Genomic DNA, 57235 nt, shown 5'->3' on the forward strand with positions numbered 1-57235 from the left:
CGCCGATGGTACTTGGACCGCAGGGTCCTGGGAGAGTAGGACGTCGCCAAGCAATGAAAGAGCCTGCCGCATTTCGCGGCAGGTTTTTTTGTGTTTATTGTTTTCTAACATTGCCCTAGCTTCTCTTGCTATGCCATAATGTGAATGTTTACAGGCCAATTTGAGAGGAGTCTGGTTATGACCAAGGAAACAAGATTGCTTACGATGGATCAATTCGACGATATGATTGAATTAAGTCAGTTCGCATTTCAATATGAAATTCCGGCTGCTAAGCTGGCAGAATCACGGGAACGCTTTGAGCGCGAGGAAACGGACCGTTGGGGAACTTACATAGACGGTAAGCTTGCGGCCCAACTGGCCATACTTGATTTATATACCTATATCGGAGGCAAGCGATTTGCTATGGGCGGCATTGCGGGCGTATCCACCTGGCCTGAGTATAGGCGTCAAGGCTTAGTTGCTGAGCTGCTGCATCACTCACTCGAAAAGATGAAAGAGAAGGGGCAAACGTTATCTTTTCTCCATCCTTTTTCGATTGGCTTTTACCGCAGGTTTGGCTGGGAGGTATACACGGATCTTAAGACATACCGGATCGATGTGAACCAGCTGCCGGCAAGATCGCCGTACAACGGAACGATCAAACGCGTGGAGCAGAGTTATGAGTTGTTGAATCCAATCTATAAAGCTTATGCCAAGCAGGTGAATGGGGCCTTGGACCGCTCGGCAGCCTGGTGGAATTACAGGATTGCGTCGCGCAAAAAGGGGCAGACCTGTGTCTTCTTTGACAGCGCCGGAGAAGCGCAAGGTTATGTCATTTATGAGGTGAAGAACAGAGAGCTCTTCGTTCACGAATTGGTCGATTTAACCGATGAGGCGCGCCGCGCTATATGGTCGTTCCTTGGTCAGCACGATTCCATGATTGACCGGCTTGAGATTAAGGTCGCTACAGACGACGGGCTTGCTTACTTGCTCCATAATCCTCGGATAAAGCAAGAGATCGAGCCATACTTTATGGCCCGGATTGTGGATGCGGAAGCATTCCTTAAGGAATATCCATTTGAGGCCGGCAACGAAGAATCCTTCTTGTTCAATATTCAGGATGAGCATGCGGCTTGGAACAATGGACAGTTCGAGGTTCGTATCGCCGCCGATGGCACAGCGAATGTACAACGGTTATCGGGAGAGACTAACAAGGCATCCATTCGTACAGGAATCGGATCCTTGGCTGCGATACTGACCGGTTATAAACGTCCGACAGAGCTGCTTCGTTACGGACTCATTCAAGGCGAAAGCCAACTAGCGGAGCAATTGGAGAGAAGAATTCCGCTACGAACAACGTTCCTGCCTGACTTTTTCTAAAGCGCTAACAACGACATTGCCTATAACTGGGTGTAAAAAGGCTTACTTTCCTGCATAAGGGAACCGTTCCACTCATAAACCTAACATCCTTGACAGCCCCTAACCCCTCTGATAATATTGCAATAATATGCGTGAGAGGTATCAAAATTAAGGGAGGAACTTACTCGTGTGGGAAACGAAATTCGCCAAAGAAGGCCTGACATTCGATGATGTACTGCTCGTACCGCGGAAATCTGTTGTGTTGCCTCGTGAATCGGACGTATCTACAAAACTTAGCGAAGGCATCAAGCTGAACATTCCGCTGATCAGCGCAGGGATGGACACTGTTACGGAGTCTGCTTTGGCGATTGCTATAGCTCGTGAGGGCGGAGTCGGCATTATTCATAAAAATATGTCGGTTGCTCAGCAGGCAGAAGAAGTTGATCGTGTTAAACGTTCGGAGAGCGGCGTTATTACAAATCCATTCTCGTTGACACCTGATCATCACGTTTATGATGCTGAAGAACTGATGGGCAAATACCGTATTTCCGGTGTGCCGATCGTAGACAACGAACAGAAGCTGGTTGGTATTTTGACAAACCGTGACCTGCGTTTCGTTCATGATTACTCGATTAAAATCAACGAAGTGATGACTCGTACGGATCTTGTAACGGCACCTGTCGGAACAACTTTGCAAGAAGCAGAAGGCCTTCTGCAAAAGCATAAGATCGAGAAGCTTCCTCTCGTTGACGAGAACAATACGCTTAAAGGTCTCATTACCATTAAAGACATTGAAAAAGCAATTCAATTCCCTAATGCGGCGAAAGACAAGCATGGTCGTCTGCTTTGCGGAGCTGCAGTTGGTATCGGTAAAGACACGGCTGACCGCGCAGATGCACTCGTACAAGCTGGTATCGACGTATTGGTTGTTGACTCGGCGCATGGTCATCATATTAACATTATTGAAGCGGTTCGCAAGCTGCGTGCTAAGTATCCGGATCTTACGATCATCGCGGGTAACGTAGCAACGGGCGAAGCAACTCGTGACTTGATTGAAGCAGGCGCATCCGTTGTTAAAGTGGGCATCGGTCCTGGCTCGATTTGTACGACACGTGTTATCGCCGGTATTGGCGTACCGCAAATTACAGCTATCTACGATTGTGCTACTGTGGCTCGGGAATATAATGTACCTGTCATTGCAGACGGCGGCATCAAATATTCCGGCGACATTACAAAAGCAATTGCCGCAGGCGCAAGCGCGATCATGATCGGCAGCTTGTTCGCGGGTACAGCTGAAAGCCCGGGCGAAACGGAAATTTTCCAAGGCCGGAGCTTTAAAGTATACCGCGGCATGGGCTCGCTTGGCGCTATGAAAGAAGGCAGTAAGGACCGTTACTTCCAAGAGAACGAGAGCAAGCTTGTTCCGGAAGGTATTGAAGGACGCGTTCCGTTCAAAGGTCCTCTTGCCGATACCGTTCATCAACTGCTTGGCGGACTTCGTTCCGGCATGGGCTATTGCGGCACTAAAAATCTGGATGAACTGCGCAACGATACGCAATTCATCCGGATTACAGGCTCCGGTCTTCGCGAGAGCCATCCGCATGACGTTCAAATTACAAAAGAAGCTCCAAACTACTCGCTGTAATAACCCGACCACGGGAAAAAGCAGACAAGGACTTAGCGACTATACGGCTAGGTCTCTTGTCTGCTTTTTTGATATGGCTGTTTACGCTTGCTAGATAAGATTTTTTTAATCTGCACCATGTAATAGACATAACGGCCAGTCGAAAATACGATTCAACCTCCATAAGACTGAGAAAATGACTCTATTTATGCCAGAAAGTAGAATCCCCCGCATCGGTTTAACTCTACCTATCCCATGTGTTACAATGAAATTCAAACGACTTAGGGATGAAAAGGGGAGAAAACGTTGAAAGTATTGCCGGTAAGATTACGGTCACTAGTAGTAGCATTTGTTGCAGGTTTATTAGCATTATCATTAGGGACGTCCTCGGTGAATGCAGCAGGTACGCCGGGCGGCGAATGGGTGGAAAACTCCCTTGGCCTTGAGTTAAGTTCAGCCATCTTAATCGACGCCGACACGGGCCAGGTTGTATATGAAGTAAATGCGGACGAGCCCCGTCCTCCTGCAAGTATGACCAAGATGATGACCGAATACATCGTTCTTGAGCAAATTAAAAGCAAGGCGCTTAATTGGGACGAAATGATTACGGTCAGCGAAGAAGCTGCCAATACGCCTAAAGACGGTTCGCAGGTCTATCTGGCACAGGGCGAGCAATATAAGGTGAAAGATCTTTATATGGCTATGGCCGTAGGCTCCGCGAATGATGCGACAATCGCTTTGGCTTCCGCTATCGGCGGCAGCGAGCAAGGCTTCGTGGAAAAAATGAATGAAACGGCTCAAAAACTAGGACTTACTTCCGCTCATTATACAAGCGCAACCGGTTTGGCTGATACAACCGTGATTTCGGCGAGAGACCAGGCAAAGCTGGCTCAAATCATTATTAAGAATGATCCGGAATTTCTGGAGTATGCTTCGACGACCGAATACAAATTCCGTCCTCGCGATGACAAACCGATCGTAAATATCAACTGGATGCTTGCTGCCAACAAGAGCAACACTTATCTGAAGGCTTTTGCTTACGACGGCGTTGACGGCATGAAAACGGGCTATATCTCCGCGGCAGGTTATACGTTTACGGGCACAGTGAAACGCGGCGACCAGCGTTATATTAGCGTTGTTATGAACACGAAGTCGAAAGAAGCGCGTTTCAACGAAACGGCGAAGCTGTACAACTACGCTTTCAACTCCTTGGAGAAGAAAACGGTTATTCCGGCTAAATCCGTGGTAGAAAAAGCAGAATCGGTTAAAATTAAAAAAGGTGTGAAAAAATCGGTGCCGATTATTACGGAATCCGATATTTCGCTTATTGTGAAAAAAGGTACGGAGCCGAAGGTCGAGCTTACCGGCTATGAGCTTAAGAAACCGGAGGAGCTTGTTGCTCCGATTAAAGCAGGTCAAGTGGTAGGTACGGCAACGTACAAATATACCGATGAACAAGGCAAAGCGCTGGAGAAATCGGTCAATCTGATTGCCAGCAAAGACGTGAAGAAGGCAAGCTGGTTCGCCTTGATGTTCCGCGGAATCGGAGGCTTCTTCTCCGGTCTGTTCAACGGTATCGTCGATTTGTTCTAATCCGGCGCCCGACATGCTCTAAAGCGTGGCAGCCAAGGCAAATCAAGGGTTGTCGATTAATGGCCCTTCCTGTAAAATAAATGGTTAGAGTAAGCGGCGAGCTTCAACCTAAATAAGTCATTAAGCGCTTAGCCCCCTTAGCGGGGGCTGCGCTCCATTTTAAGGAGGATTTCTAAGCATGGAAACAGGTACTTCGCGCGTAAAACGCGGTATGGCAGAAATGCAAAAAGGCGGCGTCATCATGGACGTTATGAACGCCGAGCAAGCGAAAATTGCGGAAGCAGCAGGCGCAACTGCCGTTATGGCACTGGAACGCGTACCTTCTGACATTCGCGCAGCAGGCGGCGTAGCCCGTATGGCTGACCCTACAATCGTGGAAGAAGTTATGAAAGTGGTATCGATTCCGGTTATGGCGAAAGCCCGTATCGGTCATATCGTGGAAGCACGCGTTCTCGAATCGATGGGCGTTGACTACATCGATGAATCCGAAGTACTGACTCCTGCGGACGAGGTATTCCATATCAGCAAGAACGAATTCACCGTACCTTTCGTATGCGGCGCGAAGGATCTGGGCGAGGCTCTTCGCCGTATCCAGGAAGGCGCGGCTATGCTTCGCACAAAAGGCGAGCCGGGAACAGGCAACATCGTTGAAGCCGTTCGTCACCTTCGCTTGATCAACGGTCAAATCCGCAAAGTACAAAACCTGTCAAAGGACGAGCTGTACAACGAAGCCAAAGTTCTGGGCGTTCCATACGATCTGCTTCTGCAAGTTCATGAGAGCGGCAAGCTGCCGGTCGTTAACTTTGCGGCAGGCGGCGTTGCAACTCCGTCTGACGCGGCACTCATGATGGAGCTGGGCGCTGACGGCGTATTCGTAGGCTCCGGTATCTTCAAATCGGATAGCCCGGAGAAATTCGCTCGCGCAATCGTTGAAGCAACTACGCATTACAAAGACTACAAGCTGATCGCGGAAGTATCCAAAAACCTGGGCACTCCGATGAAAGGCATTGAAATTTCGAAGCTGCAAGCAGCTGAGCGTATGCAGGACCGCGGTCTGTAAGAAGCGGTATCTATAGAAAGGCGTGTAGGCTAATGAAAATTGGTGTACTGGCGCTTCAAGGCGCAGTAGCGGAGCATATACGCAGTTTGGAGGCGGCGGGCGCGGAAGCGGTCGCCGTTAAACGAATTGAAGAGCTTGCTGAGCTCGACGGTATCGTCATTCCAGGCGGCGAAAGCACAACAATCGGCAAGCTGATCCGCAAGTACGACTTCCTCGAGGCTCTTAAGGAGTTCTCGCAGCAAGGCAAGCCGTTATTCGGAACCTGTGCCGGTCTTATTATTCTGGCAAACAAAATTGAAGGTCAAGAGGACGCGCATCTGCAGCTGATGGATATGGTTGTAGCGCGTAACGCCTTTGGCCGCCAGCGTGAAAGCTTCGAGACGGATTTGCCGATTCAAGGAATTGATGAACCGATTCGTGCGGTGTTCATCCGTGCTCCTCTCATTAAAGAAGTTGGCAGCAGCGTTGAGGTATTGTCCGTATACAACGATGAGATTGTAGCCGCAAGACAAGGGCATCTGCTCGCTTGCTCCTTCCATCCAGAGCTTACGGACGATTACCGTCTGCATGCTTATTTTGTCGACATGGTGAAAGAAGCAGCAGCTAAAACAAGTACGAAGTAAAATACTTCGTAAAGCATTAGAGAGGGGTCAACTGTCGTGTTGGACGTGAAATGGCTACGTAACGAATATGAGCAGGTGGAGAAGGCGTTGAAGAACCGTAACGCTTCGCTCGACCTTATTTCCGGTTTTCCGGAGCTGGACGTTAAGCGCCGTGCTCTGCTCGTTGAAACAGATAATTTGAAAACCCGCCGTAATACGGTATCGCAGGAAGTAGCGAAGCTGAAGAAATCCGGCGGCGACGCGGATGCGCTGATTATTGAAATGCGCCAAGTAGGCGACCGGATCAAGGAGCTGGATGAGGAAATCCGCACCGTTGAAGCGCAAGTGGAAGAGCTTATGCTGGCTATCCCGAATCTTCCTCACGAAAGCGTCCCGGTTGGCTCTTCGGAAGAAGATAATGTCGAGATTCGCCGCAACGGCGAGCAAACAACGTTTGACTTCGAGCCGAAGGCTCACTGGGACCTTGCGCAAGATCTGGGTATCCTTGACTTTGAGCGCGCAGGCAAAGTAACGGGCTCGCGTTTTACCTTCTACCGCGGCCTTGGCGCTCGTCTGGAGCGTGCGCTGATCAGCTTCATGATGGACCTGCACAGCGATCAGCACGGTTACGAAGAGGTGCTGCCGCCTTACCTGGTTAACCGCGACAGCCTGATAGGTACGGGTCAGCTGCCGAAGTTCGAAGAGGATCTGTTTAAGATCAGCGATTCGGACTATTTCCTTATTCCGACGGCTGAAGTTCCGGTAACGAACCTTCACCGGGAAGAAATCCTGTCGATCGACGAGCTGCCGAAGTATTTCGTTGCTTACAGCTCATGCTTCCGCTCGGAGGCAGGCGCGGCTGGCCGCGACACGCGTGGTTTGATCCGCCAGCATCAGTTCAATAAAGTCGAGCTGATTAAGCTCGCGAAGCCCGAAGAATCTTACGACGAGCTGGAGAAAATGACGGCGAATGCAGAGAAAGTGCTGCAGCTGCTTGGTCTTCCGTATCGTGTTCTAACGCTCTGTACGGGCGATATGGGCTTTACGGCCGCGAAGACCTACGATCTTGAAGTATGGCTGCCTAGCGCAGGCACATACCGCGAGATTTCGTCCTGCTCCAACGTAGAGGACTTCCAGGCACGCCGCGCAGGCATCCGTTTCCGGCGCGACGTTAAGAGCAAGCCCGAGTTCGTGCATACGCTGAACGGTTCGGGTCTGGCTGTAGGCCGTACGTTTGCAGCTATTCTCGAGAACTACCAGCAAGCCGACGGCACGATTGTGGTACCGGAGGTGCTTCGCCCTTACATGGGCGGCCTGGAAAAAATCGGTCCGCGTTCGTAATTAATTTGCCATGGGTCAAAAATGCAGTTGATTCTGGTTTTTGGCCTGTGGTACAATAACTTTTGTCAGTTCTTTATATGGAGAGGTACCGAAGCGGTCATAACGGGGCGGTCTTGAAAACCGTTAGGGTGCAAGCCCACGTGGGTTCGAGTCCCACCCTCTCCGCCAGTTTTATAAACAGCATACATAACGCACGTCCAAGACTTTTGACTTGGGCGTTTTTTGTTTTTCATCTGGGGATAACTTTAAGATCCGTATTTGTGTACTTGTGAATAAACCCTTGCTGGACCTTATACACAGCGTTGTGAATAAAGGGGAGAATATGTGGATAAGTCTGTGGATAAGATGAAGGCCACCGCCGAATAATTCGAATGGCATTGCCGCATCTTAAAGGTTGTGGAGGTGCTTTTACAAATGGCTAATGATAAGCTTCAAATTGATCAGAATCAGCTTGTAGCCGCATGGCAGCGTACTTTGCCGGAATGGATCAAGGATGCGGACAAATGCGAGGTTCTCGCCGATGAGTCGGATCCTAACGCACTCCGCGTCACGATCATTACGGCAGGACATCAGGCTTACTCCTTTGACTTCAAGGTATGTTATGTGGACAGCCGCGAAGTAAAGGTTGAAGTGGTCGACGTGGCTAAGAATAACGTTTCCATTGATGAACGTACCGATCCGATGCAGCAATTAATCCAGGACTACACTCGTCACCTGCATGAATGCGCGCAAGCCCTTCATCAGCTGACACACGCGTAGGAGGGACCGTCCATGACCAAGGCAAAAGGCTCGCTCGACAAAAACCTGTCGAACGTAATCGACGATCTGGCTAAAACGCCGGTGAACAGCCATCAAGCTCAGCAGCTCAATCAGGATGTGAATGACCGGCGCCATCAGGATGCGCTTAATCATGATCAACCGACAGATTTGCATCATCAGCGCAGTTAACCTTCTATAGGAGGCGTTAAGCAATGAGCAAACCCGATTCTTACCCGGTTCAGCAAGGACAGGAGAACGGCGGCAGACAGCAACGCAGCCGCGGGCAGCAGCAGCAGCCCCTTTCCGGTTCCAAAAAGGTAAAGCAAAGAAATCATGTTCGGCATAATAACCCCGAGGGTTCATGAACTTCATAAATTCGATTGGACAAAACCCGTTCCGGCTAACCGGAACGGGTTTTTGCTGCATTTATCTTCTAAATGGCCAGGCGTTGTTATAGAATGAAGGTATTGTACATAAAGGGGGACGAACCAATTTGAAAATGGTACAGCGGATGGCTTACGTTGCGCTTATTGCCGTTCTACTCGTTATTGCCGGGTGCAGCTCCGGAGACGCACCGCCTAAGCAGGCATTTCAAGATGTCATGAAAAATATGGAAAAGTTGGATAGCTACTCGGCTAAAATGTCTCTTGGTATAGATAATCTTGAATTACCCGCAAGTACGGGACAAAACGGAATCGATATGACTTCGGTTATTACCGCTATGATGAAAGGCGCTAAGCTGGATATTAAGATGGTCTACGCGAAGGAATCTAAGCGTACGGATATGGAGCTGAATCTCCAATTATCCGGAGCAACGATTACAGTCCCGATGATTATGACAGGCGAGAAGCTGTTCCTGAAACTTCCGGCTTTGCCGATGTTGCAGCTTCCGGAATCGGCAGCGAATAAATTCGTGGAGCTGGATTTGAAGGAGCTGGCGCAGCAGCAGGGTACGGCGGCAACAACGCTGGATGCCGCCGCCCAGCAGCAATTGGTACGGGAGCTTGGCGCGGTCGTACTTAAGCATTTCGACGAGAAAACCTATTTCAGCAGCGTGAAGGCCAAGGATGCCGGCGTGCCGGAAGATGTAAAAGCCGAGCAGGTGGTCCGGTTCAAGCTGGATGAGAGCAATTACAAGTCATCCGTTGAGACCATTGTCAACGAAATGGTTCCGGAATTGCTGACGGTGATCGCTTCGAATGAATCCTATCTGCAGGCGCTTCAGAAGTCCAAGGAAGATGTCGAGAAGATGAAGACGGACTGGGAAGCAGATAAGACGGCCAAGATCGATTATTTGAACCAGAACGTGAAAGTTAACGAGTTGTCCGTTACGGGCGCAATCAATGAGGATAAGATGCTGGCGTATCAGGCTGGAAAAGTAAACGTTGAGCTGACGGACAAGGATACCGGCGGTACGACTAAAGTAAATGTTCATTATGACATGACTTACAGCGATTTGAACGGCAACCCGAAATTCCTCTATGAGGTGCCGACGGATGCCGTGAAATTCGAAGATCTGATGAAGCAAATGCAGCTTCCGCTGGGACTGTAATTAATAAGGGATGGTGTTCGTTATGAAAATTGAAGTATGGTCCGATTTTGCTTGTCCGTTTTGTTATATTGGCAAACGCCGCTTGGAGCAGGCGCTTAGCGAATTCGAGCATGGCGATCAGGTAGAGGTGGAATTCAGAAGCTTCGAGCTTGATCCAAACGCTCCTGTCGAGATTGGTTATGACGTATACGATTATTTGTCGAACAAATACGGCATGTCCCGTGAGCAGGCGATTTCCAACAACGTTCAACTGACGCAGCAGGCAAAGACGCTTGGGCTGGATTACCGGTTCGATACAATGATTCTCACCAATACGTTTGACGCGCATCAGCTGACTCATTTCGCAGCCAAGTACGGCAAACGGGAAGAGATGGCAGAGCGCCTGTTCAAAGCTTATTTTACCGATTCCAAGCATCTTGGACGCAAAGAAGTATTAGCCGACCTGGCCGCCGAAATCGGACTGGACCGCGAAGAAGCGCTGAAAGCTCTGGAAGAGGGCACTTACAAGCAGGAAGTACGCTCTAACGAACAGGAAGCCGGACAGCTTGGCGTACGCGGCGTACCATTCTTCGTCATTGACCGCAAATACGCGGTTTCCGGCGCCCAGCCAAGCGAGGTATTCCTGCAGGCGGTATCGAAGGCGTGGGAGGAAAATAAGCCGCTTACCGTTATTGGCGGAGACAGCGGACAGAGCGGAGCGGATGATGCCTGCGTTGACGGGGTTTGCGCTCCCAAATCCGATAAATAACGGAATTTAGCTTGCCGAATTGCAGCAGGGGGTTACTTAGCTTTGAAGAAACTACTCGCCATTATAGCAGTGGCCATTATGATCTATGTCGTACCTCATTTAGACGATTGGCAGGGGCAGCCTTCAACAGAGCCTGCTTCATTAAGCAGCTATACCTTGGAGTTCCCGGCTGACCGATATCCGGAGACGGCAGAGCATATCCGAGAAGCCATGGCTTCGGGGGAATCCAAGGTTTGTACGATTGACCGGGAGAATGCCGAGGAGAACCGCAAGGAATCGCTCAAGGATATTCCGGCCAAAAAGGGCTATGACCGCGATGAATGGCCGATGGCGATGTGCAAGGAAGGCGGAGAAGGTGCCGATATCGCTTATATAGCTCCATCCGACAATCGCGGAGCCGGTGCTTGGGTTAGCAACCAGCTCGATACGTTCCCGGACGGAACCCGGGTGGAATTTATAGTGAAGTAATGAATAGGCCTTTGCAAGCGCGGCTGACGCGTCTGCAAGGGCCTTATTTTATTCGAATGATAAATCAGGGCTGTTGTCCGTCGATATTGGGGCAGGCACGCATATACTATCGGTATCGTTGCCGGAAAGGGGAGCACAGCGGCCAATACGCCCGAATGCCATGCCTCTTTCCACAACATTAATAGGAGGTTGCGAAAGCGATGAGCGCTGCAGACGCAAGAGGCGTCACGATTATTACATCCACCATGCGCCCCCAGCTGATGAATCAAATCTTTCAGAATTATGCCCGTCAGGATTGGAGCAATAAAGAGCTTATTATCATTGTGAATAAGGATAACGCCGGGCTCCAGCCCTATCAGAACAAGGCGAAAGCTTATTCGAATGTAAGAGTCTTCCGGATGCCGGAGAGCTCGAAGCTTGGCGCCTGTCTCAATTACGGGGCTTCGCTCGCCAAACATGACTATATTGCCAAATTCGACGATGATGATTACTACGGCGCCAATTACATTCCTGAAGCGATGTCCATGTTCCAGACCAGCAAGGCGGATATTGTCGGAAAACTGGAGATATATTATTTTTTCCCGCATCGCTCGACCTTAATGCTGCGCAAAAGAAGTGCATCCTGGTATGCTCCGGTCAGCAAGGTTGCCGGTGCGACGATTATGTTCCATAAGCGGGTGCTGGAGAAGGTGTCCTTTAACACCAAAGTCCGCCAGGGCTCGGACGTACGGTTTATTAAAGGAGCGCTGAACCATAAGTTCCGCGTCTATACGACATCGCCCTATAACTTTGCTGCTATGCGAAGAGCGGACCGCAGCTCTCATACGTGGAAAATTACAGACAGGAATCTGCTGAATTCCAAGGGGGCAATCATAACCAGAACCACTCAATATCGGAAGCGTGTAAATCGCAGCATGCAGCAGCTCCATGGAATAGGGCTCCGCAGGCCGAGTACGAACGCGCAATAAAGAGCGGACAGCTAGGCCTCTTGCCTGAGAGGCTTAGCTTGCCCTTGACTGCCGATGTTTGCTACCATAAGGGCAAGTTCACGGAGATAAGTAGGAGAAACCCATGATTACGTATAGAGAAGTCAGCAAAAGCTATAAAGCCGGAAGGCAGTGGGTGGAGGCGGTCAAGCCTACCTCGCTGCATATAGAGAAGGGGCAGATACAAGGGATAATTGGCTTCAGCGGAGCGGGTAAATCCACCTTGCTTCGAATGGCCAATCTGCTCGAGGTGCCAACGGCCGGAGAGGTTTATATAGATGGACAAGAGCTTACGGGGCTAAGCGCGGGAGAGCTGCGGGAGGCTAGACGATCGATTGGAATGATATTTCAGCATTATAATTTGCTTAGCAACGAGACTTGCGCCGCTAACGTGGAATTCGTGCTCAAGACAGCGAAGCTCCCTTCCAGAGAGCGGAAGAGAAGAGTGGAGGAATGCCTTGAGATCGTTGGACTGGCGGATAAATCGAGGCAGTACCCGGCTCAGCTGAGCGGCGGGCAGAAGCAGCGGGTGGCGATCGCCAGGGCTCTTGCGAATAATCCGAAGGTGCTGCTGTGCGATGAGCCTACTTCGGCGCTTGATCCGGTTACGACCTTGTCGATCCTCGAATTCCTGGAGAAAATCAACCGGGAGCTTCAAGTGACGATCATGCTCGTGACGCATGAGATTCAGGTGGCCAAGCGCTTATGCAGCCATATTGCGGTCATGGAGAACGGGCAGATAACGGAACGGCTGGATATGAGTCTTTCCGGGGTTAAGCCGGCAACGCCGCTGGGGCAGTTCTTATTCGATACCGCCGAAGGAGCTTCCTCTTCCCTGTGGCAGAGAGGGGAGGGTTACCGTGGATAGCGTTCTGGCTTTAAAATCGGAGATGATCAGAGCGATCCAGCAGACCTTCACGATGGTCTCCATTTCGGTCGCTGCAGCGGTCGTTATCGGCCTGCCAATCGGCATACTCCTGTTCCTTACGGCACCCGGCCATCTGCGGTCTAACCGCCCGTTATACGGCATTGTCAGTTATGCGGTGAATCTGGTTCGGTCTTTCCCGTTCCTTATATTGCTCGTAGCCCTGATACCATTCTCCAGGATGATCGTGGGAACTGCGATTGGACCGCTTGCAGCTTCCGTATCGTTGTCGGTAGCGGCTATTCCGTTCTACGCGCGGCTGGTGGAGCAAAGCCTGCGGGATGTGCCTAATGGGGTTATTGAAGCTGCAGTAGCCTCCGGAGCGCCGTTGACGCATATCATATGGGGGGTTCTGTTATCCGAAGCCCGCCCGGGACTGGTATCCGGCCTTACGGTAACGATCATCAGCTTTATCTCGTATTCGGCCGCGGCGGGTACCGTCGGGGGCGGAGGCATCGGAGATTTGGCGATACGCTATGGGTATCAGCGGTTTGATACCGAGGTTATGGCGGCGTGTATCGTGATTCTGGTTATTCTCGTTCAGCTTGTCCAATGGACAGGCAGCTTCGCTGCCTCCCGGCTGGACAAGCGCAAATAATTAGCCGTTCAAGTAACGCTCGTGGATAATCGAGAGATGATTCCGCTCATGTCCATACATGATGTATGCGATTGCGCGAGCGGTTAATTGCGACTTGTTGGCAAATCCGGAGCGGGCGAAAGCTTCCGCCGGCAGCTGCCTGAGCAGAATGATCGTTGCTTGGCGCACGGCATTATAATTCTCGAGAAGATCCGCAACGGTGAGCGCGCTGAACGGGTTGCCTTCCATGTAAGCGTCTTGGTCGAAGCCCGGAAGCGGGGTTTGGTCGCCTCTTGCAATGCGGAGCAGACGATAGCTCATAATGCGCTCCGTATCCGTCACGTGACCCAATACTTCTTTTAGCGACCACTTGCCTTCGCCATAGCGGTAATCCGCTTGTTCTGCGGATAAGGCGGCGTAGATGCGATTTGTTTCCGCCTGCTGTTCTTCTAATAAAGCAATTAAATTCCCTTCGGGTACAAGGCCGATGTAACGAGTGAAAAACTCGTTGTATTCGCCTGCTTGCGGACGTTCGAGCATGAATGGCACCTCCTTAGAATTAATTGGAGTATACCGCCTGCGGTGGTGGTTTTCAATAGAAAAGAGGAGCCCTTTTACAGGCCCCTCCTCCGACGGTGTGTTGTTTGAATGAGACTTTACATATCACACTTCACGTATCGATCACTCGGGCACGGCTTACTCACGAACCGTTAGGGCGGAACGTGTTAAGCACGCGGTTGGATGTACTCTGCGGCACAACCCCTCGCTTCCATCGTTATAAGTGGCTAGTTAAGATCCCTCAGCAGTTCTTGCACCGAATAGGCCAATGGAACCACACCTCACTTACACCGTCACAAGTATTATGGTCGGGTCGGGCGATTGTTATGCGCGACGTGTAAAGAAATTGTAAATCCGTTAGTCCGAATCCCTTAATGCCAATCCGCAATTGGCGCATGCTCTATCCGACTTATGAACGAGATGTCCGCAGCCCGGGCAATTCTCATGCTCCTCACCGCCTGCGGTCTGTGGCTGTTCGACCGTTTTGCCGACCAGATGATCCCGGATTTCCTGAATGTTTCTGGCCATCGCTGAATTGTCGATAGCGCTTTGAATAACTTCGTGCAGGATCCAGTAGGCGAGAAGTCCGGCTAGAAAAATACCAAGAATGATGATGACGATCATGTTAAACCTCCATGGCATTGACTTGGTTAAAATTTACAACCAGTATACCATGGGTTAGATAAAGGGTTAATCCGGAACCCCGATATAGTCCGAATTTCAGCAGCCAGATAAGCTCCTCGTCCATAAACCCGTATTCATCGGGAATGCCGAGACAAATCCTTTTAGACATATTTTACTGCGAAATCCAGCTTTGACAACGGTGAATGAGGACGATTTGACGCGCGGCTATGGGGAGATCTATACTCTACTCGTATGTTAAAGGCTCATTTGAAACGGAGGCATTACTATGCGGATTGCAGATGGTATTGAGATGTTGGAGCTTGATTTGGGGCCGATGACAGTCTGTCCGACGGTTATATACGACAAGGATGAATGGGTGCTGGTCGATACTGGCATGCCGGGTTCGGCCTCAATCATTATAGAGCTTGCCAAGCAGGCGGGCATCGGCGAACGGAAATTGAATACGATCCTTCTGACTCATCAGGATCTTGATCACATCGGGGGGCTTCCGGGCTTTAAAGCGGACAATCCTGAGCTTGTCGTCTACGCCCATGAGGATGATCGGGCCGTTATCGACGGCAGGAAGCCGATGCTTAAGGCATCGCCGGAAAGAATAGCGGGTCTGCTTGGGGCGCTGCCTGAAACTGCCCGCAGCCAGTTTGAAGCGACTTTCATACATCCAACAGGCGCAAACGTAAACCGGTCAATGGCGGATGGAGAAAATCTGCCGTTTGCCGGCGGGATTACGGTTATCCACACGCCGGGCCATACGCCGGGTCATGTGAGCCTCTATCATCGGCCAAGCAAGACGTTGATCGCAGGCGATGCGATGGTTGTGGAGAACGGACAATTGAATGGCCCTAGAGAAGCGGTAACGCCTGATATGGCAACCGCGCTTCAGTCGCTGAAGAAGCTCCAGGATTTCGAGATCGAAACGGTCATCTGCTATCATGGCGGAGTGTTTAAAGGCGATGTACGGAACCGTATCGCCGCGTTGACGGAAGGTTTATAAAAAGCAAATAAAAAGCAAATAAAGAGCGCGCAAGCTCATCAGGGCCATTTGCGCGCTTTTTATTATGTCTACGCGTTAGCTGGATTTTGAGAATATTCTGTAGTTTATGTGTCCGGAAGAAGTTTACGAGATAATGCTGCACTCCCAGGCAGTATTGATCAGACTGTCGAGGAAATTCTAAAAAACGGCGGAAAGGCTTACGCATGTCGTTGCGATCATACCAGTGACGAGGATACGCAAGCTTTGATCGAGAGAATCCGAAAGGAGCAAGGGCGACTCCATATCCTTGTGAATAACGTTTGGGGACTGCATGACTTGGAAGTAAATTTACAACCCAAACCATTCTGGGAATATCCACTGAATATGTGGGATGCGATGTTTCAAAGCGGAGTACGGGCACATATAGCGACAAACCATTACGCGATACCGCTTATGTTGGAGTCTGATTCCGGTTTGATCGTCCATACCACCTTCCGGGATCAGGATAAGTATTTGGGAACTTTCTATTACGACCTGGCCAAGAATACGACTAACCGATTAGTGTTTGGATTAGCTCACGATTTCAAAAACGCCAAGATAACGGTGGTGGCTGTCTCCCCTGGATGGATGAGAACAGAACTTGTATTAAAGAATTTCAATACAGACGAAGATCATTGGAAGGAGGTTGAGGCTCTAGAGCATACGGAGTCCCCGTATTATATTGGGCGTGCTGTGACCGCCTTGGCAGGGGATGAAAATGTGCAGCTTAAAAACGGAACGGTGCTTCAAGTTGGCGATCTTGCACAGGAATACGGCTTCACGGATATCGATGGACGATTCATTCCCCCTTTTCGAATATAAATGAGCTATAGAAAGCTCCAAAGACAAAAAATAAAACCCTTGATGATCAAGGGTTTTTCGGCATTTTGTTATGGCGCGCCACGGCGGGATTCGAACCCGCGACGCACAGTTTAGGAAACTGTCGCTCTATCCTGCTGAGCTACGGGCGCGCAGTAAGGTTTATTTTAGCATGGGTGGCTTGGAACTTGCAACGCCCCCGTCTCGTCTTTATTGAAGAATTTCCTATCAACAAATATATGAACGAGTATGAAACATCTAGACGACTCCCACAAAAGATGGTAATTTAGTACTGTTGGTCCAATTCGTGTCGAATCGTGCCTGAAAATTGTGTTTTCTTGTCGACAGGTTTTTACAAACAGTAAAATGAAGAAAGCGTATAATAATTTTATACTTACATCAATGAATCTAAGGAGCGTGCCCCAAAGCGATTATGGACAAAACAGATCTGCTTATACAATTGCAATCGCTGCGGCTGAAGCTTCATGAAGTAGCGGAGGCACGCGGTAGCTTGACCGACCCCGATGTCCTTGCGATCAGCGAAGAAGCTGATCAATTGATTGTTGCTTTGCAATATATTCAGCGTAACGAAGTTGCTTGTTCTTCCGCGCGCAGAAGCGAGTAGCTATTTCCGCCTGCTTCTTAGGTTTCTGAAGAAATTCGTCAACAGTTCGGCGCATTCCGCTTGAAGAATGCCGCTTGTTAATTCTGTTTCATGATTGAAGCGGGGTTCCTGGAGCAGGTTCATTAACGTGCCCGCACAGCCTGCTTTAGGATCGCCCGTTCCGTATACGACCCGTTTCACCCTGGACTGGACTATGGCGCCTGCGCACATCGGACAAGGCTCAAGTGTGACGTACAGCGTACAGTCCAAGAGCCGCCAAGCACCAAGCCGCTCACAAGCTTCTCGAATAGCGACCATTTCGGCATGCGCAGTCGGATCATGGTTAGTCTCCCGCAAGTTATAACCCCTTCCGACAACTTCCCCATTTTTCACAAGGATGGCACCGATCGGTACCTCGCCTATTTGTTCGGCTTTTTTGGCTTCCTCTATGGCGAGCTGCATCCAGGCCTGATCTTCTTGTTCTCGAATCATATTACCCTCCAACTTACGATAAAATCGAATAAAGTAGCATTTATTCATCGAACAGATATTCCGTTGTTAACATGTAGTGGATAAAATTGTGGATAACTATACGAATGTCCACAAAACTACACACAAACTATTCTATGGGCATGTGGATTAGTTGTTGATAATGTCAATAACTTGTGGATAACTAAGATGCCCGATTAAAGGATGTGCATAGCCAGTGTCTTTTAAAGCCAAGTTCTCCATCTACATATTTATGATCGTTCTGGCGATGTTTATCCTTATCGTTATTTTGGACCAATATGCCTCGCTTCGCAATATGAATCAGGATATGGAGGAAGTGATGGAGCAGGCTTCCGCCAAGCTCTCGGAGTCTTTTGGCCAGCATCCGGGCTGGATCTCCAAGACAGCCGCTCTAAGAGACGATCCGGAGTTTGAACCCAATGAGATGCAGTCGCTATTAAAGAAGCTTTACCCGGAGCTGGAGGAAGTAACCGTATTCCGTCCTGATGCTGGCGGAAGCATGTCCGACGATAAGGTATTGTTTGGCACGTATGCCTTCCGGGACGAGGCAAAGGACATGGTTTATGCCGTGGAGGCAGCCGAGAAGGGCTTCCAGGTGCGCGAAGTGAATTTAAACGGCAAAGAGTATATCAAGAGCTATTACAGCGACGCCACCCTTGCGCCCTACGTGATAGGCATGGTGTACGACTGCGAGGAATATAACCAGATTATGAGAATGAAGCGGATGGATGCCATTATGTATGCCGGCATTATCCTGCTGTTCGTGCTTATTAGCAGTTATCTGCTTGCCGGGTTTATGCTGAGGCCGCTAAACGCGATATTGTGGAAGGTGAACGAAGTATCGTTGGGGCGCTTCCAGACGGCTATTAAAGTTAGAGGCAAAGACGAGTTCGGTCTGCTGGCGCTGAAGATTAACGCCATGTCCCAGAACCTGAGCATTTATATGGAGAAGCTCCGCCAGGCGTTTGAGGATAACAGGCAGATGAAGGAATATTTGCAGTCCTTTATCGACCATACAAGCGATGCGATTCACGTGGTGGATTTGCAGGGGAAGTTCATTCAGGTGAACAAAGCCTTTGAGCAGCTGTTCGGGTATACCTCGGAGGAGGTCTTTGGCGCGGAAATCGAGCTGGTACCCGACACGCATAGGGGAGAAATGCGCCTGATTATCAATTCCTTGCAGGAGGGAAAGGTGCTGCCTGCCCAGGAGACGATCCGGGTGACCAAAAACGGCGAGATTATTCCCGTCAGCGTAACCATATCCCCTATACGGGACACGGAGGGGGTCATTCAGGCTTACGCGAGCATTACCCGCGATATGAGGAGCCGCAACCGGATGGAAGAGCTGCTGCGCCGTTCTGAGAAGCTTACGACGGTCGGGCAGCTCGCGGCGGGGGTTGCGCACGAGATCCGCAATCCGCTAACTACGCTGCGTGGTTTCCTGCAGCTTCAACAGCATACGGGCAAGATGAACCTGGAGCATACCGGACTGATGCTCTCGGAGCTGGACCGGATCAATCTAATCGTCGGAGAATTTCTGATTTTGGCAAAGCCGCAGGCGACTAGATTCGCGACAAAGGACGTCCGGGACGTCTTCCGCAGCGTGTTGTCGCTGATCGATAGCGAGGGGCATTTGCATAACGTGACCTTTACGACCTCTTTTACCGAAGCGCCATGCCTTGTATCCTGTGAAGAGAATCAGTTGAAGCAGGTTTTCATCAATCTGCTCAAGAACGGGATCGAAGCGATGCCGTCCGGAGGAAGAATACATACCCATATCGCTTCGAAGAACGGCCAGATTACGATCTCCATTACGGATGAAGGAATCGGAATACCGGAGGATATGATTCCGAAGATCGGCAACCCGTTTTTCACCGGCAAGGAAAGCGGCACGGGGCTCGGCATGATGATCAGCCAGCGGATTATCCACAGCCATCAGGGGCTGATGGAAATCAAGAGCCAGGTGAATGTCGGAACAACGATTATCATCACGCTGCCTGCTTTGAAAGAAGGGAGCACGAACGGTATACTAGTAGAAGGTTTGGATAAACAAAGATCAAATGTCGGCTGAGGAGGAGTAATCCGTCAATGGATAACATTGCAGGTACCAGTACTTACAGCTGCTTGATTGCGGGAGCTACGGGACTTGTCGGATCGGCTCTGCTGGAGCAGCTGCTGAACGATCCGGCCTGTCATTCCATTACGGTATTAGCCAGGCGGCCGATCGGCCATATAGAGATGGAGCCGGAAGCGAGGTGCAAGCTGCACGTCATTATCGCGGATTTCGACCGGATGTGGGAAGCGCTTGACGATGTGACGGTTGATCTCGTGTACTGCACGCTGGGGACTACGATAAAGACGGCGGGCTCCCAGGAAGCGTTCCGCAGGGTGGATTACGACTATCCGCTTGCCTTGGCGGAGTGGGGACAGCATACGGGAGCGCGTCATTTTCTGGTCATTACGGCGATGGGGGCCTCATCCTCCTCTGCTTTTTTCTATAACCGGGTAAAAGGCGAGCTGGAGGAGCAGCTGGCGTTGATTCCGCTGGAATCGGTCCGGATCTTCAGGCCGTCCCTGCTGCTTGGTCCGCGTCAGTCGTTCCGTCTTGGAGAAACGATTGGCGCGGCCGTGTCGAAGGCAGTACAATGGGGAATGGTAGGCTCGCTTCGGCCATACCGTCCGATCGCGGGCGAAGCTGTCGCCAAAGCGATGCGGATAGCAGCGAAGCAAGCCATGACGGAGCAAGCCATGGAGAAGCGGGCGGAAGGACAGCCTGCCGTCCATACGTATTCCTCCGATCGCATAGCGGAAATGGCAGCACAGACTACGGGGTGAACTTTTGTGCGTATTAATAAGTTTATAAGCGAGACCGGATATTGCTCGCGGCGTGAGGCGGATAAGCTGGTCGACAGCGGACGCGTCACGATTAACGGAGCGAAGGCTGAGCTCGGCAGCCAAGCGGAGCTTGGCGATGATGTACGAATAGACGGAAAACGGATCGGCGAGCAGAAGCATCATGTTTATATCGCGCTGAACAAGCCGGTGGGCATAACGAGCACGACCGAGCTGCATATCCGCGGCAATATTGTCGATTTTGTCGGCCATAAAGAGCGGATCTTTCCGATCGGCCGGTTGGACAAGGATTCCGAAGGACTGATTCTGCTTACCAATGACGGCGACGTGGTTAATCCGATTCTCCGCTCGGAAGGCAAGCATGAGAAGGAGTATATCGTAACGGTTGACCGTCCGGTTACGGCAGAGTTTGTCAAAGGAATGTCGAGCGGGGTTCGGATCCTGGGCAGCATGACGCTGCCATGCCAGGTAACCCGGGTGGGGGACCGGGTCTTCCGGATTGTTCTGACCGAAGGGAAGAACCGGCAGATCCGCCGGATGTGCGAGGCATTTGGTTACCATGTTCGGAAGCTTCAGCGCATCCGCATTATGAATATTCATCTCGGGCAATTGCCAACGGGCAAATGGCGGGATTTGACGGAAGCGGAAAAAACGGAGCTGTTCGGTTCCCTGAATTATCGCCCGTCGTAAGGCAGGCCTTTAAAGAAAACTCCCCTGATTCCTATATCAGGGGAGTTTTCTTTAAAGGCCTGCAATAGAAACGCGGTCGTCTATCAGCGAATGGCTTCGATCGACGTATTCTTACTGCTTCGGCGTTGCGGGAATTTGCCCGGTATTGCTCGAATCGACATATTTGCGAATGATCGATACTTCAACCCGGCGGTTCTTCGCGCGTCCGGCCGTCGTATCGTTGGAGGCTACCGGACGATACTCGCCGTAGCCGATGGCGCTGAACCGTTCAGGCTTCAGCTTGGCATTCTCCAGAAGCACGTCCATAAACCGGATCGCCCTTGAGGAGCTCAGATCCCAGTTGGACTTGAAGTTCTGCGTCCGGATCGGCTGGTTATCCGTATGGCCGGATACGACAATCTCATAGCCGGTATAAGGCTCCAGCATCTTGGAGATATTGGCTGCCAGCTCCTTCGATTCCGTCTTGAGAGCATCACTGCCGGATGCAAACAAGGCATTGTCGCTGATCGTAATCATCAGCTGCGATTGATTCAGCTTTGTCTCAAGTTCCGAGGACAAGCCATTTTTCTTGATATATTGGTCCAGCTGCTTCTTCAGCTTCTCCAAGTCTTCCTGTTCCTTTTTGATCAATTCTTGAAGATTGGATTCCGGATCCTCGCGCTGGTCCTTGCTGGTCTTCTTCTCGTCCTCGATTTGCTGCTGTGGCTGCTCGCCCGACTTGATAACCGAAGGATTGTCCAGAATACCGGCTCCCGAATTAAAGGCAGCGCTGAAAGCCTCGCTCATCCGTTCGAACTTTCTGGCATCCGTGGAGCTTGCCGCATACAATACGATAAACAACGCGAGAAGCAGGGTCAGCAGATCGGCATAGGGAATAAGCCATGATTCGTCAATATGATCATCGTGATCGTCATGCTTACGCTTTTTCACCGGCGCCAGCCTCCTTCTCCCTCATAGCCGCCCGTTCCGTCGGGGTGAGGAATACAGACAGCTTCTGGTTAATCGCGATCGTGGATACACCGGATTGAATCGATAGCAGGCCTTCTACCATCATCAGGCGAAGCTGTACTTCCTTCTTGGACAATCGCTTCAGCTTATTCGCAAGCGGATGCCACAGCACGTAACCGGTAAAGATACCGAGCAGCGTTGCGATAAAGGCGCCCGCAATGGAATGGGCAAGGGTCTCCATATCGTCCATGTGGCCAAGCGCGCCGATCAGACCCACTACGGCACCAAGCACGCCCAGCGTTGGAGCGTAGGTACCGGCCTGCGTGAAGATCAGGGCACCTGCTTTATGGCGGTCCTCCGTTGCGGAAATATCTTCGAGCAGGACGTCACGGACGAAATCCTGGTCATTTCCGTCGATAATCATGCGCATGCCGTTGCGGAGGAAGGTATCTTCAATGTCCTCGACCTTGGCTTCCAGGGCAAGAAGACCTTCGCGGCGGGTAATCGAAGCCCATTCCATAAAGCTCTCGATCAGCTGCTCGCGGGGCATCAGCGGCTGCTCCTTGAAGGCGATCTTGAACAGCTTGCCGACCTTGGAAAGCTCCGACATCGGGAAGGCGATCATAACCGAAGCAATGGTCCCGAGGACGATAATCATATAAGCGGCGGGATTTAACAGATTGCTAAGAGCGGCACCCTTCAGCGTCATGCCAACCAGTACCGCTACGAGTCCTAATATAATACCGATAATTGTAGAATTTTTCATCATGCACCCCGTCCAGTACGTTTTCGACAAATCTCTAGTTCTTATATCGACAAGTTATCGTACGGAAATTAGACTTTCGGAAATGATTTAAGAGAGAGGGCGTTAATTTTCGTGAAAATGCGGTAAAATGAGTATAGAAGATAATTATGGTAAAGGTGGTTGACCTATAATGGGAGTTAGACATGCAAGAGAGTATGCAGATATATTGAAGGAACTGACGGAAGCGGTAAGCGAGGTAGAAGGCAGCTACGCGTTCTTCGAGATGGAAGAGGAAGAATGGGCGGCGCTTGGGGCGGACGACCGGCATGAAGTCATGGAGGCGCTTGCCGACGATGTGTTCTTCGGGCTTGGCGAGCAGCCGGTAATCGAGGTTGGCAGAGGGGCGATTACGTATCATCCGAAGCATCATGTCATCGAAGTGTCGCAGGGAGACAACGTGACCCGCATGATTCGGTTGACATAAAGGCAGCAAAGGGAGAGCGTGAGCGTGACGAACGATTGCTTATCGAATACGACGTTACCGCAGACGCTGCAGCTGGATGGCGAGCAGCTGTCTGCCTTTTATCAGCCGATCATCGCGCTTGATACAAGAAAAATAGTGGGCTACGAGGTGCTGGGGAGAGCCTGCAAGGACGATGCGGTCCGCAGTCTGGGACCGTTCTTCTGCGATGCCGCCGTACCGACCCAGGATCATATCGCGGTTGACCGGATTTTGCGTGAACAGGCTTTTCGGAAAATAGGCGCAACCCCGCAGCCTCCGATGCTGTTTATTAATTTGAAGCCGAACTGGATGCACCGCGGTGTGCAATCGGGGGAGCTGTATACCTTGTCTCTGCTGGATAAATACAAGGTTGATCCCCGCAGAGTAGTCATAGAGATAACGGAAGAAAGCTTTAATGGCGAGATCGAGGAGCTGCGCGAAATTATCGATTTGTACCGATCCAAGGGCTGCCTGATTGCCATTGACGATGTTGGCAGCGGCTTTAGCGGCATGGACCGGATTGCGCTGATTCAGCCGAACATTCTGAAAATCGACATTCATATGCTGAAGCGGAGCGCGAGCCATGACGGCTATCTGGGTACGCTCCGTTCCCTCTCCGCGCTGGCCGATCAGCTTGGGGCTTCGCTGCTGGCCGAAGGCGTGGAGACCAAACAGGATTTGGCGAGAGCGATCCAGGCCGGCGCCCGGTACGTACAGGGCTTTCTGCTTGCAAAGGCCGAGCCGGATTTCGACGAGCCGTCCCGTTTTTCGGCCCTTTTGGAGGAAGAACTGGAAGCGCACCGGCAGCTGCAGCTCTATTCGGAGAGCTACTGGCGTTATTTGTCGGACAGGCTGTCCGGCAAGATCGACCGGATTGGTCATCTCGAGGAGCTGGAGGAAGAGGATAACGAGTGGGCTGTCCGTCTGCTGCAGGAGTTGGAGAACAACAGCATCCGCGTCTACCTTTGCCGGGAAGACGGCATTCAGATTTCCTCCAACTATTCCAGGCGCGAAGACGGAAGCTGGCAGCGGGAGGACGAATACTGCGGGGCCAACTGGAGCTGGCGTCCGTATTTCGTTCCGAATGTCGTTCAATTAAGCGAGAATCGCCGCACCATGGTTTCCCGCGCCTATACCGACCTGAATTCAAGGGCTTGGATCCGGACGGTATCGGTACTGGTGAAGCCCGGCATTATTTTGTTCGTTGATATGAAGGATCCCGAGCCTGATTATTACCGGTTATAGGGATATTAAAGAGTAGACTGGTACACCATACAATGGAACTCGGCTGGCCCTTGCGGCGTTGGACGTACATAGGTATCCTCTATGGCAAAGCCGGCCCTTTCGTAGGCGCGAATAGCCCGCGCGTTCCAGGTCAGCACCTCGAGGTCAATGCTGTTCCGAGGCGCCCGTCGCTGAGCTTCACGGACCAGCAGCCGCATAAAGCCTGGGCCGATGCCTCTGCCGCATAAAGCGGGATGAAGGCCGAGGCCGAGGCGGGTAACGCCAACAATGGGGAAGAATTGGGCAAAGCCGATCAGTTCCTGATCGCGATTCACGACAGCCGCATATTGCATGCGCCGCAGGACGGGGTCGCCAAATTCGATCTCGTCTTTTTGCATGGTATCCCAAGAAGGCCAGCGGTAAAGATCGTAGGGCGGTTCGTATTGCCATCCGCAGATCTCACGGGCATGTTCAATTTCCAGCGGCTGGATAGTCATGTCCTCGAGAGATGGTTTATAATGTACCTCATCGGTAAAATTAGTCATGGATGTACCCTCATTAATTAAGAATCTATAGGTTTCTTTCCATTATAACATTTCGGTAATCGACTTCATGAGGATTTGGCGAAGGACAACGAAGGAGAACTTTTACGATGCGGAAATTAATAGCGCTTGGCTGTTTGTCTTATCTCGTAATTGGATTAGCTCATGTTGTGGGCGGATCGGTAATGGAGCAGATGCTCGATAAATACGGTTTGTCTTATGACGACGGCGGGCAATGGATGATGAATCAGTTCTTTGGTTTTCTGGTAGGCGTATTGCTATCCCCGTTTATTACGTCCAAGCTGGGCAAAAGAGGGGGAGTTCTTCTCTCGCTTGGTCTCCTGACGCTTGGGGAAGCGGCTTACAGCCTCACTCCCCAATCCTGGGGGCTGATGCTGTTTATCGCCTTGTTTGCCGGCTTTGGCTTCGGGATGACGGAATCCGTTATCGGAGCCATGGTGATTGATCTGGCGGAAGAGAATGGCAAGGCCAATGCGATGACCAAGCTGGAAACCTTCTTTGGAATCGGGGCCTTCCTGATGCCAACGATGGCGAGCATATTGATCAGGTATGAGGTGTGGCAATTATCCTTCCCGATTCTATCGGCGCTGGCCGGCATTACCTTTATCTTATGGATGACGTTATCGTTTGGGCCAATCGATGACAAAATCGGTTTTCATGCCAGAGGGAAGAAAGCCGCGGCGGAGCGGGAAGCTGGCGAACCGCGTCCGAAGGGATGGTTCGGCTATAAGAGAGCTTCGATTCCGTTTTTGCTGCTGTCGGCGTTATTTTTCGTCATTTATGTCGGCGTGGAAATGAGCTTCTCCAATTATCTGCCTTCCATTATGATCGAACGCTCCGGTATGACGGAGGCGAATGCCCCTTCCGCGCTTAGCCTGTTCTGGGGCACGATGATCCTTGGACGTCTGTTCGCCGGACGGCTGGCCGATCGCGTCGGATACATCCGCTATCTGTTTGTTGCGATCGCCGGAGCCTGCGTTGTTATTCTTGCGATGGGGGCCGTTGGCCAGTTAAGCGGAATGATGGTACTCATTGGCCTAAGCGGATTGTTCTTCTCCGGCGTATTCGGGATTGCGCTTGTGTTCGCGAATGGGCTTATTCCGGGCATGACGGAGCGGACAACCAGTCTGCTTGTCGCTTGCGGAGGAGTAGGCGGAGCGATCTTCCCGAAATTAACGGGGTGGATGATGGACAATTATGGTGCGGACCGCACGGTCTGGATTCTTGGAGCCTTTCTCATCGCGATGTTTTTCGTATTGCTTGCGATGCTGGCATTCGGTCGGAAGCAGCAGACGGCAGCTGCCTGAATAGAATAGCGGGAAACAATAAAGCCGCATGCGGTTTGTCCGGTGGGACAAGCTGCATGCGGCTTTATTGCAGGAATCCTGGCCAATCCGCCCCGATTGAAGCGGCTGCCGGATTCTATTGTTCGTCGGCATATTTTTCAAAAGTGCTAGGGTCCATGACACGTCGAGCAGTCACATACCGGTTGACATAATAAGAGTCACTAAGGTTGCTTATCGTAACGCCCTTGCTGGACGATGCATGAGCAAACTTGCCATCTCCTACGTAAATGCCGACATGAGATACACCACGACCGTTCGTGTTGAAGAACACGAGATCTCCGGCCACTAGATCGCTTTTTGCGATCTTCTTACCTGTTTGAGATTGCGAAGTGGATGTACGAGGAAGATCGATGCCCATTTTGTCGAATACGTAAGAAGTAAATCCGGAGCAGTCGAATCCTTTCGTGGATGTTCCACCTGCAACGTACGGCGTGCCCATCAAATCACTGACAATGCCGTCCATTTTGGAGTCTGCGAAAACGCTTCCAGCCTGAAAAGCCAGCATTAACGCAAGTCCAAGAAGTAGTGCTGTAACCTTTTTCAAAGCGGTAAAGCTCCTTCCAATGCCGACGAGGTTAGCTGTGGGGTTCGGTTGAAGGATCCCTATGACTTCTCGGGCGCCGATAGAATCATTCGGACGTCGAAGTCAATTCACCCAAAGGTGGTTCCCCCGTTTCCAGTACAAGGAATTAGGCAGTTTGTTTTATGTACTTGGTAACTATTCGGTAATTTTCGCTTATCTCCTCCTCTATGTGGCAAATTCTAATAATTCTCATGCAACCTTTTGACTAATCGAAGCGGAAAAGCTTGTATCCTGCGGTTCATAGTCTTAAAGTAGGGCGATCAGACTAGCAGAGAAGCACTATAAAGATTTACTAACTCTTTACTATGTGGTTTTGCTAGCCGATATGTTGATTTGTTTGGAGAATGGCGGACAAGAAGCCTCGAAAAAACGCGAAAAACCCGCGCCGCGACTAGGTCGCAGGGCGGGCGTCTTCTATAATTATGAGAAAATTTTAAACTTCCTTCGATCTTAAAACGTCGTATTGGGAGGCTAGAGTCCATACCTTCATTAAGGTGCGGACAAGATGATAGCCCTGGTGGACAAGAAGGGCGATAAAGCCGGCCCATACCAAGGAGAAGCCGCTGACAAACAATCCGATGCCCGAGCCGATTGCCCACATGAGAAGCGATAGTCCGGCAAAAGGAAGAAGATGCTTGACGGCTGTGCCCAGGGACTGGAACATACCGCCGGCCTTGCCGCTCGTCGCCCCAAGCTGCATGGCGAGGAACAGCAGATGAAGCAGGATACCCCATAACAGCCAGCCTCCCGCAGCAGGAAGGGTCTGCTGCAGCAGGGCCCCAATCGAGCGGCTGTGAAGCAGGGCGTCAAGTCCTTTGGGAGCCAGCCACCAAGCAGGAGCAAGAGTAAGAATCGTCTCGATCCAGTAGAGGAGGGTGACCGGCTTCCATGCCCGGCGAATGCCCTGCAGGAACTGCGTTCCTCCTGCATCGTTCGAATGCTGCAGGGAGTAGAGAAGCCCCGCGTTAAATAACGGAGAGAGGAGCATTCTTGCCGCGAATAAGCCGCCAAGCAGCCACAGGTACGGCGTAAGCAAATCCGTCTTCATGATTTGGAACTGCGCTTCGCTCAAAAACAGCTGGACGGCTGCTTTGGACGGGGATTGATCCGGAAAACGCCGCAGCAGCGGCGCTACGACCGAGTCAATAAACCGGTACAGGAAAAATCCCCATAGCAGCTGGTACAGGAATAGCAGGATAACGATATAAAAGTGCTTCATCGCGAGCCGCCAGCCCTGCATCATATGATTTTTCATGGCTATTCCTCCTAAAAGAATTGCGAAGCAATTCTTACTTCGAAAGGCGTAGATAGAGGTTTACTCACCAGCCTAATAATCCGAGCAGACCTTGAATGACGTTAGAGACCCCCAGACTCCAACGGGTACGCGTAACTTCGGATAAGTCCGCCTTCATATAATCGTTGATATGCTTGTTGTCGAGCACGTTCGTATGCTGCGGATCGACAGCTACCCATTCGAGCGGAGAGCTATGGACAACTTTGTACTCCACCTGAGCCTCTGACGGATCCCAGGACTTCGGAACAATGGTGCCGTCCTTGAACTTCAGGACAACCGGAACCGGACCGTTATAGCCCCCGTTGCGCTGAAGAAGGACAACCGATTCGTACATCGGGGTTCCATCCTGCTCGACCGGATTGACGCGAATGGACTCAACGGATACGTCGGCCATCTGATTGCCATAGACATATTGGTCGAAGTAATTGGTCCACTTCTGCTTGGTTACCAGCTCCACAACGTGCTGGAAGTCGGTGCTGGTCGGATGCTTGAACTTATATTTCTGGAAGTAGGTGCGCATAATTTTCTGCATCATTTTCTCGCCGACCTGTTTTTCGATACCGATGAGCACGAGCTTCGCCCGCATGTACACATTTTCAGCATAGACATTGTTGCTCGAGTAAGCCCAGGACGGCTGCTTGAGCGGAGCGGGATCGGTCATATAGCTTGCTTCGAGAGGCAGATTGGCTTCAATGCCGTATTCGCTCGCCATCACCTTGTCTTCCGCGTAGGAGGTAAAGCCTTCGTCAAGCCAGGCCTCTTCGAATTCATTCGAGGCAACCATGCCGTACCAGTATTGATGCCCGACCTCATGCACGACGGTCCTTTCTAAACTGTAGCCCGGATTGTCCGTCTCGGCGGCGAAGGCGGTGACCAGAGTAGGATACTCCATCCCTCCGGAGCCGTTAGCGCCCTTAGGCGGAACTACAACCGATAAGGTCGAATACGGGTACTCGCCATACCATTGGCCGTACTTGGAGAGCGCGGATTTGGCGGCATGCATATACCGGTCCTTCAATTCCGCGTGCGCGGGGTCCAGGTACAGCTTGATACGCACACCCGGAATGCCGGGGCCGGATAACGTGTCTTCGTAATAGATAAAGTCCGGGGAAGCGGCCCAGGCGAAGTCATGCACGTCATCGGCGTAGAATTGGTAGATCGCCCGGTTGTCCTTTTTCTCGACAGCCTTCGTCTGAAAGCCGGTTGCCGCAACGGTATACGTTTCCGGTACCTGGATGCGGACGGAGTAAATGCCGAAGTCGCTGTAAAACTCGGAGTTGCCGTGATATTGATGCGTATTCCAGCCTTCCGTCGTGCGGCCTCTCGTTCCCGCCGTCTCGTACACGGCAAGTTTAGGGAACCATTGGCCCGCCATCACGTAATTGCCGGAGTAGCCCATCCGCGCGAACACTTCGGGCAGCTTCACTTCAAAGCTCATCTCCAGGGTGACCGATTTGCCGGGGGCAACCGGTTCGGGCAGCTTAAGCTTGGCCAGCGTAAAATCATTCGGATTGTTGTCGTCGGGCTGAACGTAATGCAGCCGCGGAAGCAGGCTTTCCCCCTCCGTCGTCTCGAGCGTCAGCAGCTTCATGTAGCCCTGGCTCGCTTCGGTGGCTTTGTCCGAGCGCAGCTTGCCGCCGGATTCCTTCATAAACGTGGTGTTGCCTGACATGAAGGCATTGGGATAGAGATGGAAGTACAGCTCGGATACCGTCTTCTTGCCCGGATTCGTCCAGGTGACGGTCTGCTTGCCGTCGAGATACCGGATATCGTCGCGAAGGGAGACGTTGGTATGATATTCGGTAATCCGTTTGCTAAGCGCCTGCGGCTTCGGAGCCACGTTGTCCGGTTGGGACGAGGCGGGCGGCTTGGCCGATTTTGGCGCAGAATCGGTCGCTGCTTTGGCGGCAGGGGCGAGAGCATAGGTATATTGGGATTGCCAAGCGCGGCCGAAGCCCTGCTGGATGGAGAGGCCGAGCAGGACGGCGGTAAGCGTAAACAGCAACAATCGTTTGACGTAGCGTGGAGACATGATACAATTCCCTCCCGTGACAAGCATCTACAGCATGTATATGTTTGCTTTTCGCGGATTATTAGCTAAAATGGAATTATTGTACGGGGAAGGTGGAAGAGCGATGACGCAGCAGCAAGGACAGCCGGAAGAGCCGGAAAAAAAAGAGAAGAAATCCCTCTCTCTTAACGTCGTGAGCAACAAACAACATAAAGGCTTTGGAGCCGGAACGATAGATTTAAGCGCAGTATCCTGCGTCATTATTGATAATGGCGTAGCCTATATCGATGACGGAGCGATGCATGCGAAGAGCAAGGTGGAGCGCGGCATCAAGTTCAGTCCGAATAAAGAAGACTGCCCGAACGGCCGCAAATGCTGGATCGTATGGACTGCCGTTGAACGGGGCGAGACAGGTTCGTATTACGCGGGAGCTACGGCTTGCGAGATGTGGATTGATACGGAAGCGCGCCGCGGCTGGAAAATTCTCGCCGATCATGTGAACAAGCTGGATGCTGCGATTAAACGCAAGTATAAGCTTGAGGAGCTGGATGCGGAAGAGAAGGCGGCCTACCGCAAGCTTCTGGCCGAACATAATGAAGAATGGTGGAATAATTCGCCTGAAGAGCTTAAGGAAGCATTGGCGTAGACAATGAATTTAATAACCGGGGATCGTAAGGCGGATGGCCGCGCGATCCCCGGTTTTTTTCTTTAAAAAATTATTTCCAAAAGTAGTGCAGGGGTTGAGGGGTAAGCTGTCGTCTATTATAGCGGGAAGGGAGGAGAGCGAGATACAAGACGAACAATGGATCACGGCCATCAAGAACGGCGGTCCTGCGGCGTTTCAGATTTTTGTTGACGAATATGGGCCTTATATCTATCGAACCGTGTTTGCTGTCATCCGTTCGCCGCATGATGCGGAGGACGTGACGCAGGAAGCGCTGCTGCAAATCTATCGCTCCCTCCCGGAGTTCCGAATGGACGGCTTCAAGACGTGGATTACCCGCATAGCCGTCAATAAGGCGATTGATTGGAAGAGAAGCCGGATGCGCAAGCCCGAGGAGCTGATGGACAGCTTGACGGGGCTTGAAGCGGAAGGGATTATCGCAGACCGCGGGCTGGCCGTTGAGACGGCCGTTATAGACCGCGAAGAGCAGCGGCAGGTGCGCGAGCAGGTGGAACAGCTGCCGGACAATTACCGTGAAGTCGTGACCGCTTATTATATGGAGAACAAATCGTACGAGGAGATCGCGGTTCAGACCGGACTCGAGAAAAAAAGCGTAGAGTCGAGGCTTTACCGGGCACGCAACTGGATCAAGCGGCATTGGCGGAAGGAGGACTTCGAATGAATGAGCAAGAGTGGAAGGATCATGTGACAACAGCCGACCTCGCAGCTTATATCGGTGATGAACTGCCCGAGCATAACCGGGAGAGGATTGAGCTGCATATCGCGGCTTGCGAGCCGTGCATGGCGCTTTTTATGAACGCGATAGAGGCATCGGAGGTTGCGGAATCGGATCCCGCATCTGATGGAGCGGCAGAGGCGAAGGCTGTTGTTATTCCGGATATGAAAAAGCTGGGAAAGCGGGTTGTCGATATTCTGCTCGCCGAGTCGGCAAGAAAGAACCCGGTTATGCGGGCGGAGCCTGCCCGCCGCCAGTCTTTCCTGCAGCGTCCCGTTGTTCACTTTGCCGCCGCAGCGGCCATTACCCTGCTGCTGCTTGGCACAGGAACGTTTAGCGGACTCTCGGCCAAGCTGGGGGAGATGGATTCCCATTCCGCCACCACCGGGCAAACGGTTGAGAAGGACGACGAACAACCGCCGCAAGGGCCAACTTGGTCCGACCGGATGGTCACGCGCACTTCTTCCTGGTTCGATAAGCTGGAGAAAGACCGATTCAAATAAGTAAGTATTATTGATGGAGGAGAGGAAAGACGAAATGTCAAAAAATCCGGTAGTCGCTTTATTGTTGTCCTTTATTCCGGGCGTCGGGCATGCCTACCTAGGCCGTCCGTTTCGCTGCCTGCTGTATGGAGGAGGGTTCTTTGGTTCCTTAATGCTTTTGTTTATTGCTATACAATCCGGGGACGGGGGAGATATTGGCTTCTTCTTCTTATTCACGGCCGCTCTCAGCTGGCTTATTAATATGATCGATATGGTTGTGACGCTGCTGTCGCCTAAGCCGCCGGCGGTGCCTTACGGCGAGCGGGGAGATATCCCGTTTGATCCGGGCTACATGGCGTACGAGCAGCAGCGGGAGAAGACCAGTACCGTTATGCTGTCTCTTATACCGGGTCTCGGGCATATGTCTCTTGGCCTGATGCAGCGCGGCATTACGTTCCTGGTTGCTTTCCTTGGATTGTTCGCGGTTGTGGTTTTTATCGGTGTCGTGACGAATACCGCGGCATTTCTGGTGTTTCTGCTGGGGCTGCCGGTGATCTGGATCTACAGCATCTTTGACGCGATTCAGCAGCTTCACAGGAAGCAGCGCGGGGAGGAGCTTAGCGACCGTCCGCTGTTCGAGGAGATCGAGAACCATATGGGAACCGGCCGGAAAAATAAAGTGCTGTCCGCGATCCTGTCGCTCTTCCCAGGAGCGGGACATCTGTATCTTGGCATGCAGAAGCGGGGCCTTCAGCTGATGGGCGGGTTCCTCATCGCTATCTATTTAATGGATTCGCTGCGGTTGACGATTTTCTTGTTCCTGATGCCGCTGCTCTGGTTCTATGCCTTCTTCGATTCCATGCAGCAGATGTCGCGATACGAAAGAGGCGAGCTCCACGACGAAGCGGTGGTCGCTCAGCTTGCCCCCTATCAGAAGTGGATCGGAATTGGCCTCTTGCTGCTGGGCATTTATTATCTGGGCGACCGTGTAATGGGCGGCTATATTTCGCAGACATGGCCGGGAATCTATGCGGAGTACGTAAAATTGAAATATAATCTGCCGACCGCCATCGTTGCTTTCCTGATGATTGCGCTCGGCTTCCGGCTAGTATTCGGCAGCGGCAGCAGGAAATCGTATTCGGCGCCGGCGCCTCTTCCGCCTCATCCCGCGGAGATGATGAGGGAAGAGGAGGGAGACCGATGAGAGAATGGCGGGTAGGCTCGCTGTCTATGGGCATTACGCTGCTCCTGATAGGCGTCTCCATAGCCCTGTCGATCTGGAGCGGTACGGATGCGCTGAATACGCTGCTGTGGGTAGCGCCTATCGTTTTTATCCTGCTTGGGGCGGAGCTTCTCCTTCACCTCAAGCTGTCGGGGAAGGAACGGCCGGTTATGCGTTACGACTGGATGAGCATGTTCTACGTGGCGGTTATCGGAGCGGGCAGCCTGCTGATGGCGTCGTTCACTTCGACGGGATTGCTCGGGGAAGTGCGCGACCAGCTGCAAATGACGGAACGTACGGCCATCGTGCAATCCGAGCCGGTGAAGGTACCGGACGGCATTAAGAAAATCGTGGTGCAGTCGCTTCGTCCTATCCAGCTGGATCAAGGAGAAGTGCGCGCCGTCCAGCTGCTCGGGCAAGTGCAATATTGGGCGCCAAAGCCGCTTAAGCAGCCGGAGAAGATGGTAGCAACAAGCACCGTAGGCAGCACCATGTACGTTCTTATTAATAGCTTCGAGCATAAAGACGGCTCCATAGGTTCCGAGAACATCAATCAGGAGCTGACGCTTGTGCTTCCGCAGGAGATAGAGATAGAGAAGCGGGGCTTTTAATACGGTTGAAAAAAAAAGGCAGTTCCTCGCATATCGCGAGGAACTGCCTTTTTCACCACAATAGACTTTATAAGTTTTGATAACAGTTGAAAACTGAAATTCTATTCGGCGATAAAACCTACCTATAAACGCGGCCCTTCATCTTCGAGAGGCCTCGATAGGGTTTTCTCATTTATTGACCTTTTCAGGCTCGGCAAAGGTCATGCCTTTTGTATCGACCGTTGCTTTTTTAATCGCCATCGGCTTAACCGGACGGGAGCCTTCACCCGTCTTCTCGGTTTCCTGATTAACGATTTCGTCAACGGTATCCATGCCTTCAACCACTTTGCCGAATGCCGCGTAATCGCCGTCGAGCGACGGTGCATCCGCAACCATGACGAAGAACTGGGAGCCTGCGGAATCGGGATCGCCGGAGCGCGCCATGGAGATCACGCCGCGCGTATGCAGCAGATCGTTCTGGAAGCCGTTGCTCATGAACTCTCCCTTGATGGAGTAGCCTGGGCCGCCCATGCCCGAGCCCTCAGGATCGCCGCCTTGAATCATAAAGCCGGGAATGACGCGATGGAAGATCGTGCCGTCATAGAAGCCTTTTTTCACAAGCGATACGAAGTTGTTGACGGTATTTGGAGCAATCTCCGGGTACAGCTCAACCTTGAAGGTCTTTCCGTTATCCATCTCGACCGTTACGACCGGATGCTTGTCGGAACCGAGCAGCTTGTCCGGCTGAGGCGGATCGGTCGCTTCCGGAGTTGCCGTTGCGTTAGCCGTTCCGGAGCCGCTTGTGCCGTTATCGTTCGAGCTGGTCTTGCTGCCGCCGCCGCAGCCGGCAATGACGAGCAGCAGCGCTGCCGTAAGCAATGCAAGCACCGGCAATCGCATATTGCGTTTAAACATCGTTAAAATGCCTCCTCTGAGGGTATTGTCCTATCGTTCTACACGTAATCATACCATAGCGGTGAGAACATGTGAAAACGGCTGCGCCATCTTTCGAAGATGCAGCAGCGTATAAAACCTTGTGCTTCTTATAGTTTGAAAAGAAGCCCGGGCGCTTCTCGAAGGAGAAGACCAGGGCTTCTTATTTTTTATCCTACCGTATTGTAAGCCATAATCCAGATCGATCCGGCAATGATCGTGACCAGGATGACAAGGCCGAAGATAAGCGCCATGACGTTGTAGCGCGGCTTCTTCTCTTCGCGAAGATGCATGAAGAAGAAGAGCTGAACGACGAACTGCAGCACCGCCATGATCAGAATAAAGATCAAGGTTGGCGTTTTGTCCATCATATCGTTCAATACGACAACAAGCGGCAGAATCGTAAGGACAATGGAAATAACGAAACCAATGACATAGGATTTCATCGAGCCATGGGATTCATGCTCGTCATGCCCGTGTCCATGCGTGTTAGGGCCCGCCATCTTACATCACCCCCATCAAGTAAACGACCGTGAGGACGAAGATCCACACCACGTCAAGAAAGTGCCAATACAAGCTTACGATGGTAACTTTGCGTTTGGTAACCGAATTGATACCGCGTTTGCCGATCTGAATCATCAGGCCAACCATCCAGCAAAGACCGACCGAAACGTGAAGTCCGTGGGTTCCTACCAAGGTGAAGAATGCCGACCAGTAACCGCTTGTTCCGATCGTAACGCCTTCGTCAACCATTTTGATAAACTCGGATACTTCAAGGAAAATAAACGAAGCGCCGAGCAGGGCCGTAACGATCAGCCAGCCGATCAGGCCTTTTTTGTTGCCTTTGTGCATTTGAAGAACAGCGATACCGCTCGTAAAGCTGGATGTTAACAAGATAAACGTTTCGGCGATTACGCCTGGCATTTCGAACATCTCATGCGGCGTAGGACCGCCGTTTGTGCTGTTGTGCAGGACGGAGAACGTCGCGAACAGCGTACCGAACAAGATAACGTCGGTTATAAGAAACATCCAGAAGCCAAGAACCTTAATCGATTCATGATCGTGATGATCATCATGGTGGCCGTGATCGTTATGACCATGGCCGCCATGAGGCGTCACTGTGTGTGCCATTTACCGTACCCCCTTTAATGCTGCTTCCGTACGCTCAATCTCGTCAACCGGAATGTAGTAATCCGGGTCGTAATCGAAGGAACGGGCGAACAGGCAGCAAGCAACGCCGATCAGGCCAGGAACGATCATCCAAGTCCAGTGCCATACAAAGCCAAAGCCGGCGATGAAGAAGAACACAGACATAATGAACGGAATACCCGAGTTTTTCGGCATATGAATCGGTTCCAGCGGACCAGGCGCTTTAGGCTGAATGCCTTTCGCACGGCGCTGTTTCTCTTCCCACCATTCATCCGAGCTCGAAACTTCAGGAAGATGCGCGAAGTTGTACATAGGAGCCGGCGATGGAATCGACCATTCGAGCGTACGGCCTTCGCCCCATGCGTCTCCGGATTTTTCTTTCTTCAGGAACTTGATGCTGTGGGCGATCTGCCACACTTGGAAAATAAAGCCCAGACCCATGATGAAGGCGCCCACCGTCGAAACGATGTTAAGCGGCTGCCAGCCAAGGTCGAAGTTGTATTCGTTGAAACGGCGTGTCATACCCATCAGACCAAGCGCGTATTGCGGCATGAAGCAGACATAGAAACCGATATTCCACAGCCAGAATGCCCATTTGCCAAGGCCGTCATGCAGCTTGAAGCCGAACATTTTTGGCCACCAGTAATACAGGCCAGCGAAGTAACCAAATACAACGCCGCCGATGAGCACTTGGTGGAAGTGCGCAATCAGGAAGTAGCTGTTATGGAACTGGAAGTCAGCAGGCGCAACCGAGAGCATAACCCCCGTCATGCCGCCGACGACGAAACACGGAATAAAGGCTATGGTCCAAAGCATCGGCTGGCTGAAGGTGATCCTTCCTCGGAACATCGTAAACAGCCAGTTGAACACTTTTACACCGGTAGGAATCGCAATCAGCATCGTCGTAACCGCGAAGAACGCATTGACGTCGGCGCCGGAGCCCATGGTGAAGAAGTGGTGAAGCCAGGTAAAGAACGAGAAGAAGCTGATCGACATAAGAGCGAATACCATGGATTTGTAGCCGAACAGTTTTTTCTTCGAGAAGGTAGATACGACATCCGAGAATACCCCGAAGGCCGGCAATATAACGATATATACTTCCGGGTGACCCCACATCCATATCAAGTTGACGTACATCATCGGGTTGCCCCCGCCGTCAAGCGTGAAGAAGTGAGCGCCCAAGTAACGGTCGATGAACAGAAGGAACAGCGTCACCGTCAGAATCGGGAATGCGAACATGATCGTAATGGAAGACGACAATACGGACCAGGTGAACATCGGCATTTGCATCAGCTTCATGCCCGGCGCACGCATCTTCAGAATAGTAACAACGAAGTTGATACCGGAAGCAAGGGAACCGATACCGGAGATCTGAATACCCCAAATATAGAAGTCCTGGCCGAGACCGGGACTGCCGGACAGCTCGGACAGCGGCGGATACGCCAGCCAGCCCGCGTCAGGCGAACCCCCGATAACGAACGATACGTTAAACAGCATGGCGCCAAAGAAGAAGAGCCAGAAGCTGAGGGAGTTCAGGTAAGGAAACGCTACGTCGCGCGCGCCAATCTGGAGCGGCACAACGATGTTGAACAGACCGAACATGAGAGGCATCGCCATGAACAAGATCATGATAACGCCGTGGGTGGTAAAGATCGCATTATAGTGCCCTGCATGCAGGAACTCTAATTGCGGTACGGCTAGCTGCGTACGAATCAGAAGGGCGTCGACGCCTCCGCGGAACAGCATGAGAAGCGCTGCGATAACGTACATGATGCCGATTTTTTTATGATCGACGGTTGTCAGCCATTCGGTCCACAACCAGCGCCATTTTTTAAAGTAAGTCAGAGCAATGACGATCGCTACCATGGAAAGACCGATGGAAACCTGGGCACCCAGGATGAGCGGATCGCCGGTGATGAAAAAGTCATTCATCAGGAAATCCCAAAATTCTTTAAGCATAGTGCATCTCCTTTCCTTACATTATGATTTAGCTTCATCAGAAGTGGTGGACGACTCTGTGTCGTGTCCACCCTCCGCATCATGAACAGGCTTGGATTTCTGGCCGGAGTTTGGAGCGTCGATACCGTTCGGGCCAACGTATTGCATAACGACTTGATCGAACAGGCCTTTAGGGAATGCCGAGAAGGCCTGCTGATCGGCCGAGCCCGGCTGTTTAAGCTCTTTGAAGCCCTCCTCCGTAAGAGCAGGCGCCGTTTGCTTCACGCTGTCTACCCAAGCATGATAATCGGCATCCGAAGTTGATTTAACGTTAAACGTCATTTTCGCGAATTGCTCGCCCGTGAAGTTTGCGCCCATGCCAAGGAAGTCGCCAACCTCGTCGGCTTGCAGGTATAAGGTCATAGCCATGCCGCTCATCGCGTAAATCTGGCCGCCAAGCTGCGGAATCCAGAAGGAGTTCATCGCTTGGTCCGCCGTTACGCGGAAGCGAATCGGCGTATCCTCCGGAATTTGAAGATAGTTAACGGTAGAAATGCCTTCATCCGGATAAGTGAAAAGCCATTTCCAATCAAGCGAAGTAGCTTCAATTGTGATCGGCTGCTTAGCAGATTCAAGCGGTTTGCTAGGTTCGAGATCATACGTGTATTTAATCGTCACCGTCGCGAGAATAGCGATGATGATGATTGGAATCGCCCACCAAATCGTCTCCAGCTTTGTGCTGTGCTCCCAGTTAGGCTGGTAGCCGGCTTTGTTGTCTTTCTTATCGCGGTAACGCCATACGATAATCGCAGTCAGGATCAGGACCGGAACGAGAATGATCGCACACAGCCAGACAGTGATCCAGATGAGATCTTTTTGCGATTCGCCGATCGGCCCCTTAGGATCGAGGACGACGTATTGGTCGCTGCAGCCGGACAGCATCACGGCTATCAGCATAATCATCAACGGAACCAGAAAGCGAATGTACTTTCTCATGATTTGTTTCAACTCCTCAAGATTGCTTCTTGTCATTAAGATTAGCAGAAGTCGCTTAAAATAACTGCTGGCTTAACAATTACGACAACAATTCGTCTTTTTTCTGTAAAAGAAAGTTCACTATATTGACAACTGTACCTTTTTTCCTTGGAAATAAAACACAAAAAACCGCCTCCCGTCACTACTGACGAAAAGGCGGCTCTTTTCAAAGCGGATTTAACTTCACAAGATAGGATTGGAATGATCGTCGTTTTGCTCGTCTTCTTTTGCCTGATGGATTCTTGCGTGGACCAGACCGATAGCTGTGCCGATCGTGTAAATAAACACGCTGCCCACAAGGCAACCGACGCCAACCATCAGAGTTGTATTTTTATCGCTAAAGTGGCTGATTTTGATTAGGCATAACAACACGCCTACTGTCAAACAGGTCCATGCGAATATAGTCATTAAAGTAACGAGACGTTTCACGCTTGCAGCTGTTACTTCCGAATCCGTCTTTACATTGCTTACCGTTGCAGTTTTCGTAGCCATCTGAAACACTCCCATAAAGTTTGTAAGTGCTTACTTCTTGGTTCTACTATACCACAGTTTATGGCGTTTGTTCAAAGAAATTTCACTTTTTGATCATATTTCGGACAAATTTTAGTCCCAAAGGATGCTAATTCTTCCACCAGCGCTTCAGGTCATTCCACCAGGATCGGCTGTTATCCTTGGCCGCATTGTCGGCGGGTGCATCTTTTGCCGCAGGTCCGCCGCACACCTCCGTAGGCTCCGTGCCTGCCACAAAGGACTCAAGGCGTTTGTTCGCGCAGGTGGCTGCTGCTAGCTTGCCGCTCGTCGGGTCGACATATACGTTAACGACGCCGTCCGGAATCGGAAAGATTTTAGGCGGAATGGCAGATAGCGCTTGCTCGGTGAACTGGGCGAAGATCGGAGCCGCGCGGTGCGCTTCGGTTACGGTCAGCTTGCGGTTCTTGTCATAGCCTACCCAGACGGCGGTCGCCAGCTCCGGCGTATAGCCCACGAGCCAGGCATCCGTTGAGGTCGTTCCGGTCTTGCCGGCAACCGGTCTCTTAATAATGGAAGAAACCCGGTTAGCGGTACCGCCGCCCTCGAACACGCTTTCCATTAGACTGGTCATCACGTAGGCTTCTGCCGGATTGATAACTTGCTCTTCGTGATGCTCCGCTTCATATATAATGCGTCCGTTCTTATCGGTGATGCGCAAGATCGCAACAGGCTCTACCTTTACGCCGCCGTTTGCGATAACGGAGAATGCGGAAGCCATCTCAAGCGGACTGACCGGGAAGGTACCAAGCGCCAGGGAAGGCACCGGATTCATCGGGCTTGTGATGCCCAGCTTGCGGGCCGTCTCGATAACGCGGTCGGCGCCCACCGTCATTATCGTGTTTACTGCGTAGATGTTATCCGAGCTCGCAATCGCTGTGCGCATATCAATGAATTCATTGAAATACTTGTCGTTATAGTTATGCGGCTCATACGTTTTCCGGCCCTCATCGTACGTAAAAACCGTTGGCTCGCTCTTGAACCTTGTGACCGGCGTCATAAAGCCGCTGTGAAGCGCCGTCAGATAAAGCACCGGCTTAAACGAGGAGCCGGGCTGGCGGGTTTCGGCAAGCGCGCGGTTGAATTGATTCGTCTTGTAATCGCGTCCGCCGACCATGGCTTTAATATACCCGTTGCGCGGATCAATCGAAACAAGCGCCGCCTGCTGCTCTCCGCTGCCGGCCAATCCGTTCTTGACGGCATCCTCCGCGGCACGCTGCGCGGAAGAGTCCAGCGTCGTATAAATCGTGACGCCGCCTTCATTAAATAGCTGCTCGTTGATGCCCAGCTTATCGACGGCAATGTAACGGATATAGTCGCGGAAATAGGGAGCAAAGCCGGCCTGCTCGCCGGAGCCGAGCGGCTGGAAGTTCAGGACCTCCTTATAAGCGGCATCCGCCTGCTCCTGCGTAATGTCGCCGGATTCGGTCATGGCATGCAGAATGGTCAGCTGCCGGTCCTTCGCGTTTTTCATATCCATAAACGGCGAATAATATTTGGGGCCTTTCGGAATGCCGGCCAGCATCGCGCTCTCCGCAAGCGTTAATTGCGAGGCGTGCTTTTTGAAATACAGCTGGGAAGCCGCTTCAATTCCGTAAGCTCCGTGCCCGTAATAAATCTGATTCAGATAAAGGCCCAGAATCTCGTCCTTGGAATAATTCATCTCCAGCTGGACCGTATACATGGCTTCCTTCAGCTTGCGCTGCCAGGTCTTCTCATGAGTGAGATACAGGTTGCGGGCGAGCTGCTGCGTCAGCGTGCTGGCTCCTTGCTTGGCAGACATCGTCTCCACGTTGACCAGAACGGCACGGGCCATTCCCTTCATATCAAACCCTTTATGCTCATAGAAGCGGTGGTCTTCGATCGCCAGCGTCGCTTCCACCAGGTAAGGGGAAATTTCTTTGAGCGGTACGGAGCTGCGATTCTCTCCGGTATGGAACGTATCAATCACTTGCCCCTGCAGGTCAAGCATGCGGGAGGATTGGCTAATCGACGTAACCGGAAGCGATTGAAACTTTAAATAGAGGAGCATGGACACAACGCCAAGCACGACAACGGCGGAAATAGCGGCGGTCCAGCGCAGGCTTTTTTTGAACCTCATAACATGAGGAAGAAAACGTTCGGTTATAATAGGAAAAGCATATTTGCGGCGCGGCTTGCCCGGCCTGATCTGCTGCTTCTTCATGGTGGTGCTCCCTTCGCAAGAACGACCTTTTCCTTAGTATGGAAAAACGGGGGTGCCGATATTCATGGAAGCATGCAGAAAAGGTTGATTTTTCGCCCCGAACTACTATAATACATGGTGAACCATTGACGGAAAGAAGGGATTTATCGAAATGGAATTGTGGTATACGGAAAAACAAACCGAGAACTTCGGCATTACGGCGAAGATTACAAAAACGTATGTAAATGAACAAACTGAGTTTCAACAGCTCGATATGATCGAAACGGAAGAATTCGGCACCATGCTGGTTCTCGACGGTATGGTCATGACTACGGTTAAAGATGAGTTCGTGTATCACGAAATGGTAGCCCATCCGGTACTCTTCACGCATCCGAATCCGGAGCATGTGCTTGTCGTAGGCGGCGGTGACGGCGGCGTTATCCGTGAAATTATGAAGCATCCGAAAGTGAAGAAAGCCGTTCTCGTTGACATCGACGGCAAGGTTATCGAGTATTCGAAGAAATACCTGCCGACCATCGCGGGAGAGCTGGACAACCCTCGCGTTGAAGTGCTCGTAAACGACGGCTTCATGCATATTCATGATCATAAAAATACTTACGATGTCATCATGGTTGACTCCACGGAGCCGGTTGGCCCTGCGGCTAACCTGTTCACGCGCGGCTTCTACCAAGGCATCTACGAAGCGCTGAAGGAAGACGGCATCTTCGTGGCTCAAACCGACAACCCATGGTTCAAGGCCGACCTGATCCAAAGCGTAAACAAAGACGTGAAGGAAGTATTCCCGATCGTCCGCGTATACGGCGCTAACATCCCGACCTACCCAAGCGGTCTGTGGACCTTCACAATGGGCAGCAAGAAGTACGACCCGCTTGAAGTGGACGAGGCTTCGATCGCTGAAATCCCAACGAAGTATTACACTCCGCGTCTTCACAAAGCGGCATTCGTTCTGCCTAAATTTGTCGAAGATCTCGTGAAGTAATCTTAATAGTAACGTTTCGTGCGAAGAGGCGACCTTCTCCCGCGGCTTTTTACTAAGCTGCCCGGATTAGGCGTCTCTTTTTTTACCACAATAGAAGGTGTAAGTTTTGATGACAGGACTCGATAGAGGCTTCTCGATAAAAGCGCTGCTATGCAGGAGCTAAAAAGGAGTGGGACGGTATATGGAGCAAGAGCAAACGGAGCGCATCTATTCATTCCCGCCGGTCATTGACGAGCGGGCCCGCGTATTGGTGCTGGGTACGGCGCCAAGCGTGAAGTCGCTGGAGCACCGGCAGTTCTACGGTCACCCCCGCAATTATTTTTGGGGGATGGTATACGGTTTGTTTGGCGCAGGCGCACCGGATGAGGAATACGGGAAACGGCTCGCTTTTTTGCAGGATCATCATATGGCCGTATTTGACGTGATCAAGTCCTGCGAACGGCCGGGCAGCCTTGACGTAAACATCAAGAATGAGGAGCCAAACGATCTGCCGGCTTTGGTAGGCAAGTATCCGGGCCTGAAATGCTTTGCTTTTAATGGAAGCAAGGCTTATGATACGTACCGCAAATATTACCGCGATCATCCCGCGCTGCGGCATCTTACCCTTCTGAAATTGCCCTCAACAAGTCCGATTCCCACGCAAAAGATGCGCAATCTGGAGGACCGAATCGGGGCTTGGAAGGCGATTGTTCCGTACCTGGACTTGCCGGAATAGCGTACAATCGTTGAAATTACGGGGCTTCCTGTATATAGTAGTAACATACGAGAAGACTGGAGATATAGGAGCTTTTGCGATGCAGGACAGAATGGCGGTTAAAATTACGCTGACAAGCACCCAGGATGGGGAATCCGTCGTACATACGTATTCAGGGGAATGGTTCCGGAAGGAACGGACGGTTTATATCCGGTACGAAGAGCCGGTGGAGGGAAGTGCTTCTCCCATTCGGACGCTTGTGCGTTACCGGCAGGACGAGCTGTTGATCACGCGCCGGGGCGTCGTTGAATCGGAGCAGCTGTTTGTGCCCGGCGAAACGCGAAGAAACGGCTACTATCGCTCTCCCTATACCTCGTTTCAGATGGAGACGGCAACGGCGTTTATTGAACTCAAGGGAGAAGGTGGCGGGAAGCCTGCTTCCGCGGAGCCGCCATGCGCGATTGAGTGGCAGTATGAACTATGGATGAATGAACATTTGTCGGGCCGGTTCCTCAACCGGCTCCATATACAGGAGGAGAAACCATGAGTACGAACGTGTTGGAGCAAATGTACGAGAAGGTGAAGGAGGCGATTGCGGACGCGGCGGTAGCAGGCGGTCTTGCGGCTCGCGAGGAGCTTCCGGCCTTTGTGCTGGAGGTGCCGAAGGATAAAGCGCACGGCGACCTGGCGACAAACGCGGCGATGCAGCTTACCAAGCTGGCAAAGAAAAACCCGCGTCAAATCGCCGAGACGATTATCGCAAACCTGAACGGCGAGAAGTTCGGTATCCAATCGGCGGAGATTGCCGGTCCGGGCTTTATTAACTTCCGCATGGACAAAAGCTATTTATATTCCGTTATCGGCGAGATTACGGCTGCGGGAGACAACTACGGACGTACAAAAGAAGGAGCCGGTCAACGCGTTGAAGTCGAATTCGTCAGCGCGAATCCGACAGGCAACCTTCACCTTGGCCATGCGCGCGGCGCGGCCGTGGGCGATGCGCTCTGCAACGTGCTCGATTTCGCGGGTTATGAAGTAACCCGCGAGTACTATATTAATGACGCGGGCAACCAGGTCAACAACCTGGCGCGCTCGATTGAAGCGCGTTACCGCCAAGCGCTTGGTCAAGACGCGGAAATGCCGGAAGACGGCTACCATGGCGAAGACATCGTTGGTTTCGGCAAGCTGCTTGCGGAGGAGAAAGGCGACAGCCTTCTTTCGTTGTCCGATGAAGAGCGCTTTGCATATTTCCGTCAATATGGTCTTGAAAAAGAACTCGACAAAATCAAACGCGATCTTGGACGCTTCCGCGTCAATTTCGATATCTGGTACAGCGAAACCTCGCTGTACGAGAGCGGTCAAGTGGAGAAGGCACTCGAGGCACTGAAGGAAAAAGGCCAAGTGTACGAGGAAGAAGGCGCTACGTGGCTGTCGACAATGCCTTACGGCGACGACAAGAACCGCGTTCTCGTGAAAAATGACGGCTCGTACACGTATTTGACGCCGGACATCGCTTACCACCAAGACAAATTCAGCCGCGGCTACGACAAAATGATCAATATCTGGGGTGCCGACCACCATGGCTACATCCCTCGCGTGAAGGCTGCTATGGCCGCGCTTGGCAATGATCCGGACAAGCTGGTCGTATTAATCGCGCAGATGGTAAGCCTGTTCCAGGACGGGGAAAAAGTGAAGATGTCCAAGCGTACCGGCAAAGCCGTTACGATGCAGGATCTGATGGACGAGGTTGGCGTCGACGCCATCCGTTATTTCTTCACGATGCGGAGCATGGACTCGCATCTGGATTTCGATATGGATCTTGCGATCTCGACTTCGAACGAGAACCCGGTCTTTTACGTGCAATATGCGCATGCCCGCATTTGCAGCATCTTCCGCCAGGCGGAGGAGCAAAGCGTTGCTCTCCTGCCGATCAGCGGCATCGACTTCGGCAAGCTCTCGTCCGAGGCCGAATTCGACCTGCTTCGCAAGCTCGGCGAGCTGCCGCAGGAAGTGTCGGAAGCTGCGGCTCAATACGCGCCGCATCGCCTGATTCGCTATGTGTATGAACTGGCTTCGCAGTTCCACAGCTATTACAAAGCCGAACGCGTCATTACCGAAGACGCGGCTCAGACCCAGGCGCGCATCGCGTTGCTTGGCGCCGTCCGCATCGTTATCGCCAACACGCTCCGCCTCGTTGGCGTATCGGCTCCGGAGCGGATGTAATCCGCCCGGTCAAATCGACAAGCAAAGCCGCCGGTTTTCATTGGCGGCTTTGCTGCGTTTGGAGGCGGGCGCTTAGTCGCAGCAATCGCTGCCGTTCCAACGAAAAGAAACCGTTCCTAGGCATCCCGGAACGGTTTCTTTTCGCCCTTCAACAGCACCGATTGAGTGCGGGCAAGGACAATGTATCTCCAGGAGGAGCGGAGCGCTTGCCTTTGTGTACACTTTGCATCCTGTGAATATTGTTCAGGCAAACTGCACACAACAGCAACCGGAGGGAGATACATTGTTCGCCGCCAGTCTCACCAACGGCAAACAAAGTCCTTCTCCCTCACCTCATCGGTCCGCCGCCCCCAGCATCTTCATGACATCAATCTCCCCGGTGTAACGGGGAGCCTTGGTGCTTCTAAGCGGCAGGTACGACTTTTTCAGGATCGCTTTTATTTCCGCGGGAGACAAACCCGGCTTTTGAGCCAGCAGCAAAGCGATGGCTCCGCTGACATGGGAGGTAGCCATCGAGGTTCCGCTCATCTCGTGATATTTGCCGCGAAGCCAAGCGGAAAAAATTTTGTCGCCGGGCGCGTAAATATCGATAAACGTACCCCGGTTGCTGAACGGAGCGATGCGCCGCAGCTTGTTTGTTGCCCCGACCGAGATTGTCTGCGGATATCTGGCCGGATAGTCGACAGACCGGCGTTTGCCGTCGTTGCCCGAAGAAGCGACTACGATAACGCCGGCATTATATGCGTTGTTTATCGCATTGAGGAGAGCCTTGCTGCGCGTCTTCATGCCAAAGCTCATGTTAATAATATGGACCCGGTTGCGGACGCACCAGTCGATCCCGAGAATAATGTCGGATACAAACGCGCTTCCGTTATGGTCAAATGCTTTTACCGGGAGAATTTGTGCCCGCGGCGCAATGCCGATCATGCCATGCACCTGGTTGGCGGCTGCGATTGTGCCCGCGATGTGCGTGCCGTGACCGTTGTCATCATGGGGCAGCATGCTGCGGTTGAGCAGGTTAATGCCGCGCGACAGCGATTGGCGAAGATCGGGGTGACTAAAGTCTACACCGGTATCGATGACGCCTATTTTGACGCGGTGTCCGGTCGTTGTGCTCCAAGCAAGAGGAGCTTTGATTTGCTGTACGCCCCAGGGGATGCCTTTTTCCAGCGGCATGGTTTTTGCTGCGGTGTGAACGGTAATGCGGCGGTCGTCTTCGATCCATACGCCGCCGGAAAAGCCGGATAAAGTTGCTTCGACAGGGAGCTGACAAGAAATTGCACGAATGATGCGCATTTGCTTAACCGGCTTCAGTTCCGGGGATGCTGTCGATACTTCTGACCATTCCTGCAGAAATCGTCGATAGTCACCTTGCTGCTGAAATCGGATAATCCGATTTTTCGTCGTTTGGCCCGTGCAAGCCATCGTGTCCTTCAACCAACGGAGAAAAGCGGTGATGTCCAATTACGCGTCCCCTCCCGACGGACGATGCTGAACTATTGTATGAAACAGGGGGGAAACCCGCATGAGCAACTTGCCTTTTTTCAGATAATTAGGCGTGGAGCCGTGTCAAAACGAAGATAAACACATAGGATGATGTAAGAGTTCTAACGACTCTTACGCTCCGGTCTCGCATTACCCAATGCGCGCTCCGGATGGATACAGTCAAAGCGAAGGGACAGCCCTTCGCTTTTTTCTTTTTGCAGGGAAGATTTGCATAGGTGGGAAGCCGCCGGCGGACAGCTTGCTTTTTTGAATAAAATAGGTTTTACTATACTGTGATATTGGTTATGATTACGAAAGTATGAAGATAGCAAGAGAGGATGTGTCCATGTGAGCAACGGCAATATTGCATTGAAGCTCGATCCTGAACGGTTGAAGGAAATGCCTATGGTGGACCTGGCGTTTGAAGTGCTGAAGTCCGCAAATACGCCTTACTACTACCGTGACCTGATGATGGAAATCGCGAAAATTCGCGGATTGTCTGCGGATCAAATCAATCAAGTGATCGCTCAAGTATATACGGAGATTAACATTGACGGACGTTTCGCCTGCGTCGGCAGCAACATGTGGGGGCTGAAACGCTGGTATCCGGTTGAACGCAACGAAGATCCGATTTCTAACGCTAAACGTCCGCGCATTATTAACGATGACGACGATGACGATGAGGATCTGTTCGCGGACGAGGAAGATGATTCGTACGCAGCCGAAGAAGAGGATTACGATTCTTACGATGAAGACCGCGAATTCGGTGAAGCCGACGCAGAAGAAGAAGTCGACGAAGAGGTTGGCATCGAAGACGAAGAGATCGAAGATGAAGAAGTTGACGAGGAACTCGACGCTGATGCCGAGCTTGACGATGAAGACTCCGAAGACGAAGATTTTGAAGACGATGAGGAAGAAGAAGACGATAAATAATCTCCCTCCGGCTTGCCGTGTTTAAGCTTGACAGTCCGCATACGGGCAGAGTAAACTATTGCATGGGCTTTAAGATTCGGTTAACGTACCGCATAAGCAGCAATGGCTTGCCTTCCCGTTTTTGAAGGATACAAGCCTCTGCGGAAACTAGCATTTGCCGCGTTTTTCCGGCAAGCTACACGTTTAATAATATGCCAAATGAAAAGTGCCCCGTGAAGACGGGTGTCACTTTTTTTGTTTGTAGAAGCAAGTTCAGGGACCTGATTTGTTCATCCATAAACTGGACAGAAGGATAGAGAGTCTGCTAATCCATGTTTATTGCGCAAATGGGAAAACCTAAACATAACCAGAGGAGCATGGAGGGTATTAGCAAAGTGACAAAATATATTTTTGTAACCGGGGGCGTCGTTTCATCGCTTGGCAAAGGGATTACCGCTGCATCACTGGGCCGTTTGCTTAAGAACAGAGGTTTGAAAGTAACGATTCAAAAGTTCGATCCTTATATCAACGTCGACCCGGGAACGATGAGTCCATACCAGCACGGCGAAGTGTTTGTAACGGACGACGGCGCGGAAACAGACCTTGACCTTGGGCATTATGAACGGTTTATCGATATTAACTTGACGAAGTACAGCAGCGTAACGACAGGCAAGATTTATTCGAACGTGATCTCCAAGGAACGCCGCGGCGAATACCTGGGCGGTACGGTTCAGGTTATCCCGCACATTACGAACGAAATCAAGGAGCGCGTATACCGCGCTGGCAAAGAAGCCGGCTCCGACGTTGTTATTACCGAAATCGGCGGTACGGTAGGCGATATCGAAAGCTTGCCTTTCCTTGAAGCGATTCGTCAAATTAAAAGCGACATCGGTCGCGACAACGTGATGTACATCCACGTAACGCTTATTCCATATATCAAGGCAGCGGGCGAAGTGAAAACAAAGCCAACGCAGCATAGCGTAAAAGAACTCCGCAGCATCGGCATTCAGCCTAACGTAATCGTATGCCGTACCGAGCATGCGCTGTCGGAAGACCTGAAGCGCAAGATCGGCTTGTTCTGCGATATCGACGCTAACGCGGTTGTTGAATGCATCGACGCTTCGACTTTGTATGAAGTGCCGCTGATGCTTCGCGAGCAAGGGCTCGACGATATCGTTGTGAATCATCTGAAGCTTACAACGAACCAACCGGACATGACGCAATGGGAAGATCTCGTGAATCGCGTTAAATCGCTGCATAAAACGACGGAAATCGCCATTGTCGGCAAATACGTTGCGCTGCATGACGCTTACCTTTCCATCGTGGAAGCTTTGGGCCACGCGGGTATCGATGCGGATTCCGAAGTGAAGCTTCGCTGGGTGAACGCGGAGGAGATCGACGACGAGAACGTTGCGGAAATGCTGAAGGGCGTACACGGCATTCTTGTGCCTGGCGGCTTTGGCGATCGCGGTATTGAAGGTAAAGTTTCGGCGATCCGTTATGCCCGCGAGAAGCAAATCCCGTTCTTCGGCATTTGCCTCGGCATGCAGGTTGCCGTGATCGAATACGCTCGCAGCGTAGCCGGCTTGTTCAATGCGAACAGCGCGGAGATCAACCCTTCGACGCCTTACCCGGTTATCGATCTTCTGCCGGATCAGAAGGATATCGAGGATATGGGCGGCACTATGCGACTTGGCCTCTACCCTTGCAAATTGAAGCCGGGCTCGCTTGCGGCTGCCGAATATAACGACGAGCTTGTTTATGAGCGTCACCGTCACCGGTACGAGTTCAACAATGAATACCGTGAGCGCATTGAATCGGCAGGACTCCGCATTTCCGGTACATCGCCGGACGGCCGCCTGGTGGAAATGGTGGAGCTTCCCGAGCATCCATGGTTCCTTGCGGTTCAATTCCATCCGGAATTCACATCCCGTCCGAACCGTCCGCAACCGCTCTTCCGGGGCTTTGTGCGCGCGGCGTTGAAATATTCCGGTCAGTAAGAACAACTGTTCTAACATCCGATTTTCTCAATTTTTTTAGTGGAAAAGCAGGATAATGTACCTCTCCGCGCGAATATATTAACGATTATGGAAGAGTTGACCAGTTGTGGGTCGAGTCGCGGGAGGTAAATATCTTGGAGAAGAAGAAGCTATTGATCGTTGATGATCAGAATGGCATCCGTGTGCTTCTGATGGAAGTGTTCAGCAGTGAAGGCTACAATACTTTCCAAGCTTCAAACGGTAGGTTGGCACTGGAAATCGTAAAAGCCGAGAATCCTGACCTCGTTCTTCTCGATATGAAGATTCCGGGGATGGACGGGCTTGAAATTTTAAAGCATGTGAAGGCAATCAACCGTGAGATCAAAGTCATCATGATGACGGCATACGGCGAGCTTGACATGATCAAGGAAGCGACTGATCTGGGGGCCGTTATGCATTTCACGAAGCCGTTTGATATTGACGAGATGCGGATTGCGGTTAATATGCAGCTTCACGGCGGAAATTCCAATAACCGCTTTGCGGTAGGGTCCTGAGGGACCCTTTTTTTTATGAGAATTCTCTTTTAGTAGGCTCAATTTGCTTGATCTAAATTAAAGGTTTCTCACCCTTTGCCTACTTCCGTAAGAGAAATACCATTCCCTGTCCCGATATGGTATAATGGCTCAGAATCAACGGTCTTATAGACATGTTAATCTATTATTAATGATAAAATTCCGCTTCGCGTGGAAGTAAAAACAAGCAAAGTGTACTAAATAGGAGTACGGGATAATGAGCCGCCCTTCACGGCGAGCGTGTCAGTATAAGCTCGCGCCATATGGCGGTTTTCCTATGTTTCTTCTTACATTTCGGGAGGACTATATTTGATGGAGAAATTGATGATACGCGGTGGACGTCCGCTGCGGGGCACCGTCCAAATAAGCGGAGCAAAGAACAGTGCCGTCGCTCTGGTTCCGGCTGCCATACTGGCAGAATCAGAAGTGGTATTGGACAATTTGCCCCATTTGAGCGATGTTGTCGTATACAGCGAGATCCTGCAGGACCTCGGGGCTGTCGTAAGCTGGCAGGGCGATGTCATGAAGATTGATCCTTCGCGGCTTGAATCGAAACCGATGCCTAATGGGAAAGTGAAGCTGCTGCGTGCTTCTTATTATTTGATGGGTGCTATGCTTGGACGCTTCGGGGAAGCGATTATCGGATTGCCGGGCGGCTGCAATTTCGAGCCGCGGCCAATCGACCAGCATATTAAAGGCTTTGAAGCTTTGGGGGCTACCGTTACCAATGAACAAGGCTCGATGCGGATTCACGCCAAAGAGCTGCGCGGAGCGAAAATTTATCTCGATGTCGTCAGCGTTGGCGCGACCATTAATATCATGCTTGCGGCCTCACGGGCCAAAGGCTCCACGATCATTGAAAATGCGGCTAAAGAGCCTGAGATTATAGATGTAGCCACGCTTCTGAACGCGATGGGCGCTCGAATCAAGGGGGCGGGAACGGAGACGATCCGGATTGAAGGGGTAGATAGCATGCATGGCTGCCGCCATTCGATTATTCCGGACCGGATTCAAGCGGGTACTTACATGATTGCAGCCGCGGCAACGCGCGGAGACGTGACCATCGACAACGTCATTCCGAAGCATATGGAAGCGATGACGGCGAAGCTTGAGGAAATGGGCGTAACCGTTCAGGAGATGGACGAGTCTATCCGCATTATCGGAGCGCCGGAGTATACGGCCGTTGACGTGAAAGCCCTTGTCTATCCTGGCTTTGCGACGGATCTTCAGTCGCCGATGACCACGCTGCTTGCTCAAGCGAAGGGCGTCAGCATCCTGAGCGACTATGTTTACAGCAACCGTTTCAAGCATGTGCCGGAGCTGAATCGGATGGGCGCGAACATTCGGGTCGAAGGCCGTTCGGCGATTATCGAAGGCGGGGAGCTGTTTGCGGCGAAGGTTAAAGCCGCTGATCTGCGGGCGGGTGCAGCGCTTGTGATTGCCGGGCTTACCGTCAAAGAAGGAATTACGGAGATTACTGGCGTAGAATATATTGACCGCGGTTATGACAATCTCGTTGATAACCTGCGCAAGCTTGGCGCGGATGTTTGGCGGGAAACGGAATAATTCATTTTAATCGTACGAAATACCCGGTTTGGCCTCTTTATGGGAGATTGGACGAATAGAACTCGCTAAATCGGGTATATAATGATAGCTAAAACTGAATACAAAGTGGTGAGAATATGACGGATCTTCAGATCTCCGATCTCGAAGAAATGAAGCTGACCGAATTGTACAAATTGGCGAAGCAGTACCAAATCCCGTACTACGGACAGCTGAAGAAGAAGGAATTAATATTTGCGATATTACGCGCACAAGCGGAAAAAAGCGGCCTCATGTTTATGCAGGGTGTACTTGAAACGTTGCCGGAAGGCTTTGGTTTTCTGCGGCCGATCAACTATCTGCCTAGCAAAGAGGATATTTACATCTCTGCTTCCCAGATTCGAAAGTTCGACTTGCGTACCGGTGATCTTGTATCAGGCAAATGCCGGCTGCCGAAAGACTCAGAGAAATACTTTGGCCTCCTCCAGGTAAACGCCGTTAACGGCACGGATCCTGCGCAAGCGGCCGAAAGACTTCATTTTCCCGCTCTAACTCCTCTTTATCCACAGAAAAAGCTCGTGCTGGAGACGGCATCTTCCAAACTTTCTACTCGAATTATGGATTTGCTTGCGCCTGTTGGCCTTGGTCAACGCGGACTCATCGTAGCGCCGCCAAAAGCGGGTAAAACCTTGCTGCTCAAAGAAATCGCGAACAGTATTTCGACAAATCATCCGGATATCGAGTTATTTGTGTTGCTGATTGATGAACGTCCGGAGGAAGTAACGGACATGCAGCGTTCCGTGAAGGGCGAAGTGATTGCTTCCACCTTTGACGAAGTGCCTGAGAATCATATAAAAGTAGCGGAACTGGTTCTTGAACGTGCGTTGCGGCTGGTGGAACATAAGAAAGACGTTGTTATTTTGCTCGACAGCATTACCCGTCTTGCCCGTGCTTACAACCTGGTTGTGCCGCCATCCGGACGTACGCTCAGCGGCGGTATTGATCCGGCGGCTTTCCATCGTCCGAAGCGCTTCTTTGGCGCAGCCCGTAACGTGGAGGAAGGCGGAAGCTTGACCATCCTGGCGACGGCGCTAATCGAGACCGGCTCGCGTATGGATGATATCATTTATGAAGAATTTAAAGGTACGGGCAATATGGAGCTGCATCTTGACCGCAAGCTCGCGGAGCGCCGTATCTTTCCGGCGCTCGATATCCGCAGATCGGGTACGCGCCGCGAAGAAATGCTTTTATCGAAAGAAGAATTGGACAAATTATGGGTTGTGCGCCGCAATATGACCGATACGCCTGATTTCGTGGACGGCTTCCTCAAGAAGCTGGCTGATTCGAAGACGAATGAGGAATTCCTGATGTCGCTGGACACATCGGAAGACAAGCCTGCCCCGCAGCAGCGGACAAGCGCAGGGACGGGCACTACGGGAACGGGACTCAAAAGCAGCGCAGCAACCGGAAGGCGACCGGCGCCGCGCACGACGCACGGCTCCTAGTGCCGCCGGAAGGAGGACATCAAGATGAATCTCGTATACGCGGATGAGAAAGGCAATGTGTTTGATCATCCTGACTATATAGCGCTTGGGCGCAGCGGCGACATGATCGTCGAACTCATGGAGGACGAGCTGATCCCTCTGCCTAGGGGGGCTACGCTCGTAGGGCTTCCCCATACCCGGCCGGTCTTTATGGACCCGGATACCGGCGAAATGAAAATGCTCTCCGGCAATTACCAGGCCGTCGGCGCTTTGCTGCCGCAGGGCTTTACCCGGCTGGCGTTGCCAAGCTATGTGAAGACCGATAAGAACGAGAAGTTTCCGCTCTTTGGATATACCTCTGTCGTTTGGAAGGACGGCGGCTTTTATGTAGCGGCGGAGCAAAGCGACGATCCGTACAAATGGGATCCGCTTAACTGCGATCGCGGTGATGTCCGCAAAGGGGTAGAGCTGCTGACTGCCAAATACCCGGAGAACAGGCTGTACAAGCATTTGTCGCATTGCGCGCTTGGTTACGAGTGTTTAACTTCTTCCAATACGTTCCTGCAGCGCTGGGAGGGCGGTGTGCCCGTTTCTTATTCCTGCAACGCGGGATGCTTCGGATGTATCTCGGAGCAGCCGGATGACAGCGGGTTTGTTGCGCCTCAGACGCGGATGAATTTCAAGCCGACGGTGGAAGAGATCGTGGAAGTGATGATGGAGCATCTGAAAACGCCGGAATCGATCATCAGCTTTGGCCAAGGCTGCGAAGGCGAGCCTTCCACGCAGGCCAAAATCATCGTGGAAGCGATGAAGATCGTTAGAAGCCGGACAAACCTGGGTTATATTAATATCAATACGAATGCTGGACTTACCGACTTCATGCGCGCCATCGTCGACGCGGGTCTTGACCTGATGCGCGTCAGCACGATCAGCGCCATTGACGAGCATTACAATGCCTACTACAAGCCTCGTGCTTATACGCTTGCCAATGTGGAGAAATCCTTGAAGTATGCGACGGATAAAGGGGTATACACGTCCATCAACTATCTGATCTTCCCGGGGGTAACCGACCGCGAGGAAGAGATCGAAGCGATGATCGGGTTTGCGAAGCGGACCGGACTTAAGCTTATTCAAATGCGTAATTTGAATATTGATCCGGAGAGCTATCTGCAGTTGATTCCTCCTGCCAAAGGCGAGATTTACGGCATGAAGCAGATGCTTGAAATCTTCCGCGAGGAGCTGCCGGATGTGGTGATCGGCTCGTACACGCATCTTCCGCCGGCAGCGGCACGCAGGTAGCTGGCAAAACATCGGCATTGCATGCTTGTAATCGTCGTGCTATAATCCGTGTTGTGTGATTTATAACTCTGGGCCCGCATGTGGTTCAGGGCAGAAAGAGGTGAACGAGATGAAACAAGGTATTCATCCGACATACCACGTATCCAACATCACTTGCGCTTGCGGTAACACATTCGAGACAGGTTCGATCAAATCGAATCTTCGCGTAGAGGTTTGTTCCGTATGCCACCCGTTCTTCACGGGTAAGCAAAAGTTCTTGGATGCAGGCGGTCGCGTCGATCGTTTCAAAAAGAAATACGGCATCTAATCTCTGCCGCATAATTTGGCAGAATAAGAAAACCTCCCTTAGCCATCCTATGGTTAAAGGGAGGTTTTTTGATTGCTTACCAAAAAGATGCTGCGCCGCAAGCTGCGCTTAATATTTATGGGTTTTGCGATACCGGCTTTGGTCATTGCCGGCTTGGCGGGCTGCGCTGCCGACGGCGTGAACAACGGCCACCGGACGAATGACGGCAAGGTGGAAACCTATGGCCATGACGGTTACATGGGATATTCCAACAGTAACCCGAACCTGCCTAATAACAAGACGTTCCTTAATTACGATACGGACAGGAAGCTTATTAATCAGGTGATTCAGCCCATCGACGGGATTAAAAGCAGCCGAGTTGCGTTTAACGGCGGGGATCTTACCGTTCATATTAAAGCTGCTTCCAATCTGACGGATGCCCAGGTTGAGGCGCTTCGGGCAAAGACGGAGCAGGTAGTTCAGCTCAACATGCCGCGCTACCATGTCAAAGTGAAAGCATCCCGTTAATTCTTATCTGCCATTATCCTACGGTTGCGCTTTGCGTTTGGATGGGCTATACTTAGTTTTGCCGTGCTAGATGGGGAGTTAGCGGTGCCCTGTAACTCGCAATCCGCTTTAGCGAGGTTGAATTCCTGCTTTAGGTTATGTGATGCAGGGCTTGGCGCTTGCAATCAGTGTTGACGGTTGGGTCCTCCGCAATGGACGCTTGTGAACCTGGTCAGGTCCGGAAGGAAGCAGCCATAAGCAAGTTAGTTCATGTGCCGGGGGAGTGCCTGACCCGAGCTGAGACGCAAGAGTGCCGCCTGGATCGCATGTTATCGAGGGCAGGTGCACGGTTCATTATTTTCATAGATTAAGCGAAGGAACACCAGCGACGTGGATCTGTTTCGAAGAAGCAGATGCCAGAAATGCGGGTGTTTTTGTTTTGCTTATAGACTTCATGATGTATAATAGAGAACAATAATGAGCAAGCCGAAAGGAACGTAAAAGCGTGAGTCATATTGCATTATATCGTGCCTGGCGTCCGCAGACGTTCCAGGATATGGTTGGACAACGTCATATTATACAAACGCTGCAAAATGCGATTCGGGAGAATCGCGTTTCGCACGCCTATTTATTTAATGGTCCCCGGGGAACGGGGAAAACAACGGCTGCCAAGGTGTTGGCGAAAGCGGTTAACTGTGAACGGGGCCCTGCGGAAGAGCCTTGTAACGAATGCGATGCATGCCGCGGCATAACGGCCGGTCATATTATGGACGTTGTCGAGATTGACGCGGCGTCCAACCGGGGTATTGACGAAATACGGGACATTCGCGATAAAGTCCGTTACGCCCCGTCTGAAGTTCGATATAAAGTGTATATTATTGATGAAGTCCATATGCTGACGTCCGAGGCGTTTAACGCGCTCCTGAAGACGTTAGAGGAGCCGCCTGGACATGTTATCTTTATTTTGGCGACCACGGAGCCCCATAAACTTCCGGCTACGATAATTTCCCGGTGCCAAAGATTTGATTTCCGGCAGGTCTCGCTGGAGGAACAATCGGAACGGCTCTTTGAGATTTGCCGGGAGGAAGGCATCGAGGCGGAAGAAGATGCGATCGCTTATATTGCCCGTCTATCCGAAGGCGGGATGCGCGATGCGATAAGCTTGCTTGAGCAGGTTGCTGCTTTTGGCGGATCCAAAATTACCCTTGACGGAGCGGTTGACGTAACGGGGGGCATGGCCGCGGATCAGTTCTATGCGCTGGCAGAGGCAATTCGGGACCGTAATGTAGCTGCCATCATGCCGCTGGTCGAGAGTTTAACGCAAGCCGGGAAAA

General features: G+C 51.6%; 60 protein-coding genes, 2 tRNA genes, 1 other RNA gene and 1 riboswitch (1 of these 64 cut by a window edge). Of the genes, 44 read left to right on the forward strand and 19 right to left on the reverse strand.

The features are described from left to right. Positions 1-177 precede the first annotated feature (177 nt). From FHT67_RS28510 to FHT67_RS28585, 16 genes are all read left to right on the forward strand, one after another. Positions 178-1359, forward strand: a complete 1182-nt coding sequence (locus FHT67_RS28510; protein ID WP_167202046.1) for a GNAT family N-acetyltransferase — start codon at positions 178-180, stop codon at positions 1357-1359. Positions 1360-1525: 166 nt separating this feature from the next. Continuing rightward, positions 1526-2983 (forward strand): IMP dehydrogenase, encoded by a 1458-nt coding sequence (gene guaB / locus FHT67_RS28515; RefSeq protein ID WP_132312688.1) that lies wholly within the window; start codon positions 1526-1528, stop codon positions 2981-2983. A 369-nt stretch (positions 2984-3352) separates the two neighbouring features. After that, positions 3353-4555: a D-alanyl-D-alanine carboxypeptidase family protein gene (locus FHT67_RS28520; protein WP_347880137.1), complete on the forward strand. Its 1203-nt coding sequence runs from the start codon at positions 3353-3355 to the stop codon at positions 4553-4555. A 178-nt stretch (positions 4556-4733) separates the two neighbouring features. Further along, positions 4734-5615, forward strand: a complete 882-nt coding sequence (gene pdxS, locus FHT67_RS28525; RefSeq protein WP_127497766.1) for a pyridoxal 5'-phosphate synthase lyase subunit PdxS — start codon at positions 4734-4736, stop codon at positions 5613-5615. Positions 5616-5647: 32 nt separating this feature from the next. Then, on the forward strand, positions 5648-6238 hold the full coding sequence (gene pdxT, locus FHT67_RS28530) for a pyridoxal 5'-phosphate synthase glutaminase subunit PdxT (RefSeq protein WP_132312684.1): 591 nt from the start codon (positions 5648-5650) through the stop codon (positions 6236-6238). A gap of 36 nt (positions 6239-6274) precedes the next feature. Then, positions 6275-7558, forward strand: coding sequence for a serine--tRNA ligase (gene serS, locus FHT67_RS28535; protein WP_167202048.1), 1284 nt, complete (start codon positions 6275-6277; stop codon positions 7556-7558). A gap of 79 nt (positions 7559-7637) precedes the next feature. Continuing rightward, positions 7638-7726, forward strand: a tRNA-Ser gene (locus FHT67_RS28540). A gap of 246 nt (positions 7727-7972) precedes the next feature. Further along, positions 7973-8317: a hypothetical protein gene (locus FHT67_RS28545; RefSeq protein WP_167202049.1), complete on the forward strand. Its 345-nt coding sequence runs from the start codon at positions 7973-7975 to the stop codon at positions 8315-8317. Between the two features lie 12 nt (positions 8318-8329). After that, positions 8330-8506: a hypothetical protein gene (locus tag FHT67_RS28550; protein WP_165930826.1), complete on the forward strand. Its 177-nt coding sequence runs from the start codon at positions 8330-8332 to the stop codon at positions 8504-8506. Between the two features lie 23 nt (positions 8507-8529). Further along, on the forward strand, positions 8530-8682 hold the full coding sequence (locus tag FHT67_RS28555; RefSeq protein WP_167202050.1) for a small acid-soluble spore protein P: 153 nt from the start codon (positions 8530-8532) through the stop codon (positions 8680-8682). Positions 8683-8810: 128 nt separating this feature from the next. Next, entirely contained in the window at positions 8811-9869 is a 1059-nt protein-coding gene (locus FHT67_RS28560; protein ID WP_167202051.1) for a hypothetical protein, read from the forward strand. A 22-nt stretch (positions 9870-9891) separates the two neighbouring features. Beyond that, a complete protein-coding gene (locus tag FHT67_RS28565) occupies positions 9892-10617 on the forward strand; it encodes a DsbA family oxidoreductase (protein ID WP_132312674.1) in 726 nt (241 codons plus the stop codon). A 42-nt stretch (positions 10618-10659) separates the two neighbouring features. Further along, positions 10660-11085, forward strand: coding sequence for a NucA/NucB deoxyribonuclease domain-containing protein (locus FHT67_RS28570; RefSeq protein ID WP_279591614.1), 426 nt, complete (start codon positions 10660-10662; stop codon positions 11083-11085). A 200-nt stretch (positions 11086-11285) separates the two neighbouring features. After that, positions 11286-12053: a glycosyltransferase family 2 protein gene (locus FHT67_RS28575; RefSeq protein ID WP_167202052.1), complete on the forward strand. Its 768-nt coding sequence runs from the start codon at positions 11286-11288 to the stop codon at positions 12051-12053. A 103-nt stretch (positions 12054-12156) separates the two neighbouring features. Further along, positions 12157-12939: a methionine ABC transporter ATP-binding protein gene (locus tag FHT67_RS28580; protein WP_167202053.1), complete on the forward strand. Its 783-nt coding sequence runs from the start codon at positions 12157-12159 to the stop codon at positions 12937-12939. Positions 12940-12961: 22 nt separating this feature from the next. Further along, a complete protein-coding gene (locus FHT67_RS28585) occupies positions 12962-13594 on the forward strand; it encodes a methionine ABC transporter permease (RefSeq protein WP_132312712.1) in 633 nt (210 codons plus the stop codon). Here the strand turns inward: FHT67_RS28585 and FHT67_RS28590 are convergent, their stop codons facing one another. The 3 genes from FHT67_RS28590 to FHT67_RS30245 form a co-directional block, all read right to left on the reverse strand. Beyond that, complete coding sequence (locus tag FHT67_RS28590; protein ID WP_132312666.1) at positions 13595-14113, reverse strand: DinB family protein; 519 nt, start codon at positions 14111-14113, stop codon at positions 13595-13597. Positions 14114-14488: 375 nt separating this feature from the next. Next, on the reverse strand, positions 14489-14755 hold the full coding sequence (locus FHT67_RS28595) for a zinc ribbon domain-containing protein (protein WP_167202054.1): 267 nt from the start codon (positions 14753-14755) through the stop codon (positions 14489-14491). 1 nt (position 14756) lies between these two features. After that, positions 14757-14924, reverse strand: coding sequence for a hypothetical protein (locus tag FHT67_RS30245; protein ID WP_243867538.1), 168 nt, complete (start codon positions 14922-14924; stop codon positions 14757-14759). 117 nt (positions 14925-15041) lie between these two features. Between FHT67_RS30245 and FHT67_RS28605 the strand changes: the two genes are divergently transcribed. Both FHT67_RS28605 and FHT67_RS28610 read left to right on the forward strand, forming a co-directional pair. Continuing rightward, entirely contained in the window at positions 15042-15767 is a 726-nt protein-coding gene (locus FHT67_RS28605; RefSeq protein WP_167202055.1) for an MBL fold metallo-hydrolase, read from the forward strand. Between the two features lie 108 nt (positions 15768-15875). Further along, positions 15876-16607, forward strand: coding sequence for an SDR family oxidoreductase (locus tag FHT67_RS28610; protein WP_167202056.1), 732 nt, complete (start codon positions 15876-15878; stop codon positions 16605-16607). Positions 16608-16678: 71 nt separating this feature from the next. On the opposite strand, the gene FHT67_RS28615 is transcribed toward FHT67_RS28610, so the two are convergent. Next, a tRNA-Arg gene (locus FHT67_RS28615) sits at positions 16679-16756 on the reverse strand. A 281-nt stretch (positions 16757-17037) separates the two neighbouring features. Here FHT67_RS28615 and FHT67_RS28620 point away from each other — a divergent pair. Next, positions 17038-17229 carry an aspartyl-phosphate phosphatase Spo0E family protein gene (locus FHT67_RS28620; protein WP_091190862.1) on the forward strand — a complete coding sequence of 64 codons (192 nt, stop codon included), beginning with the start codon at positions 17038-17040 and terminating at the stop codon, positions 17227-17229. Here FHT67_RS28620 and tadA read toward each other — a convergent pair whose 3' ends face one another. Beyond that, positions 17230-17700 carry a tRNA adenosine(34) deaminase TadA gene (gene tadA / locus FHT67_RS28625; protein WP_132312511.1) on the reverse strand — a complete coding sequence of 157 codons (471 nt, stop codon included), beginning with the start codon at positions 17698-17700 and terminating at the stop codon, positions 17230-17232. Between the two features lie 214 nt (positions 17701-17914). Here tadA and FHT67_RS28630 point away from each other — a divergent pair, with 214 nt between their 5' ends. Genes FHT67_RS28630 through rluF form a run of 3 tightly spaced genes read left to right on the forward strand, consistent with a single transcriptional unit; the run spans position 17915 to position 21261 of the window. After that, on the forward strand, positions 17915-19789 hold the full coding sequence (locus tag FHT67_RS28630) for a PAS domain S-box protein (protein ID WP_167202057.1): 1875 nt from the start codon (positions 17915-17917) through the stop codon (positions 19787-19789). A gap of 17 nt (positions 19790-19806) precedes the next feature. Then, complete coding sequence (locus FHT67_RS28635; protein ID WP_167202058.1) at positions 19807-20553, forward strand: NAD-dependent epimerase/dehydratase family protein; 747 nt, start codon at positions 19807-19809, stop codon at positions 20551-20553. A 6-nt stretch (positions 20554-20559) separates the two neighbouring features. After that, entirely contained in the window at positions 20560-21261 is a 702-nt protein-coding gene (gene rluF / locus FHT67_RS28640; protein WP_132312504.1) for a 23S rRNA pseudouridine(2604) synthase RluF, read from the forward strand. A gap of 111 nt (positions 21262-21372) precedes the next feature. Here rluF and motB read toward each other — a convergent pair whose 3' ends face one another. After that, positions 21373-22191 (reverse strand): flagellar motor protein MotB, encoded by an 819-nt coding sequence (motB, locus tag FHT67_RS28645; protein ID WP_132312501.1) that lies wholly within the window; start codon positions 22189-22191, stop codon positions 21373-21375. Further along, complete coding sequence (gene motA / locus FHT67_RS28650; RefSeq protein ID WP_132312498.1) at positions 22178-22975, reverse strand: flagellar motor stator protein MotA; 798 nt, start codon at positions 22973-22975, stop codon at positions 22178-22180. Before motA ends, motB begins: the two co-directional genes overlap by 14 nt. A gap of 169 nt (positions 22976-23144) precedes the next feature. Here motA and FHT67_RS28655 point away from each other — a divergent pair, with 169 nt between their 5' ends. Both FHT67_RS28655 and FHT67_RS28660 read left to right on the forward strand, forming a co-directional pair. Next, the gene (locus FHT67_RS28655) at positions 23145-23438 is read left to right on the forward strand and encodes a hypothetical protein (protein WP_132312495.1); all 294 of its coding nucleotides are present in this window, start codon (positions 23145-23147) and stop codon (positions 23436-23438) included. Positions 23439-23462: 24 nt separating this feature from the next. Continuing rightward, positions 23463-24701, forward strand: a complete 1239-nt coding sequence (locus FHT67_RS28660; protein WP_167202059.1) for an EAL domain-containing protein — start codon at positions 23463-23465, stop codon at positions 24699-24701. 5 nt (positions 24702-24706) lie between these two features. Here FHT67_RS28660 and FHT67_RS28665 read toward each other — a convergent pair whose 3' ends face one another. Continuing rightward, positions 24707-25225, reverse strand: a complete 519-nt coding sequence (locus FHT67_RS28665) for a GNAT family N-acetyltransferase (protein WP_132312490.1) — start codon at positions 25223-25225, stop codon at positions 24707-24709. Between the two features lie 107 nt (positions 25226-25332). On the opposite strand from FHT67_RS28665, the gene FHT67_RS28670 reads away from it, so the two are divergent. Continuing rightward, positions 25333-26550 carry an MFS transporter gene (locus tag FHT67_RS28670; protein ID WP_132312487.1) on the forward strand — a complete coding sequence of 406 codons (1218 nt, stop codon included), beginning with the start codon at positions 25333-25335 and terminating at the stop codon, positions 26548-26550. A 115-nt stretch (positions 26551-26665) separates the two neighbouring features. On the opposite strand, the gene FHT67_RS28675 is transcribed toward FHT67_RS28670, so the two are convergent. From FHT67_RS28675 to FHT67_RS28685, 3 genes are all read right to left on the reverse strand, one after another. Beyond that, the gene (locus FHT67_RS28675) at positions 26666-27133 is read right to left on the reverse strand and encodes a C40 family peptidase (RefSeq protein ID WP_243711810.1); all 468 of its coding nucleotides are present in this window, start codon (positions 27131-27133) and stop codon (positions 26666-26668) included. A gap of 5 nt (positions 27134-27138) precedes the next feature. Continuing rightward, a riboswitch (cyclic di-AMP (ydaO/yuaA leader) is annotated at positions 27139-27295 on the reverse strand. A 310-nt stretch (positions 27296-27605) separates the two neighbouring features. Then, positions 27606-28427, reverse strand: a complete 822-nt coding sequence (locus tag FHT67_RS28680) for a hypothetical protein (protein ID WP_132312484.1) — start codon at positions 28425-28427, stop codon at positions 27606-27608. A 64-nt stretch (positions 28428-28491) separates the two neighbouring features. Then, a complete protein-coding gene (locus FHT67_RS28685; protein WP_167202060.1) occupies positions 28492-30498 on the reverse strand; it encodes a M1 family metallopeptidase in 2007 nt (668 codons plus the stop codon). Positions 30499-30601: 103 nt separating this feature from the next. On the opposite strand from FHT67_RS28685, the gene FHT67_RS28690 reads away from it, so the two are divergent. The 5 genes from FHT67_RS28690 to FHT67_RS28710 all read left to right on the forward strand — a co-directional run bounded on the left by FHT67_RS28690 (position 30602) and on the right by FHT67_RS28710 (position 34192). Next, on the forward strand, positions 30602-31123 hold the full coding sequence (locus tag FHT67_RS28690; RefSeq protein ID WP_132312479.1) for a YwhD family protein: 522 nt from the start codon (positions 30602-30604) through the stop codon (positions 31121-31123). An 85-nt stretch (positions 31124-31208) separates the two neighbouring features. Next, entirely contained in the window at positions 31209-31823 is a 615-nt protein-coding gene (locus tag FHT67_RS28695) for a sigma-70 family RNA polymerase sigma factor (protein ID WP_167202066.1), read from the forward strand. Next, positions 31820-32380, forward strand: a complete 561-nt coding sequence (locus tag FHT67_RS28700) for a zf-HC2 domain-containing protein (protein WP_167202061.1) — start codon at positions 31820-31822, stop codon at positions 32378-32380. Before FHT67_RS28695 ends, FHT67_RS28700 begins: the two co-directional genes overlap by 4 nt. Before the next feature lie 34 nt (positions 32381-32414). Continuing rightward, positions 32415-33563: a hypothetical protein gene (locus FHT67_RS28705; RefSeq protein WP_167202062.1), complete on the forward strand. Its 1149-nt coding sequence runs from the start codon at positions 32415-32417 to the stop codon at positions 33561-33563. Then, positions 33560-34192, forward strand: a complete 633-nt coding sequence (locus FHT67_RS28710; protein ID WP_132312472.1) for a hypothetical protein — start codon at positions 33560-33562, stop codon at positions 34190-34192. The genes FHT67_RS28705 and FHT67_RS28710 overlap by 4 nt, the downstream gene beginning before the upstream one ends. Positions 34193-34360: 168 nt before the next feature. Here FHT67_RS28710 and FHT67_RS28715 read toward each other — a convergent pair whose 3' ends face one another. The 7 genes from FHT67_RS28715 to FHT67_RS28745 form a co-directional block, all read right to left on the reverse strand. Further along, positions 34361-35086, reverse strand: coding sequence for a peptidylprolyl isomerase (locus FHT67_RS28715; RefSeq protein WP_132312470.1), 726 nt, complete (start codon positions 35084-35086; stop codon positions 34361-34363). Between the two features lie 188 nt (positions 35087-35274). Further along, a complete protein-coding gene (gene cyoD, locus FHT67_RS28720) occupies positions 35275-35607 on the reverse strand; it encodes a cytochrome o ubiquinol oxidase subunit IV (protein WP_132312468.1) in 333 nt (110 codons plus the stop codon). 1 nt (position 35608) lies between these two features. Beyond that, on the reverse strand, positions 35609-36235 hold the full coding sequence (gene cyoC, locus FHT67_RS28725) for a cytochrome o ubiquinol oxidase subunit III (RefSeq protein WP_132312466.1): 627 nt from the start codon (positions 36233-36235) through the stop codon (positions 35609-35611). Beyond that, positions 36236-38212, reverse strand: coding sequence for a cbb3-type cytochrome c oxidase subunit I (locus tag FHT67_RS28730; protein WP_132312464.1), 1977 nt, complete (start codon positions 38210-38212; stop codon positions 36236-36238). Positions 38213-38233: 21 nt separating this feature from the next. Then, on the reverse strand, positions 38234-39187 hold the full coding sequence (cyoA, locus tag FHT67_RS28735; protein ID WP_132312462.1) for a ubiquinol oxidase subunit II: 954 nt from the start codon (positions 39185-39187) through the stop codon (positions 38234-38236). 222 nt (positions 39188-39409) lie between these two features. After that, positions 39410-39718, reverse strand: coding sequence for a hypothetical protein (locus tag FHT67_RS28740; RefSeq protein ID WP_208403684.1), 309 nt, complete (start codon positions 39716-39718; stop codon positions 39410-39412). A 127-nt stretch (positions 39719-39845) separates the two neighbouring features. After that, complete coding sequence (locus FHT67_RS28745) at positions 39846-41939, reverse strand: transglycosylase domain-containing protein (protein WP_167202063.1); 2094 nt, start codon at positions 41937-41939, stop codon at positions 39846-39848. A 151-nt stretch (positions 41940-42090) separates the two neighbouring features. Here FHT67_RS28745 and speE point away from each other — a divergent pair, with 151 nt between their 5' ends. From speE to argS, 4 genes are all read left to right on the forward strand, one after another. Then, a complete protein-coding gene (gene speE / locus FHT67_RS28750; RefSeq protein WP_132312458.1) occupies positions 42091-42918 on the forward strand; it encodes a polyamine aminopropyltransferase in 828 nt (275 codons plus the stop codon). 181 nt (positions 42919-43099) lie between these two features. Then, entirely contained in the window at positions 43100-43633 is a 534-nt protein-coding gene (locus FHT67_RS28755) for a DNA-deoxyinosine glycosylase (RefSeq protein ID WP_132312456.1), read from the forward strand. A 79-nt stretch (positions 43634-43712) separates the two neighbouring features. After that, positions 43713-44159 carry a YwiB family protein gene (locus tag FHT67_RS28760; protein ID WP_132312454.1) on the forward strand — a complete coding sequence of 149 codons (447 nt, stop codon included), beginning with the start codon at positions 43713-43715 and terminating at the stop codon, positions 44157-44159. After that, positions 44156-45835, forward strand: coding sequence for an arginine--tRNA ligase (argS, locus tag FHT67_RS28765; RefSeq protein WP_132312452.1), 1680 nt, complete (start codon positions 44156-44158; stop codon positions 45833-45835). Before FHT67_RS28760 ends, argS begins: the two co-directional genes overlap by 4 nt. A 333-nt stretch (positions 45836-46168) precedes the next feature. Here the strand turns inward: argS and FHT67_RS28770 are convergent, their stop codons facing one another. Next, positions 46169-47299 carry a S8 family peptidase gene (locus FHT67_RS28770; protein ID WP_132312450.1) on the reverse strand — a complete coding sequence of 377 codons (1131 nt, stop codon included), beginning with the start codon at positions 47297-47299 and terminating at the stop codon, positions 46169-46171. A gap of 420 nt (positions 47300-47719) precedes the next feature. Between FHT67_RS28770 and rpoE the strand changes: the two genes are divergently transcribed. From rpoE to dnaX, 10 genes are all read left to right on the forward strand, one after another. After that, positions 47720-48253, forward strand: coding sequence for a DNA-directed RNA polymerase subunit delta (gene rpoE / locus FHT67_RS28775; protein WP_208403698.1), 534 nt, complete (start codon positions 47720-47722; stop codon positions 48251-48253). Between the two features lie 374 nt (positions 48254-48627). After that, positions 48628-50232: a CTP synthase gene (locus FHT67_RS28780; protein WP_132312445.1), complete on the forward strand. Its 1605-nt coding sequence runs from the start codon at positions 48628-48630 to the stop codon at positions 50230-50232. 134 nt (positions 50233-50366) lie between these two features. After that, positions 50367-50765, forward strand: a complete 399-nt coding sequence (locus tag FHT67_RS28785; protein WP_132312442.1) for a response regulator — start codon at positions 50367-50369, stop codon at positions 50763-50765. A 330-nt stretch (positions 50766-51095) separates the two neighbouring features. After that, the gene (locus FHT67_RS28790) at positions 51096-52349 is read left to right on the forward strand and encodes a UDP-N-acetylglucosamine 1-carboxyvinyltransferase (RefSeq protein WP_132312439.1); all 1254 of its coding nucleotides are present in this window, start codon (positions 51096-51098) and stop codon (positions 52347-52349) included. A gap of 116 nt (positions 52350-52465) precedes the next feature. Then, a complete protein-coding gene (gene rho / locus FHT67_RS28795) occupies positions 52466-53830 on the forward strand; it encodes a transcription termination factor Rho (protein ID WP_132312436.1) in 1365 nt (454 codons plus the stop codon). Between the two features lie 24 nt (positions 53831-53854). Beyond that, positions 53855-55108 carry a radical SAM family protein gene (locus tag FHT67_RS28800; protein WP_167202064.1) on the forward strand — a complete coding sequence of 418 codons (1254 nt, stop codon included), beginning with the start codon at positions 53855-53857 and terminating at the stop codon, positions 55106-55108. Between the two features lie 109 nt (positions 55109-55217). Continuing rightward, positions 55218-55415 carry a 50S ribosomal protein L31 gene (gene rpmE / locus FHT67_RS28805; RefSeq protein WP_091190789.1) on the forward strand — a complete coding sequence of 66 codons (198 nt, stop codon included), beginning with the start codon at positions 55218-55220 and terminating at the stop codon, positions 55413-55415. 72 nt (positions 55416-55487) lie between these two features. Next, on the forward strand, positions 55488-55922 hold the full coding sequence (locus FHT67_RS28810) for a hypothetical protein (RefSeq protein WP_132312430.1): 435 nt from the start codon (positions 55488-55490) through the stop codon (positions 55920-55922). A gap of 61 nt (positions 55923-55983) precedes the next feature. Then, positions 55984-56251: signal recognition particle sRNA large type (gene ffs / locus FHT67_RS28815), an RNA gene on the forward strand. Positions 56252-56406: 155 nt separating this feature from the next. Continuing rightward, on the forward strand, positions 56407-57235 hold the 5' portion of the coding sequence (dnaX, locus tag FHT67_RS28820) for a DNA polymerase III subunit gamma/tau (protein ID WP_132312427.1). 950 nt of this gene lie beyond the right edge of the window; only the first 829 of its 1779 coding nucleotides appear in the window; it begins with the start codon at positions 56407-56409; its stop codon lies beyond the right edge, outside the window.

Source organism: Paenibacillus sp. BK720 (assembly GCF_011761545.1).
Lineage (GTDB): Bacteria > Bacillota > Bacilli > Paenibacillales > Paenibacillaceae > Pristimantibacillus.

Coding starts and splice junctions, on each gene's coding strand:
- FHT67_RS28510 (WP_167202046.1), top strand. CDS start 178: ATGACCAAGGAAACAAGATTGCTTACGATGGATCAATTCGACGATATG.
- pdxS (WP_127497766.1), top strand. CDS start 4,734: ATGGAAACAGGTACTTCGCGCGTAAAACGCGGTATGGCAGAAATGCAA.
- pdxT (WP_132312684.1), top strand. CDS start 5,648: ATGAAAATTGGTGTACTGGCGCTTCAAGGCGCAGTAGCGGAGCATATA.
- FHT67_RS28545 (WP_167202049.1), top strand. CDS start 7,973: ATGGCTAATGATAAGCTTCAAATTGATCAGAATCAGCTTGTAGCCGCA.
- FHT67_RS28550 (WP_165930826.1), top strand. CDS start 8,330: ATGACCAAGGCAAAAGGCTCGCTCGACAAAAACCTGTCGAACGTAATC.
- FHT67_RS28555 (WP_167202050.1), top strand. CDS start 8,530: ATGAGCAAACCCGATTCTTACCCGGTTCAGCAAGGACAGGAGAACGGC.
- FHT67_RS28565 (WP_132312674.1), top strand. CDS start 9,892: ATGAAAATTGAAGTATGGTCCGATTTTGCTTGTCCGTTTTGTTATATT.
- FHT67_RS28575 (WP_167202052.1), top strand. CDS start 11,286: ATGAGCGCTGCAGACGCAAGAGGCGTCACGATTATTACATCCACCATG.
- FHT67_RS28580 (WP_167202053.1), top strand. CDS start 12,157: ATGATTACGTATAGAGAAGTCAGCAAAAGCTATAAAGCCGGAAGGCAG.
- FHT67_RS28585 (WP_132312712.1), top strand. CDS start 12,962: ATGATCAGAGCGATCCAGCAGACCTTCACGATGGTCTCCATTTCGGTC.
- FHT67_RS28590 (WP_132312666.1), bottom strand. CDS start 14,113: ATGCTCGAACGTCCGCAAGCAGGCGAATACAACGAGTTTTTCACTCGT.
- FHT67_RS28595 (WP_167202054.1), bottom strand. CDS start 14,755: ATGATCGTCATCATCATTCTTGGTATTTTTCTAGCCGGACTTCTCGCC.
- FHT67_RS30245 (WP_243867538.1), bottom strand. CDS start 14,924: ATGTCTAAAAGGATTTGTCTCGGCATTCCCGATGAATACGGGTTTATG.
- FHT67_RS28605 (WP_167202055.1), top strand. CDS start 15,042: ATGCGGATTGCAGATGGTATTGAGATGTTGGAGCTTGATTTGGGGCCG.
- FHT67_RS28620 (WP_091190862.1), top strand. CDS start 17,038: ATGGACAAAACAGATCTGCTTATACAATTGCAATCGCTGCGGCTGAAG.
- tadA (WP_132312511.1), bottom strand. CDS start 17,700: ATGATTCGAGAACAAGAAGATCAGGCCTGGATGCAGCTCGCCATAGAG.
- FHT67_RS28635 (WP_167202058.1), top strand. CDS start 19,807: ATGGATAACATTGCAGGTACCAGTACTTACAGCTGCTTGATTGCGGGA.
- motA (WP_132312498.1), bottom strand. CDS start 22,975: ATGAAAAATTCTACAATTATCGGTATTATATTAGGACTCGTAGCGGTA.
- FHT67_RS28655 (WP_132312495.1), top strand. CDS start 23,145: ATGGGAGTTAGACATGCAAGAGAGTATGCAGATATATTGAAGGAACTG.
- FHT67_RS28665 (WP_132312490.1), bottom strand. CDS start 25,225: ATGACTAATTTTACCGATGAGGTACATTATAAACCATCTCTCGAGGAC.
- FHT67_RS28670 (WP_132312487.1), top strand. CDS start 25,333: ATGCGGAAATTAATAGCGCTTGGCTGTTTGTCTTATCTCGTAATTGGA.
- FHT67_RS28680 (WP_132312484.1), bottom strand. CDS start 28,427: ATGAAAAATCATATGATGCAGGGCTGGCGGCTCGCGATGAAGCACTTT.
- FHT67_RS28685 (WP_167202060.1), bottom strand. CDS start 30,498: ATGTCTCCACGCTACGTCAAACGATTGTTGCTGTTTACGCTTACCGCC.
- FHT67_RS28690 (WP_132312479.1), top strand. CDS start 30,602: ATGACGCAGCAGCAAGGACAGCCGGAAGAGCCGGAAAAAAAAGAGAAG.
- FHT67_RS28700 (WP_167202061.1), top strand. CDS start 31,820: ATGAATGAGCAAGAGTGGAAGGATCATGTGACAACAGCCGACCTCGCA.
- FHT67_RS28705 (WP_167202062.1), top strand. CDS start 32,415: ATGTCAAAAAATCCGGTAGTCGCTTTATTGTTGTCCTTTATTCCGGGC.
- FHT67_RS28710 (WP_132312472.1), top strand. CDS start 33,560: ATGAGAGAATGGCGGGTAGGCTCGCTGTCTATGGGCATTACGCTGCTC.
- FHT67_RS28715 (WP_132312470.1), bottom strand. CDS start 35,086: ATGTTTAAACGCAATATGCGATTGCCGGTGCTTGCATTGCTTACGGCA.
- cyoD (WP_132312468.1), bottom strand. CDS start 35,607: ATGGCGGGCCCTAACACGCATGGACACGGGCATGACGAGCATGAATCC.
- cyoC (WP_132312466.1), bottom strand. CDS start 36,235: ATGGCACACACAGTGACGCCTCATGGCGGCCATGGTCATAACGATCAC.
- FHT67_RS28730 (WP_132312464.1), bottom strand. CDS start 38,212: ATGCTTAAAGAATTTTGGGATTTCCTGATGAATGACTTTTTCATCACC.
- cyoA (WP_132312462.1), bottom strand. CDS start 39,187: ATGAGAAAGTACATTCGCTTTCTGGTTCCGTTGATGATTATGCTGATA.
- FHT67_RS28740 (WP_208403684.1), bottom strand. CDS start 39,718: ATGGCTACGAAAACTGCAACGGTAAGCAATGTAAAGACGGATTCGGAA.
- FHT67_RS28745 (WP_167202063.1), bottom strand. CDS start 41,939: ATGAAGAAGCAGCAGATCAGGCCGGGCAAGCCGCGCCGCAAATATGCT.
- speE (WP_132312458.1), top strand. CDS start 42,091: ATGGAATTGTGGTATACGGAAAAACAAACCGAGAACTTCGGCATTACG.
- FHT67_RS28755 (WP_132312456.1), top strand. CDS start 43,100: ATGGAGCAAGAGCAAACGGAGCGCATCTATTCATTCCCGCCGGTCATT.
- FHT67_RS28760 (WP_132312454.1), top strand. CDS start 43,713: ATGCAGGACAGAATGGCGGTTAAAATTACGCTGACAAGCACCCAGGAT.
- argS (WP_132312452.1), top strand. CDS start 44,156: ATGAGTACGAACGTGTTGGAGCAAATGTACGAGAAGGTGAAGGAGGCG.
- rpoE (WP_208403698.1), top strand. CDS start 47,720: ATGCCTATGGTGGACCTGGCGTTTGAAGTGCTGAAGTCCGCAAATACG.
- FHT67_RS28790 (WP_132312439.1), top strand. CDS start 51,096: ATGGAGAAATTGATGATACGCGGTGGACGTCCGCTGCGGGGCACCGTC.
- rho (WP_132312436.1), top strand. CDS start 52,466: ATGACGGATCTTCAGATCTCCGATCTCGAAGAAATGAAGCTGACCGAA.
- FHT67_RS28800 (WP_167202064.1), top strand. CDS start 53,855: ATGAATCTCGTATACGCGGATGAGAAAGGCAATGTGTTTGATCATCCT.
- rpmE (WP_091190789.1), top strand. CDS start 55,218: ATGAAACAAGGTATTCATCCGACATACCACGTATCCAACATCACTTGC.